Origin of the sequence: Bradyrhizobium sp. BWA-3-5, from assembly GCF_032917985.1 — a bacterium.
Taxonomy (GTDB): Bacteria; Pseudomonadota; Alphaproteobacteria; order Rhizobiales; family Xanthobacteraceae; genus Bradyrhizobium.
In genome coordinates this window covers 4732743-4789026 of sequence record NZ_CP136626.1, presented here as the reverse complement: position 1 = coordinate 4789026, position 56284 = coordinate 4732743, and the positions used below count along the sequence as shown (strand labels likewise).

Sequence of the window (56284 nt, the reverse complement as noted above, 5' to 3'; positions counted from 1 at the left end):
GCGGCCAAACAGAGGGTAGAACAGCACGTAAGCGATAGCGGCGACGAACATGATGCTCCGGAGCGGTGAGGCTTCGGTTCGGCGGGCTTGTTCGTAGACGGAAGATACTCGCTCCACAAGAGCCGCATCCGGTCACTGATCGATTGGCCGAGCCGGACGCCTATCCAGATCAGGAAGGCAACGAGACCTGCCCAGATCAGGAACCATGCTGGATCCCGGGCATAGGCATCGATCCAGCGGGACGCCAGTCCTGGAAGGACTGCGCCGATCAGGCGAATGGTGTCTGAGACCATCCGAAGTGGGGTTCGGAGCTCCTGAAAGGCATAGCTGTCCCTCAGGAGCGGATAGAGCAGGAGATAGCCGGTCACGAAAACGGTCAGGAAGTAAATCGCGCGCTTTCGCCAGACGACGTCCCAGATCGCTTCCTGGGCCGCGTGTCGATCCTTCGCCTGTTCGCCTTCCGCTACCCCTTTTGTGTTGGGCTCGATGGTGGAGCTGACATTGGACATCGTGGGTCCAATTGCCGAGTAAGTTACCGCAGCATCTGTTGACTTCACGACCTCATAGTTCTTTGGAAATCCAATCGGCGCATAGAAGTGCGCACCCATTCTTATCCGACCGAACACAGCATCGTGGATCTTGGGCAGGCGCTGCGGGTGAGGTTTGCCGTCCTTGTCGAGAGTGACTGGCACCGCATCGTAGAAGTCGGCGATTTTTCGGGGGCTGTATCGGTAATAGCCGCCAAGTCCGCTTCTTGAGTCGTAGAGCCGCCCGTCTTTGTCCTTTGCCGAATCAGTGCTCAGCAAGGCATCTGGCTCATCGTCAGGCATGTCCTTGAAGGTGAGGCCGGCTTCTTTCGCTTCCGCCATGATCCAGGCAAGTGAGACGTTGGCGAGGGAATCGTCCGGGTACCCGCCGCCTACGTTCGAGTGCACGCCGGCAAACCATACCTGCAGCAATTGTTCGCCGCTGGTCGACCGGCTGGTACCGCTCGGCTGCGTGTTGGTTTCATCCTCGTTCCATAAGACCGGATGGAAGGTTGCGCGTTCGTCGTCGATTGCGAGCGCATGCCGGGCCTTGACGATTTTCTTGTTGAACTCCTGGTTCGGCAGTTCCAGCGGCCAGATCCACTCGCTGACGCCTCGCGTCATCTCGTCGATCGGCAAACCATAGGCCGCGACCGTGTCCCATACGCCGACGAACTCAATGCTTTCGAGTGGACGCTCACAGGAAGTATAGAACAATTTGTCGAGCCAGAAGCGTGCGAGCCGGAATGGATATTGCAGATTCCAAGCCGGGTACTTGTTGTGCCGGTAGGCGCGATAGGCGGCGAACGATGACGTTCCCACGCCATCGTCATAAATTGCGATCTGGTTGGAGCCCTTGAGCTCGAGTGCCTGGAATACCCGCCACACATTCGTGCGCCAGACCTTGCCCGCCGAGTTTCCGGTACCATCCGAAAGCAGAATGATCTTTTTGGCCATTGCTGTTCTCCAGTAGAACTGATTGCAATCGATTGTTTAGATCGCAGTGTCTCGGCTCAGGTCGGCCTGCCGAAGGGCATGAAATACGGGAGCAAATTTAGCGCACCGAGAACGGCGACTTGGCCAATCGCGGCCTTTAGACATGCAGTCTTGATAGCGGTGAGAATACTCAACAGGCGGAATGAGCCTGCCGTGAGCGGAACGAATGATTTGAAAATGGCTGCTATGGCGATGTCTTCCGCGATATCAAAGGCCATGTAGCAGATCGGAAAGCCCACCACATCCAGCTTGGAAGGCACGACAAGAATCCCAACTGCTCCGCGAGCGGGACCGACACAAAGCCGAGGAACAGTCCGAGGCAGATCAGAAAGAGGATGTCGAGCGGAAAAAGCACCGGAAAGAGGTATCCGCTGATTGTTCCTGATTGGGTTTTGTCGGCGAGCCAGCGTGCAAGGGAAGCGTGGCTGAGCGCTTCGTTCTGCGAGGGAATGTACTTAAGATGTTCGAGAAAGCGCGCCGCGACGTCCTTGCCATATCGCGGTGCAACGAAAAACCTGACCGCGAGATTAAGTGCAAGCGTCAGCGCGAACAGAATAACGATCTTGGCCATTGCGTTCCCGGCTCAAAGCGGCGTCCTGATCATAAGATCTGGTCTCAACGCAGCATTGGGGCTCGCAATCTGGCTCGCCCTTGCGGATGCGTTCGGATTCTAAATGACCTGATACTGCACGCTGTCAGGTTGTTTGGCTATAGTATGCACGCTTGAAGCAGAATTGCCTGTGGGTATGTCTGCGTTCAGTAACGCCTCGTTCCTGAACATGTCGTTGATCGGCGGAAGCGACCGTCGCCTGTAGCTCAGAAGCGTTGGATGCGTTGAGGATCGCCTGTTGCGTGCAACGGATCGCGGGTAAGGCCATCAAGCCGAGACGAGGGAGTAGCTTGTGCTTCTTCCGCCCCCTGATCTTTGGTCAGGATACCCTGATCAACAAGGCCCTGGATGTCGCGTAGCGCTGTATGTGGCGAGCACTTTTCGATCGTTGCCCATTTGCTGGAGGTTAGCTTTCCCTCGAAACCGTCAAGCAAACGATTCAGCATATCGCGCTGTCGATCATTCATGCTGGCAGAGGCGTGCCGTTTCCAGAACTCCGCCTTCTCAAATACAGCTGCGAGAATGGTTTCAGCCCACTGAAGGCGCGGTCGAGACAATCCAAAAACCACTCCAGCCACGGCGTGACGTTAAGGTCGCCCTTCTGGGTGCTCTCCAGCATATCGTAGTAGGTCTTTCGTTCTGCGCGTATCTGGGCCGACATGCTGTAGAAGCGTTGCGGAATTTCTTCTGACCGGGCGAGCGACATGTCGGCGATGGCGCGCGCGATACGCCCATTACCGTCCTCGAAGGGATGGATTGTCACGAACCAAAGATGTGCGATTGCGGCCTTGATGATCGGATCGATCTTCTCTTCGGCGTTGTACCAATCGAGAAACGTGGTTATTTCAGCACCTAGCTTGTCGGCGGCCGGTGCCTGGTAATGCACGCGCTCACGATCGTATTCGCCAGAGACGACCTGCATTGGTCCTGCCGAGGCGTCGCGCCAGGCTCCCACAGCGATCTTCTTCATGTTGCTGCGGCCCGTCGGAAAGAGCGACGCATGCCAGCCGAAGAGTCTCTCTGCTGTGAGCTCGGCTTTGAATTTCTGAGTGGCGTCGAGCATCATCTCGACAATGCCTTCCACGTTGCGATCCGCTGACGGCAAGGCGCCGGCGGCCATGCCGAGCCGACGCGTGAGCGATGAGCGCACCGCATCCTTGTCGAGTTTTTCTCCCTCGATTTCGCTCGATTTGAGAACCTCCTCGGTCCAGGGTAGTCAGGACGGCCTCCTCCTGCTGCGGGAAGCCCAGCGCCTGCATCCGGCTTATGAGCTGTCCCTGGCGCGGGCGGACGGCCGCGAGCTGCTTCGCGAGCGCATCGGTGTCCCAAGAAAAAAGAGGCCAATCAGATAGTTGGTGGATGTATCCCGGCATTCTCCGCACTCCTTGCGGAGAAGGAGAATATGGCGGGTTTATCCGCATCCGCAAGTATTCCCTGCAAATTATGCGGAGAATAAGCCGCTAATCTCCGCATCACTGGGGGGTGGAGTATCAAAGTAGTGAGCAACTCAGACTTGCCCCTAACGTTCTCCAATTCGCCAGTGGCGCCTGACTTCCTTTAACGAATTATTTTGCCGGCGCCTTGAGGGCAGTGCGACCGCAAGTGTCCCGCTATTGGCTTCCAAAGCGGTCGTTCGTTCGCGCCCGGCTATAGTCGTTTCGCAAAACGAGTGGAACGCGCGCTCTTCCGCGCGATCGGCCAATGCTACCAATCGAAGACGTTGCTCAAACCGGGTTGGTTCGATTCGTTCTCTCACTTCGGGACAGGCTTGCGCGCTGAGTACTAGAAACTGGACCGGATAATTGATCCAATTTGATCATGCTGTTCACGTTCTATTGAGGCGCTTCCTCAACCACACTGAAATTGGCGCACTGACGATCTCTCATCGATGAGTTTGATCGGCGCGGATTTCGTTGTCGCCGACGATTTTTATTCCGGTTGAATGCTCGGCGCACTCCCGCTTTTCATCTCGCCGCACTCGTTGCGAGAAGTGAGTGGGGCGGAAAATGTTTCCGGCAAAAATCTACGTCGGTCAGATCACTGTCGTCTTCGCCATCGTCATCGCGTCAACGTGGGGAGCGACGCAATGGACCGCGGCAGCTCTCGGCTTTCAGGCGCAGCTTGGCTCGCCCTGGTTTTTGATCGCAGATCATCCCGTCTATCTGCCGTGGCGATTGTTCGAATGGTGGTACGCCTACGAGGCCTATGCGCCCGAGATCTTTGAAACGGGCGGTGTCATTGCTGGGGCCGGCGGTGTCTTGGGCTCACTGTTCGCCGTACTCAATTCGGTGTGGCGGGCGCGGCAAAATCAGCTCGTAACGACGTACGGCTCGGCGCGCTGGGCAACGCCAAAGGAGATCAAGGAAGCCGGCCTGTTCGCGGCAAAAGGCGTGTTTCTTGGGCGGCTTGAAAACAATTACCTGCGTCATGCTGGACCGGAGCACGTCATGTGCTTTGCCCCGACACGCTCGGGCAAGGGCATTGGGCTTGTGCTGCCGACGCTATTGTCCTGGACTTCGTCGGCGGTGGTGCATGACATCAAAGGTGAGAACTGGGAGCTAACCTCTGGCTGGCGCTCTAGCTTTTCGCATTGCCTGCTGTTCAATCCGACCGACGGAAGAAGCGCCCGTTACAATCCGTTGGTCGAGGTCCGAAAGGGCGCTGCGGAAGTGCGGGATGTCCAGAACATCGCAGACATCCTGGTCGACCCGGAAGGGGCGCTGGAGCGCCGCACCCATTGGGAAAAGACCAGCCATTCCCTGTTGGTCGGCGTAATCCTTCATGTTCTTTATGCAGAAGAGCAGAAGACGCTCACACGTGTGACCGAGATCCTGGCCGATCCCGCGCAGTCCTTTGAGAAGACGCTGCGGATTATGATGGCCACAAACCATCTCGGTACCGAGGCTGAGCCGAAGGTCCATCCGGTGGTCGCCGCGACCGCGCGCGAGCTCCTCAACAAGTCCGAAAATGAGCGATCGGGCGTCCTGTCGACCGCTGTCAGCTTTCTCGGGCTCTACCGCGATCCGATCGTCAGTCGGAATACCGAAAGCTGCGATTGGCGCATTGCCGATCTGGTCAGCGCCGAGAAACCGGTCACGCTGTACCTGGTCGTACCGCCCTCGGACATCAGCCGCACCAAGCCGCTGATCCGGCTAATCCTCAACCAGATAGGCCGCCGCTTGACCGAATCCTTGAACACGAAGGTGGGTGAGGCCAAGCAGCGCCAGCTATTGTTGATGCTGGACGAATTCCCAGCGCTCGGCCGGCTTGATTTCTTTGAGAGTGCGCTTGCGTTCATGGCCGGCTACGGCATCCGCGCCTATCTGATCGCCCAATCGCTCAACCAGATCGCAAAGGCCTATGGCGAGAACAACGCGATCCTGGACAATTGTCATGTCCGCATCGCCTTTGCCGCAAACGACGAGCGCACTGCGAAGCGCATTTCGGACGCGCTCGGCACCGCGACGGAACTAAGAGCGCAGCGGAACTATGCCGGTCATCGGCTCGCTCCTTGGCTCGGCCACGTCATGGTCAGCCGCCAGGAGACTGCGCGGCCGCTGCTCACTCCTGGCGAAGTGATGCAACTGCCACCCGACCAGGCCATCGTGCTGGTTTCGGGTCTTGCGCCGGTTCGGGCCAATAAGCTCCGCCACTATGAGGACGTTAATTTTGTAAGGCGCCTGCGTTCACCGCCACAGCTCGCCACGGACGAGTATCGCGACCGTCCGGCGGCACGTCCAAACGACTGGGCCAGTCAGATCCGCACGGTCGATCTTCGGCTGGCGACCCTGCCGTACCGCGACCTCATGCAGTCAGGAGCCGAGGAGGGCGGTCTGAAGCAGCAACTGCCGCTGTTCGAAGAGACAGGTCCTCATACTGAGGCGGCAAGGTTCGCCGAGGAGCGCCTGCTCGATGATGACGCAGACGTAGCCGCGGATCGTAACCAGATGCAGCGGGGGGCCAACGCCCCGAGCACTATCCGCAGCGCGCACGCCGTGACCCGCGATGACGACGATCTTCTTCCTGCGTTCTGACGGGAATTCTGGAATGAAACCCAAACTCTCGGCCTATGTTTCTGACGGCGTAGCAGAGCGGCTCGAGCTAGCCGCAAAGCGACCCGGAACCAACAAATCGGCGATCGTCGATGCCGCGCTCGATCGCTTCCTCAATCCGGAGAGAGACGCAAGCGGCGATGCGGCGCTGATCCGCAGGCTCGACCGCATGAGCCGGCAGCTCGACCATGTGGACCGCGATCTTTCCATCATAGCGGAAACCGTCGCTCTGTTTGCCCGCTACTACCTGACGATTACGCCGCCTCTGCCTTCCGGTGATCAGGACGCGGCGCGCGCACTCGGGCGCGAGCGGTTCGAGAGATTCGTCGCCCAGGTGGGAAAACGCGTCGCGGCGGGCGCCACGCTAGTCGCCGAAGTCTTGGAGAAGGTTTCGACATCCAATCCGGATCTCTTCATGCGGCATTTGGAGGAGGGGGCACCTCTCGGGGTCGCCAAGGATACTTACGCAACCCAATCCCGTGCGCAGCAGGCGTCGGGCGAGCCGCCGGGGCTGTCTCCGGCAGGGCGAGAGGAGGTCGGTTATGTCTGATCTTCTCTCGCCTGAAACTCGCGAACGCCGCCGCCGCATGTTGCGAACCGCAATGGGGCCTGCCATCGCGCTTGCCTTGGAAGAAGCTGACGTCGTCGAGGTCATGGTCAATCCCGATGGCAAGCTATGGCTCGACCGCCACGGGTCGGGCCGCGCGGACACCGGCGTCATTCTCACGAGCCAGGAGGCCGAGCGTATTATTCGCTTGGTGGCGAGCCATGTGCGGGCAGAAGCAGGCGGCTCGTCTCCGATCATCTCGGCGGAGCTTCCCGAGACTGGTGAGCGGTTCGAAGGTATCTTGCCCCCAGTCTCTCTTGCGCCATGCTTTTCGATTCGCAAACCCGCCACAACCACGTTCCGTTTATCCGACTACGTCAAGGCGCAGATTGTATCGCCGCTGATGGCAAAAGTGCTGACTACGGCGGTTGCGGAAAGCCGCAGCATGCTGATTGCTGGTGGGACCGGATCGGGCAAGACCACACTGGCCAATGCGCTTCTGGCGGAGATCGCATGCCTGAATGAGCGCATCGTCGTCATTGAAGACACCCGCGAGCTGCGGTGTGACGCCAGGGATGCTGTGATGCTCCGCACCAAGCCGGGAGTAGCAAATCTCGCCGATCTCGTGCGTTCGACCCTTCGCCTGCGTCCCGACCGCATCATTGTGGGTGAGGTCAGGGGAGCCGAAGCGCTGGACATGCTGAAGGCCTGGAACACCGGTCATCCAGGTGGGATCGCGACGGTCCATGCCAACTCGGCGCGTGCGGCGCTCTACCGGATAGAGCAGTTGATCCAGGAAGCGGTAGCAACTGTTCCGCGCCGGCTTATCGCCGAGGCGATCGATCTCATCGTTTTCATCAAGGGGCGAGGCCCAGCGCGCCGGATTGAGGCGGTGGCCGAACTTAAAGGTCTTGATCCGTCCGGGGATTACCTTCTCGAAACCCCGTCCGGCCTTCCAAACACAAGCCATCGTCCCTGATCATCGGAGAATCCGACATGCTCATTCAACTGTGTTTGACAGCACGTTTCTGCGTTTGCGGCCTTTATCGGCCGTTCGTTGTCCTTGGAACGGCGGCCATCTGCATTCTCTATACTTCGGCGGCTCATGCGGCCGGCTCTGGCATGCCTTGGGAGGCGCCGCTTGAGCGCGTGCTCGAGTCGGTGCAGGGGCCGGTCGCCAAGATCGTCGCGGTTATTATCATCACCGTGACCGGAATCTCGCTGGCCTTTGGCGACACCTCTGGCGGGTTCCGCCGCATGGTCCAGGTCGTGTTCGGCCTTTCGATCGCCTTCGCCGCTAGCTCTTTCTTTCTCTCGTTCTTCTCGTTCGGCGGCGGAGCTCTGATCTGATGCGCCCTGAAGGATTCGAGCTCGTGCTCCACCGTTCGCTCACTGAGCCCATCTTGATGGGTGGCGCGCCCCGTGCGGCCGCCATCCTCATTGGCACGCTGTCGGCCGCACTCGCGCTAGGCTTGCGGCTTTGGCTTGCGGGCCTTGCGCTCTGGATTGTCGGTCACGGCGTGGCGGTTTGGCTCGCCAAGCGTGATCCGGCCTTCGTTGAGGTCGCCGTCCGCCACACCAAACATAAGGCGTGGCTCTCATGCTGAACCTGCGGGAATTTCGCGCCGACGCCTATCGGCTTGCGGACTGGCTGCCGTGGGCGTGCCTGGTGGCGCCTGGGGTGGTCCTAAATAAGGATGGCAGCTTTCAACGCACCATCCGCTATCGAGGACCCGACCTCGATAGCGCGACGGAAGCTGAGTTGATGAGCGTCGCCTCACACGTCAATAACGTATTGAAGCGCTTCGGATCGGGCTGGGCGCTCTTCTTTGATGCGACGCGCATAGAAGCTGCCGAGTACCCGCGGTCAGAATTCCCGGACCCTGTGTCCTGGCTTATCGATGAGGAACGACGTGCGGCATTCGAGGGCGCAGTTGATGCCTCATGGGACGGCCCGTCGCGGCCGCGAGGCCAGCATTTCGAGAGCGTGCTGCATCTTACGCTCATGTACTTGCCGCCGGCGGAAAGAGTGTCTCGGCTCGAGGGGCTCTTCCTGGAGCGTCCAAGGGACGGCGACATCAGAACTCGACGATCGGGCCAGCAGCGTGGGCCGGCAGCTCACGAGGAAAGCCAACGCAAGCGCTCAGCCGACGCTGGAGTGCCTAACTCAGGACAGGCTGAACAATCCCGGCCGGAGCGCGAGCGCAGCTATCGAGATCATCTTGCGCGCTTTATCCAGGAGGTCGATCGGGCAATCGATCTGCTGTCGTCCGTTCTGCCGGAAATCTGGCCATTGAATGACGAGGAGACGCTGACTTACCTCCACAGCTGCATCTCAACGAAGCGGCACCCGGTGCGCGTTCCGGAAATCCCTGCCTATCTTGACTGTTTTCTGAGCGACGAGCCTCTCACAGGAGGATTAGCGCCGGCTATTGGGCGCAGCCATCTTCGCGCGCTGACGGTGCTCGGGTTTCCGCATGTAACCTTTCCAGGGCTGCTCGACGAGCTCAATAGGCTCGGTGTGCCCTATCGGTGGGCGACCCGATTCATTCCGCTCGATCGAACTGAAGCAAATGCGACTTTGTCGAGGTACCGCCGCCAGTGGTTTGCCAAAAGGAAGTCGCTGGCAGCGATCGTCAAGGAGGTGATGTTCAACGAGCAGGCCGCGCTTCTTGACACCGATGCCGGCAACAAGGCTATCGATGCTGATGCGGCGCTCTCCGAGCTTGGCGACGACCTCGTCGCGTTCGGTTACATCACCACGACGGTGACCGTTAGTGACGAGCATTCGCACGCGGCCGAAGAGAAGATTCGCGCCGTCGAACGGGTGATCAACAGCCGGGGTTTCACCACCATCCGTGAGACCATCAATGCCGTCGAAGCCTGGCTCGGCGGTCTACCCGGACAGGCATATGCCAACGTCCGGCGGCCCATCGTCCATACGCTCAACCTCGCGCACATGTGCCCGCTGTCGTCGGTGTGGGCGGGGCCGGCGCGGTGCGATCATTTGAATGGACCGCCGCTTTTGATTGCCAAGACGAAGGGCTCGACCCCGTTCCGGCTGTCGCTCCACGCCGGCGACGTGGGGCACACTATTGTTGTCGGCCCGACCGGAGCAGGCAAGTCGGTCCTGCTCTCGATGCTCGCCCTTCAATTCCGTCGCTATCCGAACGCGCAGCTGATTACGTTCGACAAGGGGCGTTCCGCACGTGCCACGACGCTAGCCCTGTCGGGTGCCTGGTACGAGCTTGGCGCCAAGGGTGGAATAGCCTTTCAGCCGCTGAAGGATGTCGCAGAGGAGGGAGCCCGGCTCTGGGCGCTTGATTGGCTTTGTGGCGTGCTTGCCCATGAACGCGTGACGGTTACCCCCGAAGTCAAGGAAACGCTCTGGTCGGCGCTCAGGATTCTCGGGTCTGCGCCAGTCTCCCAGCGGACAATGACTGGTTTGGTGGCGCTGCTTGCCAGAGATTCCCTGCGCCAGGCCCTGCAGCCGTACACGCTCGAAGGGCCTTACGGGCGCTTCCTGGACGCTGACGCTGACCGACTTTCTAGTGCAGACGTGCTTACCTTCGAAATGGAGGAACTGATGGCGTTGCCTGGGTTGGTCGCGCCTGTCCTGACCTATCTGTTCCATACGCTTGAAGAACGGTTTGATGGCCGGCCCACCTTACTGGTGCTGGACGAGGCCTGGGTGTTTCTGGACGATCCACTGTTTGCGAACCGCATCCGCGAATGGCTGAAAACGCTGCGTAAGAAGAACGTGGCCGTCATCTTCGCGACCCAGTCGCTTGCCGATATCGCCGAGAGCCAGATTGCGCCAGCGATCATCGAATCCTGTCCAAGCCGGATCTTCCTGCCGAACCCGCGTGCGATTGAGCCGACCCAGACCGAGACCTATCACCGGTTCGGCTTGAACGACACCCAAGTCAGCTTGATCGCCGAAGCTTTCCCCAAGCGCGACTACTATCTGCAGTCTCGTGCGGGCAATCGCCTGTTTGAGCTCGGGCTCGGACCCGTGGCGCTCGCGCTTGTTGGCGCATCCTCGCCCGAGGACCAGCGCAGCGTAGACGCCGTTCTGGCCCGATCCGGCCCGCATCACTTCGCCGAGCGCTATCTCGCCGAGAAAGACCTGCACTGGGCCGCAAATCTCATCAGCACCTTCGAACAGGCCCACAAGACTTGACCTGAACTCAACCTCTGGAGCTGTCAATGCTAGAATTCAACGTAAGCGCTTGCCTCTTGCGCAGAACTCTAAGGGCGTGTGCAGCGATCGCTCTGTCGCTCGTCCTTGCGGTGAACGGATCCCGACGCCTTGGCGCGCAAGTCGTCGTGTTCGACCCCTCGAACTACAGTCAGAACCTGCTGACTGCCGCGCGAGCACTTGAACAGATCAATAACCAGATCCGAAGTCTCGAAAACCAGGCACAGTCGCTGCTCAACCAGGCCAAGAACCTTGCGAGCCTGCCGACAAGCGCCGTCGGTCAGCTCACCTCAACAATCAGTCAGATGAACAGCCTGATCACACAGGCGAAAGGCATCTCATTCGATGTTCAGAAGACCCAGCAGGATTTCGAACGACTTTATCCGCGCCAATATGGAGCGGCTATCTCGTCCGACAAGATGGTGCAGGACGCAAACCTTCGCTGGGACAACAGCTACGAGGGGCTGAAACAGGCGCTCACCATCCAATCGGCTATCGTCAGCACGCTGAACCAGGATGGCCAGACGCTTCGTACGCTGATGGCGAATTCGTCCCGCGCGATTGGATCATTGCAGGCGCAGCAGTCCGGCAATGAGCTGCTGGCCCTGCAGGTAAAGCAGTCGCTGCAGACACAAGCGCTTCTGGCAGCACAATCACGCGCGGATACATTGCGAGCCGCGGACCAGCAGGCGTCCGCTGTGGGCGCCAAGGAGCGATTCATTCGCTTCATTGGCGATGGGCATGCGTATCGCGGTGGCAAGTAGGTGAGGGCGTCTAATGGCAGATCTCTCCGTCATCGACCGATTCACCGAGACCTTCTCGCGCTACATCGATTCGGGATTTGGTCTTCTTTCGGGTGAGGTTTCGTTTCTAAGCTCGACCCTTGTCGGCATAGACCTCACGCTTGCCGGGCTCGCCTGGAGCGTCCGCGCTGACGACCAGATCCTGGTCTCACTTGCCAAGAAGGTGCTCTATGTTGGCGCCTTCGCATTCATTATCGGCAACTTCAAGAGCCTTGCCGACATCGTCTTTGCCTCCTTTTCCAGCATTGGACTGAAGGCATCTGGCGGAGCGTTGACCGCGGCCGATTTGATGCGACCGGGCTTCGTCGCCTCTGCCGGTTTCAGTGCTGCTCATCCTCTTCTCGAGGAGACCAGCCAGTTCTCCGGCTTCGACGTCCTGACCAATCTGCCGACGATCCTGATCCTGCTGTTCTGCTGGATGTTGATCGTGCTCGCCTTCTTCGTGCTTTCGGTACAGCTGTTCGTCACGCTGATCGAGTTCAAGCTGACAACACTCGCAAGTTTCATCCTCATTCCGTTCGCGCTCTGGGGAAAAACGGCGTTTCTGGCAGAAAAGACGCTCGGCAACGTGGTTGCCTCGGGCGTGAAGGTGATGGTGCTCGCGATCATCGTCGGCATCGGGTCGACGATCTTTGGCCAGCTTGCGGGCACGCTGACGCGCCCGATCGACATTGCCTCTGCCATGAGCCTGCTGCTCGCGGCTCTGTCGCTGTTTGGGCTTGGCATATTTGGACCCGGCATTGCGGCAGGCTTGGTGTCGGGGGCGCCCCAGCTCGGAGCTGGCTCAGCCGCCGGAACGGTCGCGGGTGCTGCGGCGGTTGCGATCGGAGGTGGGGCGGTGGCCATGGGGGGCCTCCGCGCCGCGACCGGCGGGTCGATGGCCGCTGTTCGTTCTGCGGCATCGCTTACAGGGACATCCCCAGCCGGCGGTGCTTCGGCCCGAGCCTTGGCGGCCGAGCAGTTGTCGAATGCCGGCGGCGGGGGCAGCGCAAGGGGTACGGCCGCGTCAGATGCTGCCCGCGCCACTACGTCGTCAGCGGGCGGCCGCGCCAAGGAAGCGGCGCAGGTCGCCCTGCACAGCCTGAAAGAGGGGGACAAGGGCGGGCAGTCATCGGGTCCGAAGCTGGGGGAGGACTGACAAATGGCAGCCCAACCTTTTCAGCGCGCCTTCGTTCGGTATGGCGCCACGCCCGAGCCGGTCACGCCATACCAAAAGGCAGCCCAGGTCTGGGATGAAAGGCTTGGTGCGGCGAGGGTCCAGGCGAGCAACTGGCGATTGGCAGCGCTCGCAGCAATCGGCCTCTCCGGCGTACTTGGTCTGACGATTTTCACCCAGATTGCCCGCTCTGGCGTCGTACCTTACGTGGTCGAGGTCGACCGGCTCGGGGAGGTCCGCGCCGTTGGGCCTACGGTCGAGGCCTACCAGCCGTCAGATGCGCAGATCGCGCATTTCCTGGCCCGGTTCATTGAGAACGTCCGCTCGCTATCCATTGACCCGGTGATTGTCAGGTCGAATTGGCTGCGAGCCTACGACTTCGTGACTGACCGCGGTGCGCAGACCTTGAACGATTACGCGCGAGAGGCCGATCCCTTCACCAAAATTGGCACCAAGACAGTAACCCCGGAAGTCACCTCGGTGGTGCGTGCATCCGGCGATAGCTTCGAAATCCGCTGGAAGGAAAATACGTACGAGAACGGCTCGATCGCCAAGACCGAACGCTTCACCGGTCTCGTAACCACCGTTCTCAAGCCGCCATCGGACGTGGAGACGCTGCGGAAGAACCCGCTCGGCCTTTACGTCCATTCCCTCAATTGGTCGCGCGATCTGATCGGAGATGCCAAATGAATACTGCTATCCCCACCATGAACGCGTCGGCCAGCGTCCTGGCGCTGTCGCTCATGCTCTGCGGCTGTGCCACCAAGTTGAATCTCGAGGCTCCATACGACGAGATGACGTTTGAGCAGGCGCTTCCCGAGGCAGACCCGCCAAAGCCAGTTCAGGTCATCGAGACGCCGAAGGTTCTGCCGTTGCCAGGCCAGCTGAAGCCTTATCCGGCCAAAGCCGCAAAGGAAGAGAAGCTGCCGCCCGAGCAGGCCGTCGCAAAAGCCAACAAGGCGGCGCGGATGGAGCCGACACGCGGCGGCTATATCAATGCCATCCAGGTTTACCCCTGGACGGAAGGGGCGCTTTACCGGCTCTATGCGAGCCCTGAAAAGGTCTCGACCATTGCACTTCAGCCAGACGAAGAGCTGATCGATGTCTCCACTGGCGACACCGTTCGCTGGGTCGTTGGCGATACCGTAAGCGGCCAGGGGCACGCCCGAAGGGTGCATATCCTGATCAAGCCTACGCTCGCGGACATTCAAACGAACCTGGTCATCCTGACTAACCGACGCACGTACCACCTAGAGCTCGTCTCCACGAAGCAGACCTATATGGCTTCGATTTCCTGGACCTATCCGACTGATACGCTCGTTGCGCTTCATAAGCAAAACGCCTCCGCTGAGGCTAGCGAAGAGCGAGTGGCCGATCGAGGCGTCCGGCTGGACAGCCTCAACTTCCGCTACCGCATCGAAGGCGATGACCCGCCGTGGCGGCCACTCCGCGCATTCGACGATGGTCGGAAAGTTTATATCCAGATGCCCTCCGGGCTATCGCAAGGCGAGGCACCACCCTTATTTGTCGCAGGAGCAGATGGTCGTCCGAACCTCGTCAATTACCGAGTTCGTGGCTCCTACTACATCGTCGACCGGATGTTTGGCGCTGCCGAACTGCGGCTCGGTGAAAATCCGCAGCGGACCGTTCGTATCATCCGGATCGACGCCCGGCCGGTGTCGCAGGTCTTCAGCACCGGGAGCGGCTCATGATGAATGGACCTGATCAGGATTCGCCGGAGCCGCTGGAGTTGCGGGCACGGCCGAGGCCCATTCGGCGCCTCAACAGGCGCGCACTCATGATCGGCTGTGCGGTTGCCGCACTGTTCATGGCCGGCGCGACGATCGTTGCGCTTCCTCCGCCGCGTCCGTTCAAACAGACTGAGCGCTCGGAGCTCTACAGTACCGACCGGAAGCAAACGGCAGAGGGCTTGAACAAGCTGCCGAAGTCGTATGAGGACCTACCTCCCTCAATTCCGAGGCTTGGGCCGCCGTCACCGGGAGATATCGGTCGAGCCTTCGCTGAAAATGAGAAGAGGTCCGGGACAGCGTCATCATCATATTCGGGCTTTCAAACCAATCCAGAGGAGGATGCCGAAAGAGCCGAGCGCATCCGGCAGGTGCGGATCGGGCAACAAGCCAAAGAATCCGGATTGTTTTTCCGATTGTCGGAGAAACAGGAGAGACGCAAGCAAGCCAACACGATCGAGGTTCCGGCCGCAGCTCAATCTGTGTTCCGGCCGCCTGGTTCTGAGCAGACAACGCCTTCTGCGGCCGAGCTCGCGAAAGCGGCGCAAAGCTTGATCGATCGGTCAAGTGAGATCATTCCATCATCTCAGGCACGTAAACTCGCCTTTGTGGGAGCGAAGGCCGACACCGAGACTACCAATTCCTATGCGCTGCTGCCGGCACCCTCGACCTATGCCGTGATGGCTGGATCAATCATCCCGGCCAGCCTGGTCACGGGACTAAACTCCGACCTGCCTGGTGCGACCCTCGGCCAAGTTACCGAGAACGTCTATGACACCGTTACTGGCGAGCATCTGCTGATCCCGCAGGGGACAAGGATCGTAGGCAAGTACGATAGCGTAGTCGCCTTTGGCCAGAAGCGGGCGCTGGTCATCTGGAGCCGGCTCATCCTGCCGAACGGCAACTCGATCGTGATTGAGAACCTTCCGGCTACAGATGTCGCCGGCTACGCGGGCCTCGAGGACGAGGTGGACTTCCACACTTGGCAGTTGCTCAAGGGCGTCGCACTGGCGACCCTGATCGGGGTGGGCACCCAGCTTTCGCTCGGAAACGACGAGAGCGATTTGGTGAAGGCGCTGCGGGAAAGCACGCAGCAAACTACCAATCGTGCTGGCCAGCGGCTGATCGAGCGTGAGCTCGACGTGCAGCCGACGATCACGGTCCGGCCGGGTTGGCCGCTACGGGTGATTGTTTCGAAGGACCTGGTGCTGAAGCCGTATCAGAATCTTCAGACTGTGGAGAAGGGTAGGTGAGTAATGAAGCTTGCGAAGCTACCTGATCGGACCCCAGTAAAGATGAATGTTGTGCTGGTGCCGAGCCTCGCGAAACGGCTGAGCGAGTATGCCGATTTCTATGCGGAGACCTACGGTAGCCGGGAGGAGGTCCCGGAGCTGATACCGTTTATGCTGGAGGCGTTTCTCGAAGCTGATCCGGATTTCAGGAGGAACAGTAGGTTAGGTCGGCGCGGGTCCAAAGCTTCCTCCTCTTGAAAGTGCGCCGGCAGCTCAATTGGACACCTCCTCGAGCTCCGCGATCGATCGCTTCACTGCTCGGACCGATTTTTCGAGTCTCTCAAGAAGTCTTCGCAAATCGAGCGCCGTCGCCTCCTCCAAATGAAGATTGTTGCTGGTCAAGAATGTTTCCACCAGCTCGTCGACGTGGATCATTTTCTTCGAAGAGGCCGCCCCACCGCCAGTCGCGGATGATGCGATCTGTCCGTCCGTAGAAAGCGCGATTTCTACCGAAACGCGATCGAGAACGGCACGTTCGACCAATTCGGACGGAATCTCGACTGAGGACACGACTTGCCCCGTCAACACGTCTCGATAACCTACATTCGTAATGCTTTGGCCACTTTCGACAAAGGGACCAAGGCGCGCCTTTACCGGATCCGGTGACATAAGTCTCTCTATTTGCAGTCAGGCGAATCTATCCATTTTATGACTCATAGTCTATGGGCTGACGACGCAGTTTCTTCTGCTTTCCCTGCATGCGCTTGCGGGACCGAGTCGGCCTAAATGTTCAGGAATTGCGCCGAGCAAAGAAACTCAGCCAAGAGGAGCTGGCTCACATGTGCAAGGTCCATCAGACCTATCTAAGCGGCGTCGAAACCGGCAAACGAAATCCTTCTCTTTTAGTGCTTGAGCGGATAGCCAATGCTTTGAATGTCGACGCTGAGGAACTGTTTCGTCGCCGCCGGCGGCTGGCTGGCGGGACCGCTGACCCTTAATCAGCGGGTCCCACGTTTGAGCCCTGGTGCGCGCTCCAAATAAATCAAGGCTTTAGTGAGAGAGTCGGCATGCGCGCGAGGGTGGCCAGATCTCTAACGTGCTCACGAACGTCTATGGTAATTTTTACCGGGAATCCTTGCTAGCCGTGGCACGGTCCGGCATCCAGCGGAACCCTTCGCATTCGCTAAGGTGATTTTGATCTTCCTATGGCGCGACAACCGGCCTATATCGCGTCCCGGAGGACGGAAGGAATGTTTGGAAAAAGGCGGCGAGAGAAGATTCTGCGCGAGCATGAAACCGCGGAGGATGAGGCGCGATTCCAGCAGAATGAGCGTGCTGGCAAGGCTATTTACGCCCGGATCGCTGAGTTGAAAAAAGAGCCGCGCGAAAATCTGCCGGATGCGGTGTTCTTGCTTTTCATGGAAGCAAAGCAGCAAAGCGAGCTGATTCGACGATCAATAGTACGAACCATGACTTCAACTTCGGCAAGATGATCGATGGCGATGTCGCGACTTACCTTGCGCAGGACGCGATGCATGCGCTCCGGGATCACCTCACAAAGTCACAGACAGTTTTCGAAGCGATGTCCGAGCAATTGCCCGACGTACACTTCACGATCCAACAGCAGGATGCCGTTTCGATGGTTGCGGCGATGATCCGTGAGCAGCGCCTGAACGGAATTCTGGAAGGTTTGCGACTTGTCGGGCTATTGAACGAGGTGCCAAACCGCCGTCGCGCGGAAGGATTGGGTAGGTTTTTCAATCAATTCGAGGCGGCTGCGGGCACAAGTACAGGCCCCGCCAGGGAAGCAGCGGGACCTGCGTCGCACACAAGTGCGGCCGCGAGTGCTCCACAGAAGTCGGACCGTCATTCTGGCCTTGCTCCCAATACGCATGAAAAGCGTGGGCACGAAAAGCAAACGCTCAAAAAGAAATAAACGTTGCCGCAATTATTCAGCTAATACGTTTTGGAGTTGCGCTACAACGCAGCCCTCTTTCTGTTGGCAGCTTGTCGAAATTCTGTTGCCAACCATTTGGCTGCTGGCAAGCTGGCTGCGCCGTCTACGCCTAGCAAATTCCATTCGGGCGTGCCTTCTTCGACGGAAACGAGAAACTTGCGGTGATCCTGAGTCATTTGTCCGAGGATATTTCGATAGCTGTGTCGCGTGTCGCTAGCAACTCCTCAAGAGGCACGTCGTTTTCGGCCGTCCCGACAAATCCACGCACCTAGCGAAATGTCTTTGCGTTTTGGCGCCAAAGCTTCGGACATTGGTCGATGGTGGCCGAGCATGTAAACGATGAAGGCGCGACGAAAGGCATCGTCGCATGCCCTCATGGCAAGCAGATCGCGCACGTCAAGGAAATCGCGCGGATGCTGATGATCGAGCGCAGCCACGATCTTACCAGCATAGAGGTCCTGAAACGAGGTGACTTGAGTCGCAGCATAGCCGAACGCATCTTCGACTGCTTCCGAAACCGAATTGACAGCGGGCGGATACGCAATCCCGCAATAATAACGTCGATCTTGATTTGCACGCCATCGACGCGAACCAAAAGCTTGACAACTCTCGAAATGCTGCTCGATGATTTTGGTGCCCCGGATGGCTTGCTGAATCCCTTTCCCAATCCGTTTGAGCGCGTTGCTGATCGCGGCGAGCGATTCAGCGCGCGACCGTACCGGCAAGTAAGGTAAGGTCGATATCGACCGAGAGGCGGGGCATGTTGCGGATGAACAGATTGATGGCTGTGCCGTCCCTTGGGCGCAAAGCAATCCTCCAAGAGCCTTGTCCAAATCGTTGACCATGTCGTCGACATCTTCGATACCTACGCAAAGCCGGATCGAGCCACCAAATCTGCCGACGGCTTCGCGCTTTTCGTTTTTCCGTTTAATTTACCCGGGTCAGCTTACGGACAGCTAAGCTGAGTACCGTGCGCGTCAGGTCTAACGACCTGAACACAATGCGATATCCATAGGAGTGCGGTCGTCATGTACGGTCGAATTAACAATTGGTCGGATATTCCATCCGATGATTACTATCATCACGCAGGCAGCTGGGAGCAAGGGAATGCCGACGACTTTGCGGACGCGTTCGCTAGAATGCGATTGCAGGATTCCGCTGACGGCTCATCCTCGCACCCGAATTATCATCTAACCTCAAGACCTCCTGTTGTCGAGATCGACAGAGAAACGTTCAGGAGAGAGGTGAGGACCTTTCATGGCGACGCAATCAATCACATCGCCAATAATCCACAGGAATACTCAGACTTTGTATCTGAAAGAGCTAGGCGCACGGCGGATGTCGCTAGGAATTACGGTATCCGAAGAGATTCGGACGCCGCCCGATATTACAGCTACCAACTAGGAAATACGAGCGTCGGTCTTCAAAGAACGGAAGCCGGATTTCCTATGAGTGACTTCTACAACCAACAGTGGCGAGAACAGTTCCCCGGACGAGACGTCACCTCAACCGTGGATTTTCAGGTTGCTCATCCGCTCGTCGGGAACGCCGGCGATATTCTGCTCGAGCACCAACTACGGCAAGACGGCGAACGGCCGCTGGTGAACTGGCGTCCTGCTAATGACGAAGCGAGAGCTCGTGCAGAACAAATGGGCTTCGTTGAAGTGGATCAAAACGATATGGTACTTGACCCTACCCAGTCCAGGCAATGGAGATACAGGGATGGTGAATGGCAGCGTGCAACCAATTCTCCGATGTATCTCTCCAAAGTGGCCAGTGATACTGAATCTTCATCAGATGCCGACTCGGATGGAGACTTTATGTGACGTGAGGGATCTGCTCCAATCCATGAAGGAGGTGCAGCGAGGAGCGCAGACCAACCGACTCCTGTGGCTTACGATCGAGCCTCGACTGAACGAAGCCGAAACCAGTTCGGCTGAATCCGCGAGGAGCACTGTACCGACCGCACGCGGCGGTTTCGAGAGCTGCGTGCCTATGGATAGCGCAACAGAAAACCCTGGCTTCCAGCCCGGGTTTTCGATTGCGTCCCCGGACGGTAGGCGAATCGCATCGCATGAGAGGGGTGTTGCATAGCGGGGGGAATTGGATTCTTCGGGTGTCTTCCGATTCCCGAAGAAGACCAAGATGCGCAATCTCAGGCGCATGTTTCGACCGCTCAAGGATCCGCGCGCCAGCAACGCCAAGCACGGTCTGGTGGACATCCTCGTCATCGCCTTGGCGGCGACGCTGGCCGGCCCCAAGACCTGCACCGAGTTCGAGTTCTTTGGCCAAGGCCGAGAGGAGCTGTTGCGACGGTTCCTGGCGCCCAGACACGGCTGAAAGGGAGTTGAGAGAGTTTCTTGACAGCCTTGTAAGAAAGTAAGCATCACAGGTGGGAATGGGAATGCGATGGGCATGGCGCAAGTACATTCTCAAGTCAAAGAGGCGATGGTCCGAGAGACCGTCGCCGCACTTTAGCGGTTCATTGATAAGAATATTCGCTCGGCGTTGCGTCAACACGTCCCTGAGTACGCTCCTTTACATTGGGATATGAACGATCTCTGGAACGCCAGAGAAACGTTGGTGCGTTCTTTAACTAAAGTTCTCTAGTAGCCAAGTTCAAATCAGAGAGTCTGCCCCCCAGCGGTTCTGGGGACGAATTTGAGCTGCTGCCGGTTTGATGGACACCCGGTTAAGCTAATCCCACCTTGCGCTTGAACTCAACAGGGCTGAGGTATCCGATCGTCGAATGACGCCGGGTCGCATTGTAGAACCGCTCGATGTAGTCGAACACATCTGCTCTGGCCTCGTTCCTGGTGCGATAAGTTTTGCGCTCGATGCGTTCGGTCTTCAGCGACGAGAAGAAGCTCTCCATCGCTGCGTTGTCCCAGACGTTGCCGGATCGACTCATGCTGCAGACGATGCCGCTGTCAGCCATCAGGCGCTGGAACTGTTCGCTGGCATATTGGGCGGATTCAAACGGTCGTCGCAACACTCTGAAGTTGGAGGTTGCGATGAACATTCGAAAGCGGCGATCAGCACGGTCAGGACGAGCGCCATTGCCATCGCCAGGACGGCCGCCTGTTGCAGGGCGCGATGAACAAAATAGATTCTGGCGAGCGATCGCCACGGGGCTAAGCAGCGAGGATGCTGCGCTCGAAGCTGGAATGTCACAACCTGTCGGAACCAGATTGTTCCGAAAGGCGGGCGGCATGCCACCAGCGATGTTCAGATTTTCGGCAGAGCCGCTCTCTGGCCGGTACCTGTCATTGGTAGAGCGCGAGGAGATCGCACTTCTCAAGGTGCAGGGCCATTCCATACAGGAGATTGGGCGCTGCCTCGGGCGGGCTGCCTCGACAATCTCCCGCGAACTGCGGCGCAATGCGGCCACCCGCAGCGGCGGGTTGGAGTATCGGGCGACGACTGCCCAGTGGCATGCAGATCGATCGGCCCGTCGCCCCAAACCGACCAAGCTTGCGCTCAACGTCACCTTGCGCACTTATGTGGAAGAGCGACTTGCCGGTGTCGTCGTGGCCCCGAGCGGCGCTCCCGTTCCTGGTCCCGCCGTTCCGTGGAAGGGCCGCCGGCATGGCCCGCGCAAGGATCGGCGATGGGCCAAGGCCTGGAGCCCTGAGCAGATTGCCCGACGCTTGCCGATCGACTTCCCGGACGACAAGACGATGCGCATCAGCCACGAAGCCATCTATCAAGCACTCTTCGTCCAAGGCCGTGGGGCGTTGCGCCGCGAACTGACCGCCTACTTGCGAACAGGGCGTGTGTTACGGATGCCCAGGGCGCGCGTACGCAGGCGAGGCAAGGGCTTTGTCTCGCCGGAGATCATGATTAGTGAGCGCCCTGCTGAAGCGGCCGATCGAGCGGTGCCGGGACATTGGGAGGGAGACCTTATCCTCGGTCTTGGCAGTTCCGCAATCGGCACGCTGGTCGAGCGCACGACGCGCTTCACGATGCTGTTGCACCTTCCCCGGTTGGCGGGGCATGGCGAAGCTCCGCGCGCGAAGAACGGGCCTGCGCTCGCGGGACACGGGGCCGAAGCCGTGCGCGACGCGATCACGCGCACCATCATCACCTTGCCCGAAGAATTGCGTCGTTCGCTGACCTGGGATCAGGGAGCCGAAATGGCTCAGCACGATCGTCTCAAGATCGATGCGGGTATCCAGGTCTACTTCTGCGACCCGCAAAGCCCTTGGCAGCGCGGCACTAACGAGAACACCAACGGGTTGCTGCGGCAGTACTTCCCGAAAGGCACAGACCTGACCATCCACAGCGCCGACGAGATATACGCCGTGGCAGCGGCCCTCAATGCCCGACCGAGAAAGGCACTGGGCTGGAAAACGCCGGCGGAGGCGCTTGACGAGTTGCTGTCATGAGTGGAAACAACTGGTGTTGCGACGACCGTTTGAATCCGCCCTGGCTGCCACGATCGGAGTGATGCATCAGGGCATCCGGCTTGCCACGCCGCCAGACGGCCATCAGAAGAGCGTTCGCAACCAACTGGGCCGTCATGCTGGCACTCATCGACCAGCCGACCACCCGTCGCGAGAACAGGTCGATCACGGCCGACACGTAGAGCCAGCCCTCGGCGGTCCAGATGTAGGTGAAGTCGGCGATCCACTTCTGGTTCGGCCGTTCGGCCACAAACTGACGGTCCAGGAGGTTCGCCGGCACGTGCGCGATCTGGCGATCGCCTTCGTCCTTCGGCAGGCGCCGGCGTCTTGGCCTCGCCCGCAAGGCCTGCAGGCGCATCAGCCGCTCGATCCGGTGCAGACCGCATTCGACGCCGTCTGCCAAAAGGTCTCTCCAGACGCGCCGTGCGCCGTAGGTCCGGTCGCTGGCAAGGAAGCTTGCCTTGACCTTGAGGCCGACCGTCTCGTCGCTTCGGGATCTGGCGCTGGGCGACCGGTTCAGCCAGGCATGGAAGCCCGACCGGGATACGCCCATTGCTTCGCATAGCCATGCCACCGGCCAGATGGTCCGGTGCTTCGCGATGAAGACGAACTTCATGTCGCTTCCTTCGCGAAGTAGGCAGCGGCCTTTTTTAGGATATCCCGCTCGGCCTTCAGCTTGGTGACCTCGCGCCGCAGCCGCTCGATCTCCAATTGCTCAGGCTTCATCTGTCCATGGCCGGGGAAGGCCTGCACAGAGTCGGAGCCAAACTCCTTCACCCATTTGCGCAGCACGTTCTCATGAACGTCCAGGTCCCGGCCGGCTTGCGCTACCGATACCCCGCGTTCCCTGACAAGCTTGACCGCCTCGACCTTGAACTCTCGGCTGAACCTTCGTCTCTGCATGACCCACCTCCGGCCTCATGAAACACCCAATCCGGGTGTCCATCAAACCGGCAGCAGCTCAATTCGTGCAACCTAAATTCAAGCTTATGTGAGTCCCACATGCCACTGGTACTAGCGCCGAGCTACGACGAACTGACAAGGCTCCCAGCCACGGCACGTTCGGCAACGTCTTCCGTGCGCCGGGCCCGAAGGGTCTCGAAGCGGTCTTGCGCAAGTTCAGCAAGAGCTTCGGCGAAGGCGTGGGCAGCATCGATGGCAAGGCCCTGTGCGGAGCCTTCACGCGTGGTCGGCAGACCACGCCGTTGCATATGGTCAATGTCTGGGCGGCAGGCACGCGCATGGTGTTGGCTCAGCGGAAGGCCCCAATCGCAACGAGGTCGCCGGCGCGCTCGAAGTGCTTGCGCTGCTCGATCTGGACGGTGCTCTTGTCACCACCGACGCCTTGCATTGCCGGCCCGAAACGGCGTAGGCCATCCGCGACCGGAAGGGCCACTATGTGTTGGCCATCGAGAGCAATCGCGGCCGGCTATTCAAGGCCGTCAAGGCGCTGCTCGATGCCGCCCGAAAGCCGCTGCGGGCGAGGCAGGGAAACACCATCGCTCACGGCCGCGTCGAGCGCCGGCAGGCCATACCGGCGCCGCAATTGGCACAGCAATACGGCTTCCCCGCTATCGCCGCCGTCGGCCAGCATCGACGGCTGGCCCGCCAACGCCGGCACGCCCGCCAAGCACAAGGTCCGATACTTCCTGGCCTCGCGCCGGCTGTCGGCCAAGAAGCTGCTCGCGGTCGTGCGCACCCACTGGGGCATCGAGAATAACCTGCACTGGGTCCTCGATACGGTGTTCGACGAAGATGCCTGCCGCAGCCGCAAGGATCACACGCCGGAAAACCTCGCCCTCGCCGCAAGCTCGCCATCAACATCAGCAGGGCAACACCAGGACCTCCCCGCATCAGATGGCGACTGTAGGCTAAAAGGAGTTGAACGACTCTGGGGGGAGTTCGTCATCCCCGGCTTCGTCAAAATGTCAGTCGTGAACATACCTGCTACTAAGACCGCAGCGGAGTTAATCCTTTCACGAAGAAGCCGATAGAATTCGCGGCCAAACAGGCCAGTGAATCGGCTAAGTGTCACTACTCAAGGTTGCTAAAGATGAGTCGCGCTATGACGAGGTTTCCGCTCGTAGCGGATAAATTGTAACTGGGCTAGACGGCTGGGTCGCCGGCACACTATCGGCCAACTGCCGCTCCAAACCCATCATTGCCGTCAAACGCACCTCCATCGCCACGTCTTTCGCTCTCCTCCGGCCCGATGCGGGGCAGTCTGCCAGTGCATTAGGCGCGCGGCGGACCGGATGCTCGGTGCCTTCCTAATCGTCCTCAGGCTCCAGGTGGCCCTCGATGGGTGCTAAATTGGGCGACTGGCTGCGCATTGCGCTTTCCGGAATACGCGAACTCCTGACCGGACGTTCGCGGTAATGTGCGTGCTGTCATCGATCTGCAGCTGACCGGAAACGCTCGATCAGCTTTCATCGCGGGTGCCGACCCAAAGATCCTGCAGGCCTTCGTCGAGCAGGTGAAGCGGGCGTATGCGCTGAAAAAGCCGCGCCAATGGCAACTTCGTTAGCTGGCGGCTCGGCTGCTCCACCGGCTATCCCCAAAGTACATCTCGAACGGCTCCAATTCCTCGGCTGCAACACGGTCGTAAAAGTTCTGAACATAACCGTAGCGGGTAAGTAAGAACCTTCCTCACGATGTGCATCGACACTCTTCAACCGTTGACCATTCAGGCTCTTCATCTGCAGGAGGAATCACGCTTCAGGATGGAGCGGAAACATTATCGCGGCAACGTTCACTTGCGGCCTGTTTATTTAGGACGTCGACCGCGGGGAGCGAATTTTGGAGCCTGTAACTGGTCGGCAGCCCACCGCAGTTTGCCAGCTTCTTTGAAAGCTTGCGAGCGAGCCCTGCCCGGAGGCAGGCTGCGGGCATACTTGAGCGCCGCCTCGGCTGCGGCATCCGCCTGCTCAAAGTTGTCGTCATGACTCACTTCTTTACCTTCAGACTCATCTCGACAAGCCGGCCGAGTTCAGTTTCTGTTTGCCTTCATTTCCATCGGCTCACGATCCGCCTCAGCAACATCGCTAGTTCGCCGGAACAACAAGCCGACAAAATCCGAGCACCATCCGTCACCTACCATCAACCAATGCGGATGTTGAATCGCTGAGAGCACAGCCTATTTGTCGCCTTTCAGTTTCGACGCGCTACCGTCCTCCGCCGTTCGCTGCCACTTCGCCCGTTCCGCCAGAGCTCTCGCTAACCTCTTCTCCAAGGCAGCGCGGCGTTCCTCTATCGGGCGATCGAACAAATTACCTCTCGCGTACAGCCCGTGCTCTTCGTCCTGTTCCAGCCGATCGACGTTGCAGTCCTTAAACACGCATCCGGTAAATGCTAACTGCTCTGTGTCTAGCTCGATAAGCAATGTGCATTTCACGAACTCGCAGCTGTCAAAGCGCGTAAAAAGGCTCTTGCCACGAAAATCAAAATACTGGGCGTGGAAGCGTTTCCGCCATATCACACGTTCTTCCGGCAGACGATCCTTGATCACTTCTCGCCTCTATAATCGGCGACCGCATCCTTGAGGCTCGCGCGATTCTGGTTGCTATATTATGCTTTTCACCTCGGCTTATCCATAATCGCGTATACGGCTAAGTGTGGTTTCACCCACAGGAATAGGAAGGTGAGCGCCAATCTTCAAATCATCGAGGCGTAGATATTAGATAAGCGCTCGCTTGGCTATGTTTGGAACAGGTGAGTTGTTGGCAATCATTTCCTCACCTTCAGCTGCAGACCTCCTTGACCGATTCCTCAATTGAAGTTTGCCATACAACTGGTGCTGGTGGCCGGACTCGAACCGGCACAGGCCTTGCGGCCCCACGGATTTTTGTACCACTTCGGCTTTCGCCGCCGCCCATCCGGCGTTCGTGGTCTGGACTATCCCTTCACCCTGGCGAAAAATCCCCTGTAGGTGCTGCCCGTCTAGTCTCTACACCTTCCCCCTGGCGGGGGCTTGGCTCGGGATTGCCAGTGAAGGTGTCCCCGACTTTGAGCAGTTCTGCTCCTGGGTTTCTCCAGGGCTTCAATGGTTTAAGTCCGATGCGTCTACCAGTTCCGCCGCGCCCGCATCGGCTGATCTATACGGCGCAAATCGCCTAAGGCAAAGAGAATACAGTTGTTTCCGCACATCGTTTGAGCAGTCGTGCCTTCCTTTCCTAAATCCCATAGGGTCTGTTGGTGCGGGTAGCCTCCTTGAGGTCAACCGCCGCCTCCAACGCTTTGATGTGCGGCGCAGAGAAACCACCAGGCCAGGTGCCGTCCCAATAATATGTGTGGCTGAACAGAACGTCCTTCGCGCGCTTCCGCTCCCTTACGCTGACCTTTGTGTCTAAGACAAACGGACCGAAAAGATCGGAAACCGTCCCCCCGATGGGATCGCCCCAGAACAGCTCGTGCATTGGGAAGTACAGGTTGGTCCAGCGGGTGAAACCGAAGAGACCTCCATGGTGGAATCGGACTCCGTCTCCGGGATTGAAGAGCAGCCGATTGGGTGAGCTGCGGTTGAGTTCGGGGGGACAGGTCGGAAACTCACGCTCGTCAACCCGTCGAGAGAAGTCCTTGGCCAGCTCCTCCAGGGAATTGCCTAAGCACATAAGGTACTGAGCGTGCGTGAGGGGGCTTCCCAACGTTATGAAATCCGTTACAAGCCATCTCTTCATGCCGGGCTTGCTAGGATCGGACCTGCACTGAGCCATTTCTGCTGTAAGCGCGCGAGAAAGGATTCTGAACTCCTCTCGCTTACGCGCTAGGGCTTCCGGATCGTTCTTCGTGGCACCGTCGAGTTCAAACCGGTCAATTCTTTCCACAATCGCACCAAGGCGGTCGGGCGCAGGGAAGTCGTCGCACACCCTGCTGAAGTATGCGCGCATCATGTCGTAGGCGATTACAGATCCCAAACTGTGAGCCACAATCACTATGCGATCATAGAGACCGCTCTCGTGCAGGGCGGCGAGTGTTGCGACCGCTTGCTTCCGTATCTCGCGCCGAACGCCGACGTTTCCTGGAGAGTTTCTAAAATAACGGGCTGCATCTCCTAGGTACGATTGCAGAAACAGCCCATTCAGAGCGAGATAAACGATGAGGATGGAGCAGGCGATAATGAGACTCCAGTGTTCCGTCAGGCTCCACACGATCCAACCCTCGTGCCAAACCTTCCAGAACGGTTGCCATTCCGGAGTGAGAAAAGGGATCCAGCGATGGCTGATGATGTCCGCAATAATGTTGTCGCGATCCCAGTAAATCTGGTAGCGCACGTTCAATACGACCATGAGCGCGATGTTGGTGACGAGATAGGTGATGGTGAATACCAGTACGCCCCAGCCGCCCATGATAACCCATATGACAAAAAGAGACGCGAGCGCGGGGAGAAAAAGCGCGGTCAAATGGCCGAGATCATCGGAGTTAAGGCCGTAATAGAGCGCGCCGCCAAATAGCAGAGCAGCTAGAAGAGTGATCGTCGCAATGATCCAGGCTCGCTGGAGAAGTGACGCCAGGCCGGCGTAAGCGGCCGCCGCGCAGATGATGAGCATTGGAGCCAATATGAGGGCTGCTGGCTCATCGACAGCCTGAGCGAACCTCTGGATAATGTGTATGCAAATGAGCGTCACCGACGCGACCGCGGCACAAACGAACGTCGCCGAGCCCCACCAGACTGCGTTCATCCCGCGCCTTAGCAGCGGACCCTTGGAGACCAGTTCGAATAGCCATAGAATGACCGCGATAGCTCGCGTCTCGCTCATCAGGTGAGCCCAATAGAGCTCGTGAAAATCAACGTCTCGACGATCGTCCACCTTCGCGGTGAGCACCGATAGATCAACGTCGATGCCGCTTCGCTCAGGATGCAGCCAAAATCCGGTTTGCCCCAGCGTCACCGCAGCAGCGACGCCGCGTACTGTCTCAAGTGCGCGCTGGTTGCCAATTCCGTGCACGGCAAGGACAGCAGTCCTCTTGCGGGCAGAGGTAGTATTCGCCTGGGACTTGGCCGAGTTGTCCAAGATAAGCCCCCTAAAAGAATGGAAAATAAAGGGATATGCTTTCCCAAAGATCTTCTAAGCGCAAGGGCGGTCGGCGGCATTTCAACTAAAAATTGCGAGCCGGTCGTGTCAAACGCCGACCAGCGTTAGCGTAGCGTCTCCAGCTCACCCTTGCGGATTTCCGCCACCTCCCGCTTCGGCCTCTTCTTGTGGACGTTGATGGCACTGGCGTCCAGCACGTCCTTCAGATGGGCGGCATAGTACTTCTCAATCATTTCAACGCTGGTCCATTAGTTTTTGGCCAGCATGTAAATGTCGGCACCCTCCATCAGGCGGAAGCAGATGTAGGTATGCCGCAGGCTGTAGAGGGTGCGGGGGCGTCCCGGTCGAATCTCAAATCCAGCTCCTTGAGGATTTCATTGAACATCGCATAGTGCGACTTGGGGAAGATCCTGTCGGTCGGCTGGGGATTGTTGCGCTTCTTAAACCGCTCAAACGCCGGCACGGCATTTTGCGTGCTCTTGCAGGGGCCATAGCCGCGCTTTCCGTGCACCTCGATTTCAAGAATGGTCTCCTGCGTGCCTTCATCGAAGGCCACAGTCACGTCGCGATACTCAAGGCGCAAAGCCTCATCCGGCCGCAGGCCGGTGTTGCTCATGAAAAGGATGAGATCGTGGAGCTGCTCGCCCCACCATTTGTATTTGTTGTTCTTGGGCTTCCGGGCCCTCCGCCCGGTCGCCTGGTAGAGCTGGCGATACTCTTCACGAGAGAACCAGGCCCGGTGAGAAATCTTGCCGTTCTTCCAGTCAGGCTCTGAAAGATCCGGAAGTGCCGCGAGCCATTGATGGCGAATTGCGGTCTTAAGGATCTGACGGAGGCAGACGGTCTCCTGGTGCGTGGTGCGGGCAGGTGGCTTGCCACCGAGAATGACGTGGCTCTTTTGCTTTATTGCCCTTTGCGCGACTTCGTCCATGACGATTAGCGTTCGTTGCCTTCGCGGCCCACACACGCCCAGGCGTGCTAAACCGCGATTTGTGCTAACATTGTGCTAAGGGTTTTGGCTCCGTCAATTCGCCCAAGTAGATGATTTCTCGGACATTTTTATCCTTAGCTTGTCAAGGATAAGGATTTTAAGTCCCTTGCGTCTACAGGGTAGGCCTAGCGATCGTTAGCTGTCACATCTGCGATGATCTGGTGGTTGCTCCGGCAGTGCAAATGGCTTCGTGGAGAGGCGAATCGTGGGCATTGGACGCTGTTGCCCGAATGCCTCGATGACTTCATTGACGAGAGCAACCCAGTTCGCGTGATCGACGTATTCGTCGCTGCGCCTCGGTGCGGCGGGATGGGCTTTGAGAGTGCAGCGCCGGCGGCCACCCGTCGGCCGTCGCACCATCCCTCGGTAAATTCAAGCTTTGAATTTACGGCTATCTGAACCGGGTGCAGTCGAGCCGGCGGCGGAACGGGCCGGGTCGCAATGTCGAGGTGATGTGGCTGCCGGGTCGGGCATTCGCCCCCTCCTTTCGCTCCTGCGCAAGGCGGCTTGCCGGCATAGTCCCTCGGCCCTCCATGAGAGCATCTACTCATTGCGTCTACGGTTGCATTCGTGCAATCATACACCGATGCTCTGGGGAAATTGCGGCTCTGGGGGAGATTATGTGCTCTTTGCTTCGCATCTTTTTTGTCTTTGCCATTGCGAGTTCCGGCGCCAAGGCGCAGGATGTAAAGTTGATGAGGCCGCAGTCGTTCGGCGATTTCGTTCGTCAAGCTGCGCCAGATTTGATCCAGCATCTCGATGCCGGGGCGCTTGAGAAAAGCAATCAGCAGATTTCAATTGATGAGGCAGAACTCCTAAGGGCCCCCCGAAGCCCGTTTGGGCGACCGCTGTCGAAATTACCCGACGGGGATCCTCGGACGTCAGAATACGTCAACCAGCTTGCAAACTTCCTTGAGCAACGTCAAAAGCTTAAACAACTAAATGACCAGTTTCGCTTGGCGGTCGGAACATCGCGGCGTCCTCTCGCCGCCGCTCCGAATTTTTCCGGTAGGGCAAGTTACTTCTCGTCCAAAGTGATCCAGTGGAATGGCGACATCTTCTGGGCTCCTGCTTCGAAAGAGACGGACATCAATCTTCGTTATGCGGATGAAGTCAGAGCGGTCTTCGGGCCGATCCCGGCGTTCGATGTCACCACGCTTGGCCGCTTCACCCGCTCCGACGGATCCGTTATTGAGACACGAGCGACGTACGTTGAAGTGGAAGGCAATCGAGCAGAACTAAAACCAAACGCCTCTAAACCGGGTTCACCGCTTGAGTATGAGCATCGCGATAAGAACGGTGCTTTCATGAAGTGGACCGCAACAATTGATAAGTGCGATAAACCATCCTTGGCGGGCGGAGTAACTCCATGCGGCACCGCCTCGAGAGTTTCCAGGATAGAAAAAGGAAATGTTGAGTGGATTGCACTTGCGAGGAAGACCCGCGGCCCCGAAGTTCTGAAGCCGGAGAAATATTGGAGCGAGACCGATAACTCCTACGCGCTGCTAGGCTACATCGGCTTCAACCAGTCGACTGGTGAATTGGCGTTTTTCGACGGCAGCTATGAAGGAATGCGATTCGATTGGAGTGCGCCCACAGTTGCGCCAGGGGGTCGCGGTTACAACGACACAGTCGGCCGGTCGCTGGCGGCCAAGACTTACGACGCGACTTTCAGAATCGACTGCGCTGCCTGCCACGACAACAAAGAGCCCAGGATTATCACCCCTTATATCAAGCAAGCGCGGGTGGGTTACCGCGACGCAGGTATGAGTGCTGCGTTCAGCCTCGGCGATCTTCTCCCGGAGCGCACTCGCAATTCGAAGACTCCCTACCGAGTAGTCGGGACAGCCTATACGGCAGCTCACAAGGGGCAACTCGATGGTAACCGTACAATCGTTGATCCCGCACGGAATTGCACCTCCTGCCACGGACTAACTAACGGCGGCACCGGGCGATTTGCCTCTGATGCCGTCGGACGGCTTGGGACGATTTCGGGCGATGCGGGGGTAGAGAACGGTTTCAGAACAGACTGGGCGCTGCGAACTGGCGCAGGAAAAATTCATCCTTGGATGTATCCCGAACCTCAAGGAAATGATCTTGGAGAGCCCCAACCTGCGCTCATCTCTGATGCAGATTGGGACAAGCTTCGGATGGTCATCGAGAATGCCGATGCCGATCCCCGCTCGGTCAAGACCTATACCGATGCTCCAGCTCCCGAATCGACCATGGATCAGGCGACTAGGATCGGAGATTTGTCGGGTCCACAAAATTTCGCGGTTGGTATCGAAGACAATCCCGACGGGCCATCGGAAGCGTCACCAAAACGGGTCCGGCTAGAGTGGACCTATCTCAATTCCTTTGGCGGCGTGCCGGAGCGCGATGATGTGCGTTTCAATATTGCAATCCAGGAGACGATCATACCAGCAGGTGGCGGCGAACCAGACAGTCGCGACTTTCCAAGTATCGAACAAACAAAGGCCAGGGGCTTCGACGACCTAGGCGGAGGTGTTTTTACGGACGGAACCATATTCGTGCTTCGGGACATGTCGTTCGAAGGGCATAAGCGATGGACCGATCCTTCTCCAACACTGACACCACGGCGATACAAGTTGGATTTCCCGGCGTCGCTAAACAAGCGATATCTCGTTCGTGTGGTCGCCAAACGATTTGGCTTCGACCAGGGCGGCGATCGCTTTAGCGCCGCGGACCACCTATTAAAAATCGATGTTAAGTAGTCAGGGGGAGATGCGTCATGCAAAGAGCGTTTGAAAATACATTTGCGGTCCTTTTGCTGTTGTCAACAAACTTTGCTGCGGTTGCAGCGGGACCCGACGTGATTGTAGGGTTCGTCGACGACGCTCGGGAAGACAGCAGAGTCGGATCAAAAATCGGTCTTACAGCATCGACTAACTCCTGCAACATTGGAGATGTGGCGCTTAACTGGCAGCGCCTTCCGGATACCCATCACCCAGCCATCACACTGAACTTTTACCGCCTGGCAAACGGCAAGATAGAACAGTTGGCAAAATCTTGGGTCAAGCACGGCTTTTATGCGACGAACCAGAACGATTGCGCTGCAATACCGGAAATGCATCGGACTTGTCAGGCAGGTGCCGGCGGAAGCCAGCTAAGGCCCGGATGCTCCGATTTGTACACGGAGGACCTCAATTCAGATCCACGCAATCTTGGACCACGTAGCAGGATTACAAATTCAGCCAAAGTCGAGTTCGATGGCTCCAAAGCTCAAGACTTGACCGGCTATCCCGCGAGCAGTCCAGCTGAACGAATTCTACTCGTAGAAGAAGCAGACTTGCGCACGCCCGGCGCAAGGTACTTTATGGAGGCGCAGTACATCACCGCGGATGATGCAAAAGCGGGAAACTCGCGCAATAACGTCACGTTCAGGGAGGTGAAACCGGTCCTGCGATCTGGAGCGTGGGTCCTCAAGAATGAAAAGCCTGAGGTGAGGATGCAGCCCGCCTTGTTTGCTTGGAAGGAGGAGGGGGCGCAGCTCTCGGAGGTAGAGCTGAACGAAGATGGTGTGAAAACTTACATCCTTGTTGGATCAAAAGGCCAAGCCATTGCTAATGGTAAATTTCGGTACGACTTCGTAGTGTACAACATGAATAGCAACATCGCTGTGCAGGCATTCACCGTCCCGGCGCCGCAGATCGATCAAAACAGCGTCGTTTTCTCTGCGCCGCGTTCGAATGGGGAAATTTGGTCGAACGATGGTTGGGAAAATCACATTCAGGCCGGGCAAATAACCTGGTCGACGCGCAAGTCATCCGCGGACGCCAACGCAAACGCAATCCGATGGGGCTCGGCATACAATTTTTCCTTCATTTCTGACCGATCTCCGCAAGCTGTCGATGCAAACCTTGCATTTTTCAACGTTCCAGCGGGGGGTGCAGCGGGCACGGTTGTGCGAGTCATGGCGCCGGCGCGATGAGATTGAGGATGTTGCCTATCAACCCGCAAGGACCGCAATGAGGATCCACCCTATCCTCATCATCTTATACGCGCTGATATCGATCGCTTCTAACAAATCGGGCGCGGCTTCGATCGAAATGCAAATCGGGGAGGCCGCTTCCGATCGCGGTGGCTTTATCTGTTGGTCCCCAGTCCGCTCGCGAGCTCGGCTTTTAACGGATTCGAGCTCAGAACAGAAGTTGACGGTATCGAGTGTTTCGTCTGAGCACGGTGGCCGTGTTGCGTTTCAGCAAGACGGCTTCGGTCCACCAAACAAAGATTCTTACTCGCCCTCTTCCACTTTGAATTTGACCCTACCCTCGAATGGGGCATGGGTATCGTTCTGGATCATGGGCACAAAGGCATCTATTGGCGCAAAGGATGTTCGGGTGCTCGCGCGGAATGATTCCGGAGAAGAGCTGGGCTCTGTTGATGTGATGGTCCGGGTTCGAAAAAACGCGGAGTCGTTGACCGGCTTTGAGGCCCAGATCTTCCTCGATGCTCTTAAGAAACTGCACAACGTTTCGAACAACGCTGAAACATCTGAGTACGAGCCGTTTGTTCGCATTCACGAGGCAGCAAATCAGCTAGAAATTCATCGATCGCCACTCTTCTTGCCTTGGCATCGAGCGCTGATCCTCGATTTGGAACGGCGATTGCAAAACATCGATCCCCGGGTGGCACTACCGTATTGGCGCTTTGATGCGCCCGCAGCCCGCGTTTTTTCGGATGATTTTATGGGGGCAACGGTTCCAGGATTACCTTTTGTTAGCGGACCCGGCCTCGGCGACTGGATCGATCCCAACATGGGCCGGCTCATTCGGGACCCTGCCGTACTGCCGAACCAAGGCGTGCTCGATCCAATTGTGCCTGCAACGTTCCACCAAGCATTTGTGATATTTCATCGTCAAATCGAGAGTAGCTTTCACAGCGGGGTGCATAGGAATTTAGGCGGGTGGCTAGCTGGTGCGACGTCTCCTGCCGACCCGCTTTTTTTCCTGCTGCATGCCAACGTCGATAGGGTTTGGGCGCACTGGCAGGCTACCTACTCTCGGTTCCAGGCGAGCGACGAGGCAGCGTATTCAGCACAGGGGAAATATCCTGGGACTGGTCCCGACGCAGGAATATATAGGAAGGGAACGTACGCAGATGATCCAATGTGGCCATGGGGATATCTCAATCCGACAGATGCCTCAGGTTGGCCGGCTACAACACACGGTATGCCTGGGATGAACTCACCGTCCGAAGCCCCTTCGCTCACACCAGCAAGAATGGTAGACTACCTTGGATCTTACGATAATTCGGCGGCGCTAGGATATTGCTACGACGACATAGATTATCTCGGACGGCCTATTAGATGACCCACCTAAAAGGCGATGACAAAGGCCTTATCTGTGTTTCCATCCTCCTCAGCGTATGCCTTTTTGGGGGCGCGCAGTGCTTGAGTCAGAACTTGAATCTGCCCCCCAATCCTGACCCTCGTGTTAGAGCGTATTTGTTGGAAAAGGCCGGCGAAATTGAGCGCCTTGAATTGAGTGCCGCAGACACGAATTTGCATGAGTCGACGCGCAGCAAGGCGCTTGAAGAGCTCGCATTGATTTCTGAAGACGCCGCTATCCCGGTTGCGGCGAAATTGGTGGCTGATCCCATTGAAGGCGTGCGAAAATCTGCAGTCGGAATTTTAGCTAACTCCGTCGTAATGGCCGGCCACGGTGCCCGTAACCATGCCCATGGCACTCCGAACACGGCGTGGGGTGCCTACGTGGAAGGCCAGCATAGAATTGCGCTCGACGCCCTTCGATTGGCAGCTCGTGAAAGTCCGTCCGAAGCGGGTGTACTCGCGTTGAAAACGCTCGTGAGGTCGGCGGAGGAAACGTCGCCATTGCTTGCGGAGGCATTGGCCAGCGGCAGAATCGCACCGAAGCAGGCAGTAGAGCTATGCGCGCAGGCACCCGACGCAAGTTCCCGCGCCTGCCTTTTGGATTTTTTAGATAAAGGCCCAGAAGACGCGCGAATTGCCGCTGTCACAGTCCTTGGCTCCATACCGAGAGACCGGCCTTTGATTCGCAATAAGATATTCCTTAATAGTCAGGCGGCTCCAGATCTTCGCGTAGCAGCAGCGCAAGTCTTGGGCCAGTATGATCCGACATTCACTTCCTACGGTCTGACTGTGACCGCCGACCCCAAGACACCGTCTCCCGTCTACGCAGCTGCGCTGCAAAGCTATGCCCGCAGCGCCGAATTGAGCGGGAAGCTTGACGCCGCGCAGTGGGGAGTGCTGAAACAAGCACTAGAAAACAGACTGAAAGCGTCGAAAGAACCTGACGCCACGACGGACCCGAACGTCAGCTCAGCTCCACTCAGAGAGCTTATGCAAATGTTCAACCGGGGCCGTCCGCTCCAATAGTAGCAACCCCGAAGATGGTCCAGGCAGTTTTCCGAGTTTCAAGCCACTCCACCGGCCGGGCGAGTAGTCATACTTATGCAAGCTTTTGTTGTCTTATCGCCCGCAGTAGGGGCACCCGGCAGGCAAGGGGCCCATGGAGACACCGAGATCTTTTCGAACACTCTCATCTAGCCGTCCCCGGATTTCATAACCCTTCGTGGCTTCCAAAAATTCCTTTTTTTGAGCGTCTGACAAGGCTTCAAAGGCTTTCAGAGTACGCCTGACGTTGGTATCCATTGAGTGTTCTCCCTAATTGCCGCCACATACTGAACATTTGGAGTTAGGAAACCAAGGCGGGTTTGGATGTGTCGGCGTATGGCCACACACGCACTTCCTCTTCATTAGGATGAGCCCAGCTCGCATTCCAAATTGCTTTTCCGCCGCCGTGATCCCCTTGGCCGCGTCCCGAACAGCCGCTACCTGTTCGCGCTGGAGCAATAGTTCGTATTCTAAAGCAAGATCTTGCGCGCCACCTTCACCTAACTTCGTCCAGGCTAGCATCAGCAAATAATTTTCTCGCGTAGCGGTCACGTTGTCCGCGAGTTCTTCGTCCCATCGGGCGAGCAACGACCAGGCAGTTAGCAAAACCTGCAAAACAGCGGCTACTCCGAGAAGTCCGACGGCGAATGAACGATAGGGTTTCAGCGGTTCGAAAACATCTGATCCTAAAAGGTAGGCGAGAAGTATCGGAACGGCGAGCCCCGCGAAATCTCGGATGCGCGTCTTCCAGCGGAGCCTCGTCGCCCTGCGCTCAAAAACAGCGCGCGTGCCTTCCGCGTGCAAAGCGTTGTCCCAAGCGTTACTGCGCCGTTTAAGATCATCCATTTCCATGGCCTTCTTATCTGCATCTTACGCGTAGAAAGCGCTGTCGCAACCAGATTATTCCGTAAGATAGATTATGCGGTAAAAATTGGCTCATAGAGGCTTAGGAGCTGTTGCTCTACTAGACTTCCTCAAAGGCTCGCCCTCAAGGGGCGCAAGTGCAGAGACCACGAAGCAAGAGGGCTGATCTTCCGACCAGATCTAGGTGGTAGAAGCGGCAGAACGCTGTCTTCCGCTATGCGGGCTTGGGGATTTGCATCGGGATCAGCTTGGCCATCTTGCGAAGGTTCTGAGCGGTGACTGCCAGAATGAACTCGTCGTGCGCGCCGTTTGGGCCTCGTAAACGTAAACGGTCGAGCTTGAGGATGCGCTTTAGGTGCGCGAACAGCATCTCGATCCTCTTGCGAGCCAGCGCGAGGTACGTCCTTCCGTCGATCTTGCGATCACTGGATGTTTTCCAAGAACAGGCATGGGCGCTTCGAGGAGAGCGATCTTTTCCGTCGTGTGTTCGAGAGTGTCTTGCGCCGGTGCATCGAGGAGCGACTGGTCGGTGAAGGATTTGCAGTCGATGCGAGCCTGATCAAGGCCGATGCCAATCGGCAGAAGGGGATCGAAGGCGATAAGGGACTTCCACCGGAGGCCGCTGGCCGAGCAATCGAGGAGTATCTGGCTGTCCTCGACGATGCTGCTTTCGGAGCGGCGACCGACGTCACGCCGAAGTTCGTGTCGCCCTCCAATCCGGCGGCGTGCTGGACGGGAGCACACGGCGGCCAAGCCTGCTTCGCCTACCCGCTCCTCGGCGACAGCGCTTACGGCTCGGCCGAGATACTCGGCTGGTTGGTCTATGAGCATGGTATCGAGCCACACGTGACCGTGCTCGACAAGTCGGCACGCACCGACGGGACCTTTTCGCGCGAGGACTTCACCTATCACCATGCCGGGGACGTCTATCGTTGCCCCGCAGGGAAAACCGTGGACCTCATCGCACAGGCGCCGCTCCGATCTGATGCCGAAGCAGTAACCGATCAGGAGCATCCGGACCATTAACTCGGGATCGATCGACGGCCGACCGATGCTACTGTAGACCTCTTCAATGTCGACAAACCTGTCGAGCAAGCACGATTGTCAGGCATGTTCCCAGAGAAGCAGGTGTTGCCCCAAGACTCCGGCCCGCAAGAGGACTAGATGCCCAGGCAATTCGGTTTGACGGCAACATCGGCAGCAGGACGGGCTGCGATGTCAGATCGACCACGCCCTTAAGGCGAAGGTGAAGTTGCGGACGTGCGACGATTTCGAGGCCTGGCTAGAGACCCAATGCCCGCACTTCAAAACTGTCCAATCGATCGCCAACGGGTCAAAGCACTTAACCGCGGCAAGTTTGTTCCAGATGAAGTCCGGTGATCAGTGTTATCACGTCAGTGCGCATCCGACTTGTTTTAGGTCGTTGCCAGAATTTCAACGTATTGCTCCATTGACGGCTGAGCAGCCTTTTGCATTTTGTGGAGGTCTTCAGGTTTGAGGTTGGTATACCGCCGGAGCATGCGCCAATCCTTGTGGCCCGTTACCAGAGCAACCTGCTGTATCGAGAAACCGGCTTCAAATAGCCTGCTTGTGCCTTCATGACGCAAATCATGAAAGCACAGATCGTCGATCTGAAGGGCATTGCATGATCTACGAAAGGCGGCCCCAACGGATTTTGAATGGTGAGGAAACACGCGCCCAACACCGCGTGTGATGATGCGTTGTTCGAGAACGAGCTGCCAAGCATCGTAGCCAGTGGAATTGAGGAGAGGGACGATTTGATGATTTCCGTCCTTTCTTCGGGGATCTTTGCGATCGCGGATAGTAACCGTTCGTTTCTTCATGTCGACGTCAGGCCACTCTATCCGGCAAATCTCAGCCTGCCGCATTGCAGTCGCTACGGCGAACCGAACGATTCTTCCGAGCGGTAGGAATTGTTGGGGGTTAGACTCGGTATACTCGATCAATCGATTGAGTTCGTCCTGAGTAGGGCGGCGATCGCGCTCGTTAGACTTTCCGACGAGATCGAGATGTTTAAGCGCGGCGCGGGCCAATTGAACATTCTCGACAGCAACCTCGATGCCGTGAACTGCCGCAGCGTGCAGTAGGATCGATCGGATGAAAGAGAAATCGATCGCGAGGGTTGCCGGCCCGGCGCCTTGCGCGGCTCGCTTTCGTCCGAATTCGATCAGTCGCTCGCGGGTTATGTCTTTCAGTTTCACGCGCCCAAGGGAAGTTTTGAGTGCCTTGAGCACCATTGACTTCGATCGTCGAACTGGCTTGCCGACTTGAGCAAGATCGTCGAGATGCAACGTAATCAAATCGGCAAAGATACGGGGCCGCTCAAAAGGTCTCGAGCGTCGGATCGGAGTGCCCCGATCGATTGAGCGCTCCACATCAAGTGCCCACTCTTCAGCATCACGCCGCCGGGCGAAGGTGTTTGCGACGTACTCGTTCTTCCTCCTGACCTGAACACGCCAGCTTCCCGACTTGAGCCTTGTAAAGGTCGGCATTGCGTGTGCACTCCACCCCGATTTCGTGTGCGCTATGTGTGCACCGCGAGATCAAATGCGGTACAAACGTGTGCAATTTTGGCTAGTTTGGAGTGCACACGTGCGCACGTGTTCCCGTTCTAGTCCCTTGAGATGATAGGATAAGTAATTGAAATATCAAAATTATCGCTTTTCTGTGGCCCCTATGATGGATTGGACGGACAGAACAGCGTCGGGCCTATAAAAATAGTGGTTCGGCGCTTTATTTCTCCACATGTTGTACTTTGATGTTGTACCGCGGCTTGCGCACCTGATGTGCGCAATCCATATTCGCACTAACGCGAGTCAGCCGTTGGGCTTGGGGTACCGCGGTGGCTGATTAAAAACCGAAACACCCTAGCTGGCCTTCGCACGGCATCGGCACCTTCCCAATTGAGGGACCCCGTGCGCGAGATTGGGAGACACAATGACTGTGTCCTTCACACTCGAAGTCAGCCAGCCGTGCGGTGCGACGTACCGCCTTGGTCTGGGGTGCAAGTTGCACCTGAAGCTGGCCTGGGTGATAGCCGCTCTGTCGCGGTTGTTCTAGTCGGAGGAAAGGGCACCCTTAGGGGTGCCCTTTCTGATTCTGTCTCATGGTGCGGCCGCTAAATTCCCCGCGTTTTAGTCGGGAATTCGATTCCACTGAAGTTTACGCGGTAAACTTCGCGGCGTGCCATGGCACACAAGAGACCCAGGTCAGCTAGGCAAAGCGTTGCCAGATTGACCGGGCTGAAAATTTTGAATCAATCCTCTCTATGACCAAGATCGACATCGGCGCTGGTTTCGCTCCAGCAAACGACAACGACCAAAAACTCAAGAAGAACGAGTGGTTCGTCGCTGACGCGGGCCTAAGAGCGGCGCAGGAAATGGTTCGACAGCATCACTACTCGCGCGGAGGCAGCAACACGGCGGTCTATGTTCATGGCCTTTTTAGAAGGGGGGACTTTAAACTGTATGGGGTGGCGTGGTGGCTGCCTCCAACTCGCGTCGCATGCGAAAGCGTTAACCGCGAGTACTGGAAGCAAGTGCTGTCACTGACGCGCATGGTCATACTTCCTGGCGTCCCAAAGAATGCTGCCAGCTTTCTGTTATCCCGCAGCGTGCAGATGATCAGACGGGATGGCAGGTTCGTTTCGTTGGTGACCTATGCCGACGAAAGCCAGGGCCACACTGGCCACGTTTATCGAGCATCGAATTGGGATTACATCGGACGCACTGGCCCGTACCCTCGATGGCTCGATGCAGATGGGCGTCAGGTTGCGCCAAAGGCGACAACGAACAGAACAAAAGCTCAGATGCTGGCGCTTGGACATCGCCAGGATGGATCATTTCACAAATACAAGTTCGTTCTACATCTTCCGGTCAAAAAAATCCCGGCCAACGACAACGAGCCTGCTCAACTCAACTTGGTCGACTCTGTTGCCTGATCGTCCCTCGGCCGATGCGTGAGTTTGTAATCCGGTGCTGACAGGCCGAGCGGCTTATAGAAACAGCCGACCATCAACGCCGGTATGCCACGGCTCGCAATCTCAATCAGCCGAGCATGCTCCGGGCTGTCTCTCAAATCCTCGGTGACGTGGGCCAGTTCTTTGTTCGCCACTTGGAAGACTGCGAGCAGGGCATCCTTCGCTTCGTCGCTTGGGCCTGGGTATCGGTCTGCGGCGTCGTCAGGCGTTACCATCTTGAGCGGCGCTCCGTCGGGCGTGTTGAAGTGTTCGATGCCGATGTCGGTGGGACGGCGACCTGCGCGGTTGTCGAGCTTCCCGTTCTTGTCGCACAGCCCAAGAAACTCCAGCAGCGCGCGGCAGTGCATTATTCCTGCTTCGATGGCCGGATTGGTGAAGCCATGTAGGGTGCCTTCGACCACCAGCTTGTCGCCAGCGTAGAGTTTCATCGGCGCTGAGCCCAATGCGGCGCTGAGATTGATCGCCAGGTTGAGCGTGGCAATTGCCTGCATGCGGTGCGGCAGTTCGATCATCACCCGATCACGATCCATCATCGATTTTCCTGTTTACTTTTCAATTCAAGTATTCACGCCATCATGAATACTTCACCCTAAAGTGGTACAACATTGCTGTGCCAACCACAGCGAATCGCGGCACTTCCGAGCGCTTGGACCGACTGGCATTGCCGACCGTGAAAAAACAAAGCAAAACGCGGCCAATTGCTTAGGCCAAGTACAACATGGCTCCCTTCGGGTACAACAATGTTGTACTGCTGGCGGCAATCGATTTTCCGCCCCAAATAAAACCTCGATAGATCAGGGCCTTACGACTTTAGGAACACTTTCATTGGACAAGCTAAGTTCTTGTAATTACTGGCGTTTTTCCGTGGCGCCCATGATGGATTGGACGGACCGGCATTGCCGCGTCTTCCACCGTCTGATGAGTACCCGTGCGCGGCTTTATACGGAGATGCTGACGGCCGGCGCCATCATTCATGGTGACCGCAAGCGGTTGCTCGGCTTCGATCCAAGCGAGCATCCGGTGGCACTGCAGCTCGGCGGTTCCGATCCCTCCGATCTCGCGACCGCGGCGGAGATCGGCGAGGATTTCGGTTACGACGAAATCAACCTCAATGTCGGCTGCCCGTCCGACCGGGTGAAGGACGGACGCTTCGGCGCCTGCCTGATGGCGGAGCCGGCGCTGGTCGCCGAGGGCGTGGCCGCCATGAAGCGCGCGGTGAAGATTCCCGTCACCGTCAAATGCCGGATCGGGATCGACGACCAGGACCCCGAAATGGCGCTCGATGTGCTGGCGCGCGGCGTGGTCGCGGCCGGTACCGATGCGCTGATCGTGCATGCGCGGAAAGCCTGGCTCAACGGATTGTCGCCGAAAGAAAACCGCGACATCCCACCGCTCGATTACGACAGGGTCTACCGCCTCAAGGTCGCGCTGCCGGACGTGCCTATCATCATCAATGGCGGCATCGGCAGCATTGCGGAGGCGAAGCGGCATCTCGACCATGTCGATGGCGTGATGCTGGGGCGGGCGGCCTATCAGGAGCCGTGGCGCCTGCTGGATGTCGATCCGGAACTGTTCGGCGAGGCGGCGCCGCACACCACCATGAAGAACGTCTTCGAGGCGATGTTGCCTTACATCGAAGCGCAGTTGAGACAGCGCGCAAGGCTGCATGCGATGACGCGGCATTTCGTCGGCGCGTTTCAGGGCGTGCCCGGCGCGCGGGCCTTCCGCCGCCATCTGGCGGAGAAGGGCGTCAAGCCGGGCGCCGACGCCAATGTGCTGCGCGATGCGATCGCGCTGGTCGGGCAACGCACCGCGGAGCCGGTGGCGGCGTAAAGCGCAGGCGGCGCGGTGAATTGCCGTTTTGAAAAAGCTCGCCTGTTCCTTTCCCTTCAAACCACGGCGCGACCGGTTTCCGGCGCGTCGCCGCGCCAGGCGCGCGCGACCAATTCGCGGATCGCGTCGCGTTCGACTGGACGTGGGTTCCAGTAGGGATTCTTCACGGCGAGGTCGGCGGCCTGATCGATGCCGTTCTCGGGCATGCCGATCTCGCGCAGCGACGTCGGCACGGCGAGCTTTCGCGCCAGATCTTGCAGGCCGAGCGCGGGATCCTGCGCGCCGAGCGCGGCGGCGATCCGCGCCATCGCGTCGGGCGCGGCAGGCGCATTGTAGGCGAGGGCGTGCGGGAGGATGACGGTGTGCGTCTCCGCATGCGGCAGGTTGAACGCGCCGCCGAGCGCATGGCAGAGCTTGTGATGCAGCGCCATGCCGACCGCGCCAAGGCAGACGCCGCTGAGCCAGGCGCCATAGAGCGCATCGGTGCGCGCGGCTCCATCGCTGGGCTGCGCGCAGATCCTTGGCAGCGCCTGCGCCAGCGTGCGGATGCTTTCCTGCGCTATCAGCGAGATCAGCGGGTTGCGATCCCGCGCGTAGAGCGCTTCCGCAGCATGCGCGATGGCATTGATGCCCGACGTCGCCGACAGTTTCGGCGGCATCGTCACGGTGAGGTCGACGTCGTAGATGACGACTTCAGGGAGAATTTTCGGGCTCGACTGCGTGGTCTTGATGCCGCCGCTGGTCTGGCCGACGACCGGCGTCATTTCCGAACCCGCGTAGCTGGTCGGCAGGACGATCTGCGGCAGGTCGGTGCGCAAGGCGATCGCCTTGCCGAGGCCGGTCGTCGAACCGCCACCGATCGCGATGAGACAATCGGCCTGCACGTCACGCACGGTTTGCATTGCCCGTTCGGTCACCTCGACGGGCGTATGCATCACGGCGCCAGTGAAGACGCCGGCGAAGCGCTCGCCGATCATCTGCCGGATATCGGCGACCAGGTCTTTCTGTCGTGGCGTCGCCAGCACGAGGGCGCGGGTGGCGCCGAGATGGGACAATTCGTCAGGCAATCGGCGCAGCGTGCCGGTGCCGAACACCACCCGCATCGGTGCATTCTGGTAGACGAAATCTTGCATGGTCGCTCCTTGCGGACGGTCCGGCCTCAGGAATGCCGACACCGGACTTCCCGCAACGGCCATCCTGCTCAAGAGGCCGGCTGTGCAGCTTTGCGCAAGGTAGCCGTTCGTTCAAGGCTGTCCGCGGGCGCGCTCGCCGGCCGCCTCGCCAGCAGGATAATCCCGCCGGCAGCGATCGCCGAGATGCCGATCGACAAAAACATCGGCGTCGGGCTCTGGTAGATCTGCTGCAAGGCGCCGGCAACGAACGGCCCGAGAATGGCGCCGACCCGCGCAACCCCGAGTTCCATGCCGACAGCGGTGGCGCGCACGCCGGTCTCGTAGGAGGCCGCCGTAAAATTGTTCAGTACGAACTGCGCGCCGATGATGCAGAAGCCGGCAGCCGCGACCGAGGTGATGTTGACGATGTGATCGTTGAGAAGCACGAGCGACAGCACCGCGACGCCGCCGATCGCCCACCAGGTCGCGATCAGCCCACGGCTATAGCCGGTCCGGTCGACGAGGTGTCCGAGGACAAGACCGCCGACGAACGACATGATCTGCATCAGCGCACCGAAGCCGAAGCTTGCGGCAAAGGTCTCGCCACGCTGCATCATCACGGTCGGAATCCAGCCCGACAGGCCGAAGATGCAGAACAGGCTGAGGAACGCCGACGCCCAGATTGCCAGCGTGGTCCGGCGATATTTTGGCTGAAGCAGCGCCGCGACCGAGTTGAGCGGCTTCTCGCCTAGGCCGACCGCAATCTCGGCGGAGGCATAAACGGTCGCGCGCTCGGGCCGAAGTCTTGTCAGCATGTCGCGGATTTCATCGACACGCCCCTGCAGGGCGAGAAATTTTGGCGATTCCGGCAGCATCAGGTGCATGAAGGGCAGCAGCAGGAACGACAGCGAGCCGATCCAGTACAGCGACGCCCAGCCGAACACGGGTGTTGCGAACACGCCGGCGAGACCGGCCAGCGTTCCGCCGAGCGCCCAGCCGAGCGCGACGCCCCACAGCGCGAACGTATTCGCGACACGCCGCGGCGCCAGCTCGTTGATATAGGTGGTTGCAAGCGGCAGCAGCACGCCAAGCCCGATGCCGGTCAGGAGCCGCAGAACGCAGAACGACAGGAACGAATTCGCCAGGATTGCGGTGAGTAGCGTGAAGATGCTGGTGATCCAGAGGCCGCCGAGCAGGGTGCCGCGGCGCCCGAGGCGGTCGGCGATGATCCCATGGATCGCGGCGCCTAGGAGGAATCCGACCAACCCGCTGGAGATCAGCAAACCAGCCTGACCGGCCTGAAGACCCCAGGGTTTGGCGACATAGTGAATGACATAAGCCGGATTGAACGTGTCGTATCCATCGAACAGCGTGAGCAGCCCCATGATGGCGCCGAGGCGCCAGTGAAATTTTCCGACCTTGGCTTCAGCGAGCTCTTCATGAAGATCGATTGCCTGCGCAGCCATTTCCATTCCCTCCCAAGACGATCGTTCGTTTCGTTGTGGTGCCGCTTATTCCGCGGCTTGATGAATGCCCTGCCCGGCGACGGCATGGTCGGCGAGATCGAGCTTGAACAGGTCGATCGCGTTGCGCCGGCCGATCTTGTGCCGATCATTGTCGCTGATGCTGGCGCTGTTGAACCAGTCGGAGGCATGATCGACGTTTTCGAACGGCCAGTCGACCGAGAACAGAATGCGGTCAGCTCCGATCTCGAGGACAGAATCGATCAGCGTCTGCGTGCGGAAATTGCCCGACGTGGTCAGGAAGAAGTTGGCGTTGAAGTAATCGCAGATCTTCTTCTTCGCCTTGTGCTTCGGCGGCGCCTTGACCCAGCCGTTGCGGTGATCGACCCGCCACATGCTGTAGGGCAGGCCTTCACCCATGTGGCCGAGGATGATCTTGAGTTTTGGGTAAGCGTCAAAGAGGCCCGATCCCATCAGGCGCAGCGCATGAACAGCGGTCTCCTGTCCGAACGCCCAGGTCGGACCCATCAGCCAGGGATGTCCTTCATAGATCGCGCAATCCTCCGGTAGCGGGTTGCGCGGATGCAGGTAGAACGGCAGGCCGGTCGCTTCGACCGCCGCCCAAAATGGCCAGTATTGAGGCAGGTCGTAATAGACTGGGCGCTTGCCGTCGCCCACCTGGGAGAAGCCGTTGACCAGCGCGCCGCGGAAGCCGAGCGTTGTGATGCAGCGCTCGAGCTCATTGACAGCAAGGTCGGGGTCCTGCATCGGCAGCGCGGCGAAGGCCTGGAAACGCGACGGGCTTTTTGCCACCTGCTCGGCGAGGAAGTCATTGGCCCGGATTGCGATCTCGTTGGCACGCTTGGCGTCGGGAATCGCCTGCACCGCCGGCGCGTTCAGGGACAGGATCATCATCTCGATGCCGTGGCGGTCCATCTGCGCCAGCCGCTTGTCGTGGATGTCGAGTAGACGGTCCTTCAATTCCGGCCAATAGGATTCCGGTACAAAACCTGCCGAATCCATCAGCGTGTCCGGAATGGCGAAATGTTCCTCAAGCGCGATCTTGCCCTGCATGTCGTCCTCGCTGCTGGCTTGCGTTGGTTAGTACTGTCCCTGCGGCGTCAGCCCGAGCGCGAGCTGGCCATACATGGTGCCGACGGCGTCCCAGTTCATGCTGATGTGACGCCCGACCGCATTGGCATCGCGCCAGGCGCGCTGCACCGGGTTGGACAGGTCGAGGCCGAGGCCGCCAGTGGACGCGTTCAGCGCTTCGCTGGCGCGGATGGCGAGCGCGACCGAAAACGCCTGGCCGCGGCGGCTGACGATACGCTCCTCAATCGAGACCGGCCGGCCGTTACGGACCGTCGCTGCGCGATCGCGCAAGTCGCGCAGCAGCACTTCGCGCGCGGCATCGACGGACGCCGTTGCTTCCGCCACGCGCAGCTGGATGGTCGGGAAATCCGCCATGCGGTTGTTGTGGCCGGCGACCGCGCCGCGGGTAATCCGGCGCGAGGTGACGGCGAGATAGTCTTCCAGCGCGCCAGCCGACGCCCCAACGGCGGTGGACGCCAGGCAGGAGGGGATGTTCGACAGCATCGGGATCGCGAAGGTGGGGTTGCCGGCATAGAGCGCCGCGCCAGGCGTCGTGCCTGATGTGGTATCGACAAATGACAGCAGGCGGTGCGCCGGCACGAACACGTCCAATAGCACCAGCGTCTTGCTGCCGGTGCCGCTGAGACCGACGACGTTCCAGGTATCGTCGATGACGTAGTCGGAGGCCGGCACCAGCAGGAAGGCCGGCGCAAGCGGGCCGCCCTCGGTCTTTGGCGGCAGCAGCGCCGCGCACAGCGACCATTGCGCGTTGTCGCAGCCGCTGGCGAACGACCAGCGCCCGGTGAGGCGATAGCCGCCCTCGACCTCGATCGCCTTGGCGGCCGGCGCATAAGAGCCGCAGGCCACCGCGTCGGGATTTGCGTCCCACACGTCGCGCTGCGCGGCCTCCGGAAACCCTGCGATCAGCCATTGATGGGCGGCGAGCAGGCCGCCGACCCAGGCGGTCGAGGCGCAGCATTTCGCGAGCTCGATGTTCAGTTCGACCAGCACGTCGAAATCATGCTCATAGCCGCCGAACCTTGCCGGCTTGACGATGTCGAAATAGCCGATGTTGCGCAGCGCCGTGATGTTCTCTTCGGGGACGCGGCCGGCCTTTTCGGTGGTGTGGGCGCGCGCCTTGATCTGCGGCGCGATCTGCGCGACGCGGCTGCGCAATTCGGCGAGGTCGGGGCGGGGGGCCGATCGCGCCGGCGCGTCCTTCAACTGGGCGACTGATACCATTGGTGTGCTCCGTGTCTTCGATGGGCTGGAAGGCGGCGAGTGCTCACGCAGCCTGGCTGTCGTGTGGCACCGAGAAGCAGTAGGTGGCGTCCTGGTAGATCAACGGCTCGATCGGATCGCGCATGCTGACGGTCTCGGCTTCGCCGATGAAGATCGTGTGCGTGCCGTAGGGCATGGCGGCGGCCTTCTTGCAGAAGATGTTGATCTGCGCGTCGGCAAGATAGGTGACGCCCTCGGGCGAGGTCTTCCAGTCGCCGAGGCCGAACCGTTCCTCGGCCGGCACCGCGCCGCTGAAGGCCGATGACAGCGTGATCTGGTCGCGGCGCAGCACGTTGACGCAGAAGCGGCGCGCCAGCAGCATGATGTCGTGGAGCAGCGTCTGCTGGTTGACGCAGACGATCAGCGAGGGCGGATCGAGCGAGAGCGAGGTTACCGCGGTCGCCGTCATGCCGTGGCGGCGGTTCTGATCCGAAGAGGTGATCACCGACACTGCGGCGGGAAATCGCCGCAGCGCACGCTTGAACGTTTCACGCAGTTCGTCGGATGCCGAATCCAGCGACATGGTTTTCTCCACTGAACGGTCCGCTCTCTGCGATCGGCGGCTTAACTTTCTATAACAATAATTGCATTTGCAAATGATCTGTCAACCGGAAATTTTCAAATGCAACAATTGTCTTGAAAACTGATCGGTGCAGAGCTATTGGAAGAGCGCAAAAGTTGCTCCAGAACAGGATGCAAGACGTTGTATCGGCTGACGAATTCCTTGCCCTACATGCTCAACCGCGTCGGCGTGCGGATGGGCGATCTGTTTTCCCGGCGCATCGCCGGCTACGGCGTGACGCTACCTATGTACCGCGTCATGGCGGCGCTCTGGGAAAAGGGCGATCAGCGCCTGGGGGATCTCGCGGCGATGACGACGATCGAGATATCGACATTGTCGCGCTTGATCGGCGAGATGAAGCGGCGAGGCCTCGTGACGCGCACGCGGCTGAAGGACAACGCCCGCACGGTCGCGATCAACCTCACGCCCAAGGGACGGATGCTCGTCGACGAGCTGATTCCGATCGCCGTGCATTTCGAAGACGTGGCGGTCCGGAGTTTCCCGTCAAAGAACATCGTGGACCTGAAGACGGTGCTTGCGGAAATCTACGAGAGCCTGAACTCGATCGAGCCCGAAATCGAGGAAGCCAACAAGGCCGGCAAGGCGGTGAAGGCGAAGGGTTGATCGTTGCGGGTAGCGCGGGCGGCGGGGCGCTCGATGCGCCGCTGGCCTTTGATGGATGCGCTCGCTTAGCCGCGCATGGTGGCGCGGAAGCCGATAAGGCTTAACGTGCCAGCCACGATCACCGCGATCCAGCTCGCCCAGAACGGCACATCGACGCCATTGAAGGTGACGGACGGATCTAGCCCTTGAGCTCTGCCGGTGCTTTGATGCCTGAAACGGAATACTCGATTTCGGGGGCGGGTTTGAAAGAAATATAGGATTTCCTTGCAACCTGCCGGTGGCAATTATTCAGCGACGGCGCTTCGATTTTCTCTCGACCTCCCTGATCGCTCGGGTAATGCCTTTGAGTGATTCATTGACATCCTCGAGCTGCGACTGAAGGTTTTTTTGTTTTCTCTGCAGTTTTCTCAATAGCGTTTTCTTCTGCGCCTCACTCAGTTGGTCGAAGTCGATCAGATCTACAGTAAATCCACACATCGCTTCCTCCGATAGACAATCAGATTTAATCAATGCCTTTATCCGGGACGCCAATAAGGTAGTGTCGACAATATCAAGGGGATAATCAAGCCATCATCGCCGGCGTGGCGGCGCAGATTCAACTATTCAAAGTCGGGCAACCGGCCAAGCTCCTTATCAGGGTAGGCCGCCGCTTTGGCCAGGATTGCCGTGTAGTCCGCAATCCAATCCTGGGCGGTGTTCGGCTCGAATAGGTCGCTCTTGTACCCGCACAGGCCAGTAATCCCCGATGAGCTCTCCTTGAGAGCCATTGAAAGCCACGCGCGATCGATCGGCATGGCCGTCCGTCCTTCCTGGTAGCCGAACGGGCTGACCGTCACATCCGGCAGCTTGGGCGGCCGGCGAAACGCAACCTGGAGAATGAAATAGATTTGAACGAGTGACGCCGGGGACAAACCGGCTTCCTCCGCCAGCCGGGCGGCAATGATGTCGAAGGGAAGCTCCTGGCGGGCGTATGCTTCCCAAACGGCTTCTCGCACGCGATTGAGCGCTTCACCAAAGGTCAGATCCGCATCAATTCGAGTTCGGATGAGCGCGGTATTAGCGAACGGGCCGATGATGCGCTCTCTCCTGAGCTGTGCGCGATTGGCCATCAAGGTCGCCACGCAAAAATCGGTGCGCGCGGTTCGGAGCAGCAGCAGCGTTTTGAACCCGGCAAGCAAAGTCATGAACAGGGTTACACCGCGGCTATGGCTCAAGCATCTCAGGCGGGCCACCAGATCATTCGACATTTGAAACGGTTCCTGGATGACGCGCGAAATCAGCTCCCCTCCAATGCTGATTTTTGGAGTCGCAAACAGGGGCGAGACCTTGTCCATGCGTCCCTTCCAGTAGGCGAACTGTCTGTTTGCTGCAGGGCCGGTCGACCAAACGCGCTGCCAATGAGCAAACTCGGAAAATTGAAACTTCGGTTCGGGCAGCTGTGCCTTCCTGCCGGCAATCGCAGCGGAATAGAGTTCCGAAAGATCCTCCATGAAGATCACCATTGACCAGCCATCAATGATGATATCGTGCACGACCAGAAGCAAAACGTGGTCTTCTGCGTCGAGCCGAAAGAGATGCGCGCGAAACAGGGGCGCATGGCTCATGTCGATCGGCTTCAGGGACACCTGCTCCGCTTCCAGTTTTGCCTTTGTGAGCAGGAGTTCCTTGATCCGGGCATTTCTAGCGCGCGTCCGCGGTGCAAGATCCTTCACGGTCAGAATGGATGCGACATCAACATCCGGCATCACGCGAGCGAGGGGGACCTCCTCCTGCCAGGCAAACGCCGTGCGCAGCGAGGCATGGCGGCGCGCGACATCGGCAAGGGCCCGCTTGAGTGCGGGAACGTTCAGCGGGCCCTGCAGCCGGTAAGCAAAGGGCAGGTTGAACTGGGGTAGTCCCGGGAGCTTTCGCTCGATCCGCAGCATGCGCTCCTGCACAATGGAAACCGGCTGGGGACCATCTCCCTTCGCGCCCACGGTTTCAATGGTCGGATCGCTTGAATTCATTTCCGAGTTTGTGGAGTACCTTTTCGATGATTCGACGCGAAGTGCGAGACCCGCGACGGTTGGTGCACTGAAAATATCCTCGAATGCGAAATCGACGCCAAAACGCTCCTCCAGACGCAAGATCATTTGTGTCATCGCAAGTGAATCAACGCCGAGCGCAAAGACGTCCTCGTCAACGCCGACCTGATCGATGTCGAGCAGTTCTGCCCAGATCCCGGCCAGTTGATGCTGCAGTTCCGAGCCCGGCGAGACTGTCTTGTCGCCGCGTTTGTCTGTCGCCGGCGGAGCCTTCGAGAACGCGACCGCAAGCTCGCCGCGCTTGATCTTTCCGCCGCCGCCTTTCGGTATCTCCGGTACAATGCGGATAAGGCCGGGGACCTTGAATCCGGCCAACCGTTCGCGAGCAAAGTCTCGCAGCCGCTGCGCGCTCACCTTCGCATCCTGACGCAGTACGACGGCGGCAGCCACATCTGCACCAAGTCGCCCGTGGGGCACAGAAAAGACGGCGGCGTCGATGACATCCGGGTGGCTCAGCAACGCTCCCTCTACCTCGGCGGGGGCAACCTTCTGCCCTCCTTTATGGATAATCTCCTTGATCCGACCGACGATGAAGAGATACCCCTCCGCGTCCAGGTACCCGAGGTCGCCGGTTCGGAACCAGTCGCCCCGAAATGCGGACGCCGTCGCGGCGGCATCATTGTCATATCCCCTGGTTATCGTAGCCCCTCGCAGCGCAATTTCTCCACGTCTGCCGGATCGCAATCGCCGACCCTCACTGTCTAGAATCGCGACCTCGGGCCCGGCCGGCCGGCCGACTGAACCCGGCTTTTGCCGTTGCAAGGAATTCGCGGCAATCTGGGTGGCAGCCTCCGTCATGCCATAGGTGTCGATAACGGGGACGCCAAACAGGGCTTGCAGTCCGCCGAGCACGTCATGCGCCAGGGAGGTGGAAGCCGAACGAACGAGCCGCAGGGAGGATCGCCGCGCACGCTTCTTCTGCAGATCGGCCTCCCTCAATATGGCTTGATGGATTGCAGGTACCGCCGTGTACCAGGTTGGCCGAAACTCAGTCAGCCAGCCAAAGAACCCCCTTGCATCGAACCCTGATGTAGAGACCACGCTTGAGCCGGCAGCCAGCGCGGCCAGAAGCCCGGAGATCAGACCATGCCCATGAAAGAGAGGCAGCACACTCAGCAAGCGGTCCCGAGCCCCAAGTTCAATGGCGGTGCCAACGTTCCTGGCAGAGAGGCAGACGCTCGCATGGGTCAGAGGGACCGTTTTTGGCCGCGAGGTACTGCCCGACGTCAAAAGGATGAACGCATCATCAGCACCGGACGCAAACTCGTCGGCTTTCGCGCGCCGCGACGCTTGACCAACAATGCTGAACGCGCCGGCCCCCTCGTGGAGCCGCGGCACGACTTCGATGACCGGTATGCCCGACGCTTGGGCAGCGCGTCGGCTGGGCGAATTCGAGTGAGCGTTCGTCAATAGGGCCGCCAAGCGCAGTTCGCCGAAATAACGCTGGTATTCGTCGTAGGTGAAGCCCGGGTTGAGCGGAACGCATACGGCACCGGCGGCAAGCGCGATCATTGCCACCGCAGCTTCAGGTCCATCCGGCAATACCACCGCGACCCTGTCAGTTCGACCGACACCGAGGCTACGCAGCCCGCGAACGACTTCGCGCGTCTGCGACCACAGCGCGTCATATGTCATCGGGAGGCACCCGGGGGCCAGAATGGCGCGTCGATGGGGCGCGTTTCCTGCATAGTACGAAAGAAGGTCCGGGAGGCAGGCAAAGGAAGGTAGTCTGGCGCTGTTGTGCCCGGCTTTATGTTGCAGTTTCTTGACGATCTTCGACAAGCCCGCTCCCCATTTGTCGCCGTTGCGTTCGTATTCCAGTGCTGTTGAGAGTTATCATGCCGCTGTGCGCTTGCCCGACCCAGACTAGCTGAGGACCCGCCATTTCTCCGAGCGATCAAGCAAATCAGCAGGGCAGTAGCTCGGCCGTAGGCATCGCAAGCACCCTTCTAACGTTCACGAGCCGCCATCATAGCGGTCAAATTGCGCCCTCTGAAAGAGATTATGGAGCATCAGACGCGTTTGCCAAGCCGGTGTGATCGAGGTGCGCGACGAGCCTGTCCGCACTAAGCCACCGCCATGAGCCGACGGGAGCGATTCGGGCAGGTATGTGGCCTCCGTATACCCACCCGTCGCAAAGCCATCGGCGGGCTCGTGGCGCCGCAACGGATTTTATCGTAAGAGTTATTGCGAAAACGGATTTGCTCACCAATGATGCGAGAGCGCTCGTCGCGGATCGAACGAAGGTTGTCGGCGATATTGGCCGCCGACGTGGCTGGCTATTCGCGGCTCATGCATGACGACGAAGAAGCGACGCACACACGCCTGAGTGCGCTTCTGGCAGACGCCGTCGATCCGGCAATCCTGGAGCACGGCGGGCGTATTGTGAAAAACACCGGCGACGGGTTCCTGGCGGAGTTTCCGAGTGCTGTTCAAGCAGTTCGAGCTGCGTGGCAGTTTCAGAATCGCATCCACGAATTGACCGCCGATGATGCGGAAGACAGGCGCATTCTTTTCCGTGTGGGGGTCAATATCGGCGATGTCATTGTTGAGCCGCATGACATATTTGGCGACGATGTGAATGTGGCGGCGCGGCTTGAGAGTATCGCAGAACCGGGCGGCATCTGCATCTCGTCTTCCGCCTACGATCAGGTGAGCGGCAAGCTCGCGGTTGAGTTCGCCGATCTGGGAGAACAGAACCTCAAGAATATCGTTCATCCGATACGGGCCTATGCCGCCATCCGGGGCGGGTCTGGCACCGGACCGCTGGATGCCGTAATGCGTAGCAGGGCATCGGCGCCACCTCTATCAATCGTCGTGTTGCCGTTTGCTAATTTCGGCAACGACCCCGAGCAGGACTATTTCGTCGACGGGGTCACCGAGAGCTTGACCACGGACTTGTCGCGCATCAGCGGGTCATTCGTGATCGCCCGCAATACTGCGTTCACCTACAAGGGCAAGGCCGTCAATGTGAAGCAGGTCGGGCGCGAGTTGAACGTCCGCTACGTGCTTGAGGGCTCAGTGCAGCGCGGTGGCAAGCGCCTTCGCGTGAACGTGCAGTTGATCGATACGGAAACCGGCAAACATCTTTGGGCCGAACGCTTCGAGAAGCCGATTATCGATCTTTTCGATATGCAGGACGAAATCGTATCAAGGCTTGCCCAAGCATTGGATGCCCAGCTCGTTGTAGCCGAAGCACGGCGTGCCGAACGTTCGCGGGATCCCGGTGCACTGGACCTCGTCTTTCAAGGTTTTGCGTGCGTCTACAAAGGGCCGACTGCCGAGCACCTGACCCGGGCACGCAGCTTTTTCGAACGTGCCCTGCTGATTGATGCCCGAAATGTTGGGGCGCTGGTTGGCATCGCAAGCGTCGATGCGACGTTGGGGGCCTACGTGCTGACTGACGATCGGTCCGCGCTCCTCTCGACAGCCGAAACAACTGCGATCAAAGCGCTATCGTTGGACCCAGACCGGGCGCTGGCCCACAGGGTTTTGGGTACCATCTACAACATGACAAACCGCTCCGCCCTGGGGATAGCGGAATGCGAACAGGCATTGGCGCTTGATCGAAATTTGGCTGACGCTCACGCCGTTATCGGGATGGCCAAATACTATCTGGGCCGCGCTGCCGAGACTGAAGGCCATATCTTCGAGGCGTTCCGCCTCTCGCCACGCGACATCTTTGCCCACCGGTGGATGCACTTTCTAGGCATGGCGAAGATCCAGCAAGGTGCGGATGCCGAAGCCGCCGCATGGTTTCGACGAAGCCTTGAAGCCAACCGCAATTCTCCCTTCACCCATTTCGCGCTCGCCGCGACGCTGGGTTTGCAGGGCTCACTGGATGAGGCGCGGACAGCCGCAGCGGCGGGGCTGGCGCTCAACCCGGGCTTCACCATCGGCCGCTTGCGCGCCTCCCAGCCAAGCGACAATCCGACATTCCTGGCTGGTCGCGAACGCCTGTATTCAGGCATGCGCCTGTCTGGTGTACCCGAAGGGTAATGCCCGCGGAACGGTTTCGGATGCCGGCCGTTTGAGGGACGGCGCCGGGAACTCGGTGGCCGGTGTCAGAAAGCTTCGAAGGGAGGCGTCGATATCGGCATGTCTGCGTGGCACCGCTCTTAGATCCTGAGCGGACATAGTCAATCTACGCGTCCATGCCTAATTCGCCGCCGAACGGCTGCGCTTGCTGTTGGAGGCCACCACTTCGGGGTAGCCATGCAGCATCAGCTTGTCGGCCTGCACGCCCCAGCTTTCCAGGCGATCGAGGAAGCTCATGCCGAGCAGGTTGGTCTTAAGCTGCCCGCGCGGCACGACCAGCGCCGGGATCGACTTCTCGACAAGTCCGCCGACGGCAAGACGGTCGATCGTCAGCCGCGCCGCCTTGGTATGGCCACCGGCGGTTTCGAGCTCGACGTTGTATTCCAGCATCTCGATCGGCAGGCCGATCGCCTTCGCCGTCTCCCAGGTCAGCACCACGGAGGTCGCGCCCGTGTCGATCACCATCGGCGCCTTGACGCCGTTGATCTTGGCATGCAGTGCAAATTCGCCGGCCCGGCTGCGCGCGATCTGGACAGCGGGCGGTGGCTCCAGGCTGCGATGGCGCAGCATCCTCGCGACCGAGTCGCTGGCGCGCGCGATCCGGTGCGGATCGCCATAGGCGACGACGGCACCAGCGGTGCCTGCCAGCATCGCGATAACGAGAAGGATGCGGATCATCGGGCGCCTCCGCTGCTTCGTCCGAAGATTTCTCCCGAGTTCAGCTGCGCGCGGCTCGCGGCGCGATCGGCGTGAGGCCGGCTTCCGTCATGCGGGCCGCCAGCCCTTCCATCAATGCGAGCCGCTCCGCCGTGGCCATGCTGTGCCAGCGCGCAATCTCCGGCAACGTACGTCCGCAGCCGAAGCAGAGTTTGGTCTTTGGATCCATCGTACAGACTGCGATACACGGCGATTCTTTGCTCATTCCTGGATAGTGAAACGGTTTGAGTCTCCAGCGCAAGCGCTCCAACTTTATAGGCCTGTGCCGGCGTTCATGATCGGCTTGTGGCGGGGGCGCCGCTTGTCGTCGGCCGTCGTGATGGCTGGTTCTGGCTGCAGCGGCGGTGCTTCTTCCTCGGCCATCGGCGCCAGCGCGCTCATCACGCGCTCCGGCGGGAAGGTGACGATGACCTCGGTGCCGATGCGCAGTTTCGATTTCAGCGTAAAGGTGCCGCCATGCATGTCGATCAGGCTCTTGGCGATCGGCAGACCGAGGCCGGCGCCCTGTTCGGCCGATTTGATCGAGTTGGAGCCCTGGCCGAACGACGCGAGCACGACCGGGATTTCGTCCTCGGCAATGCCGGAGCCGGTGTCCTTGACGGAAAGATATTGGCCGCCGGAAGCGGTCCAGCCGACCTTGAGCCAGATATCGCCGCCCGGCGGGGTGAACTTGATCGAGTTGGAGATCAGGTTGAGCACGACCTGGCGCGTGGCGCGCTCGTCGCCCCAGATGCGCGGCATGCCGTGCTCGAACACCTCGTGAATGGTGATGCCGCGGCTGGAGGCTCGCAGCTTCAACAGGTGATGGCAGTCGGAGACGACGTGCACCAGCGACACCGCTTCCTCGTTGAGTTCGTAACGGCCGGCCTCGATCCGCGACAGATCGAGAATTTCGTTGATGAGGTTGAGCAGATGGACGCCCGAATTGTGGATGTCGGCGGAATATTCCTTGTAGACCG

Annotated in this window: 55 protein-coding genes and 4 pseudogenes (2 of these 59 only partly in view); 29 read left to right on the top strand and 30 right to left on the bottom strand. The window is 59.0% G+C overall.

Annotation, left to right across the window (positions count from 1 at the left end):
• The 5 genes and pseudogenes from RX331_RS23290 to RX331_RS23270 all read right to left on the bottom strand — a co-directional run.
• A protein-coding gene (locus RX331_RS23290) for a DUF2235 domain-containing protein (RefSeq protein WP_317252237.1) crosses the window boundary here: on the bottom strand, positions 1-1484 show its 5' portion. The gene continues 88 nt to the left of window position 1, outside the view; the window shows 1484 of its 1572 coding nt (coding positions 1-1484); the start codon lies at positions 1482-1484; the stop codon falls past the left edge of the window.
• Between the two features lie 223 nt (positions 1485-1707).
• Entirely contained in the window at positions 1708-2094 is a 387-nt protein-coding gene (locus RX331_RS23285) for a hypothetical protein (protein ID WP_317252236.1), read from the bottom strand.
• 245 nt (positions 2095-2339) lie between these two features.
• Positions 2340-2600, bottom strand: a complete 261-nt coding sequence (locus RX331_RS23280; protein WP_317252235.1) for a hypothetical protein — start codon at positions 2598-2600, stop codon at positions 2340-2342.
• Complete coding sequence (locus RX331_RS23275; RefSeq protein ID WP_317252234.1) at positions 2597-3283, bottom strand: Fic family protein; 687 nt, start codon at positions 3281-3283, stop codon at positions 2597-2599. The genes RX331_RS23280 and RX331_RS23275 overlap by 4 nt, the downstream gene beginning before the upstream one ends.
• Before the next feature lie 118 nt (positions 3284-3401).
• A pseudogene (locus RX331_RS23270) lies at positions 3402-3506 on the bottom strand (DUF4172 domain-containing protein); the annotation flags it as partial.
• A gap of 633 nt (positions 3507-4139) precedes the next feature.
• Between RX331_RS23270 and RX331_RS23265 the strand changes: the two are divergent.
• The 12 genes from RX331_RS23265 to RX331_RS23210 are packed head-to-tail and all read left to right on the top strand — an operon-like array spanning position 4140 to position 16130.
• A complete protein-coding gene (locus tag RX331_RS23265) occupies positions 4140-6167 on the top strand; it encodes a conjugal transfer protein TraG (protein WP_317252233.1) in 2028 nt (675 codons plus the stop codon).
• On the top strand, positions 6139-6735 hold the full coding sequence (locus tag RX331_RS23260) for a hypothetical protein (RefSeq protein WP_317252232.1): 597 nt from the start codon (positions 6139-6141) through the stop codon (positions 6733-6735). Before RX331_RS23265 ends, RX331_RS23260 begins: the two co-directional genes overlap by 29 nt.
• Positions 6728-7711: a P-type conjugative transfer ATPase TrbB gene (gene trbB / locus RX331_RS23255; protein WP_317252231.1), complete on the top strand. Its 984-nt coding sequence runs from the start codon at positions 6728-6730 to the stop codon at positions 7709-7711. Before RX331_RS23260 ends, trbB begins: the two co-directional genes overlap by 8 nt.
• A gap of 17 nt (positions 7712-7728) precedes the next feature.
• Positions 7729-8082: a TrbC/VirB2 family protein gene (locus RX331_RS23250; protein ID WP_317252230.1), complete on the top strand. Its 354-nt coding sequence runs from the start codon at positions 7729-7731 to the stop codon at positions 8080-8082.
• Positions 8082-8339, top strand: coding sequence for a VirB3 family type IV secretion system protein (locus tag RX331_RS23245; protein ID WP_317252229.1), 258 nt, complete (start codon positions 8082-8084; stop codon positions 8337-8339). The genes RX331_RS23250 and RX331_RS23245 overlap by 1 nt, the downstream gene beginning before the upstream one ends.
• Positions 8333-10915 carry a conjugal transfer protein TrbE gene (gene trbE, locus RX331_RS23240; RefSeq protein ID WP_317252228.1) on the top strand — a complete coding sequence of 861 codons (2583 nt, stop codon included), beginning with the start codon at positions 8333-8335 and terminating at the stop codon, positions 10913-10915. Before RX331_RS23245 ends, trbE begins: the two co-directional genes overlap by 7 nt.
• A 26-nt stretch (positions 10916-10941) precedes the next feature.
• The gene (gene trbJ, locus RX331_RS23235; RefSeq protein ID WP_317252227.1) at positions 10942-11697 is read left to right on the top strand and encodes a P-type conjugative transfer protein TrbJ; all 756 of its coding nucleotides are present in this window, start codon (positions 10942-10944) and stop codon (positions 11695-11697) included.
• Positions 11698-11710: 13 nt separating this feature from the next.
• Positions 11711-12874, top strand: a complete 1164-nt coding sequence (trbL, locus tag RX331_RS23230; protein WP_317252226.1) for a P-type conjugative transfer protein TrbL — start codon at positions 11711-11713, stop codon at positions 12872-12874.
• Positions 12875-12877: 3 nt separating this feature from the next.
• Positions 12878-13582, top strand: a complete 705-nt coding sequence (trbF, locus tag RX331_RS23225; protein ID WP_317252225.1) for a conjugal transfer protein TrbF — start codon at positions 12878-12880, stop codon at positions 13580-13582.
• Entirely contained in the window at positions 13579-14604 is a 1026-nt protein-coding gene (trbG, locus tag RX331_RS23220) for a P-type conjugative transfer protein TrbG (protein WP_317252224.1), read from the top strand. The genes trbF and trbG overlap by 4 nt, the downstream gene beginning before the upstream one ends.
• Positions 14601-15893: a TrbI/VirB10 family protein gene (locus RX331_RS23215; RefSeq protein WP_317252223.1), complete on the top strand. Its 1293-nt coding sequence runs from the start codon at positions 14601-14603 to the stop codon at positions 15891-15893. Before trbG ends, RX331_RS23215 begins: the two co-directional genes overlap by 4 nt.
• Positions 15894-15896: 3 nt before the next feature.
• Positions 15897-16130 (top strand): DUF2274 domain-containing protein, encoded by a 234-nt coding sequence (locus RX331_RS23210; protein WP_317252222.1) that lies wholly within the window; start codon positions 15897-15899, stop codon positions 16128-16130.
• A 15-nt stretch (positions 16131-16145) separates the two neighbouring features.
• On the opposite strand, the gene RX331_RS23205 is transcribed toward RX331_RS23210, so the two are convergent.
• The gene (locus RX331_RS23205; protein ID WP_317252221.1) at positions 16146-16541 is read right to left on the bottom strand and encodes a hypothetical protein; all 396 of its coding nucleotides are present in this window, start codon (positions 16539-16541) and stop codon (positions 16146-16148) included.
• Positions 16542-16630: 89 nt separating this feature from the next.
• Between RX331_RS23205 and RX331_RS23200 the strand changes: the two genes are divergently transcribed.
• The 3 genes from RX331_RS23200 (at position 16631) to RX331_RS23190 (ending at position 17808) form a co-directional block, all read left to right on the top strand.
• Positions 16631-16870, top strand: a complete 240-nt coding sequence (locus tag RX331_RS23200; protein WP_317252220.1) for a helix-turn-helix transcriptional regulator — start codon at positions 16631-16633, stop codon at positions 16868-16870.
• 252 nt (positions 16871-17122) lie between these two features.
• A complete protein-coding gene (locus RX331_RS23195) occupies positions 17123-17365 on the top strand; it encodes a hypothetical protein (protein ID WP_317252219.1) in 243 nt (80 codons plus the stop codon).
• Positions 17362-17808, top strand: a complete 447-nt coding sequence (locus tag RX331_RS23190; protein WP_317252218.1) for a hypothetical protein — start codon at positions 17362-17364, stop codon at positions 17806-17808. The genes RX331_RS23195 and RX331_RS23190 overlap by 4 nt, the downstream gene beginning before the upstream one ends.
• A gap of 245 nt (positions 17809-18053) precedes the next feature.
• Here RX331_RS23190 and RX331_RS23185 read toward each other — a convergent pair whose 3' ends face one another.
• Positions 18054-18554 (bottom strand): nucleotidyl transferase AbiEii/AbiGii toxin family protein, encoded by a 501-nt coding sequence (locus tag RX331_RS23185; protein ID WP_410707996.1) that lies wholly within the window; start codon positions 18552-18554, stop codon positions 18054-18056.
• Entirely contained in the window at positions 18532-18591 is a 60-nt protein-coding gene (locus tag RX331_RS38880) for a hypothetical protein (RefSeq protein WP_410708306.1), read from the bottom strand. The genes RX331_RS23185 and RX331_RS38880 overlap by 23 nt, the downstream gene beginning before the upstream one ends.
• A 266-nt stretch (positions 18592-18857) precedes the next feature.
• On the opposite strand from RX331_RS38880, the gene RX331_RS23180 reads away from it, so the two are divergent.
• Together RX331_RS23180 and RX331_RS23175 are read left to right on the top strand one after the other, a co-directional pair.
• Positions 18858-19655 (top strand): effector protein NopP, encoded by a 798-nt coding sequence (locus RX331_RS23180; protein WP_317252216.1) that lies wholly within the window; start codon positions 18858-18860, stop codon positions 19653-19655.
• A gap of 319 nt (positions 19656-19974) precedes the next feature.
• Entirely contained in the window at positions 19975-20169 is a 195-nt protein-coding gene (locus tag RX331_RS23175) for a transposase family protein (RefSeq protein ID WP_410707995.1), read from the top strand.
• Positions 20170-20521: 352 nt separating this feature from the next.
• On the opposite strand, the pseudogene RX331_RS23170 reads toward RX331_RS23175, so the two are convergent.
• Positions 20522-20797, bottom strand: a pseudogene (locus RX331_RS23170) (IS3 family transposase); the annotation flags it as partial.
• 46 nt (positions 20798-20843) lie between these two features.
• Here RX331_RS23170 and RX331_RS23165 point away from each other — a divergent pair.
• Positions 20844-22217: an IS30 family transposase gene (locus RX331_RS23165; protein ID WP_317252215.1), complete on the top strand. Its 1374-nt coding sequence runs from the start codon at positions 20844-20846 to the stop codon at positions 22215-22217.
• Between the two features lie 40 nt (positions 22218-22257).
• On the opposite strand, the pseudogene RX331_RS23160 reads toward RX331_RS23165, so the two are convergent.
• Both RX331_RS23160 and RX331_RS23155 read right to left on the bottom strand, forming a co-directional pair.
• Positions 22258-23138 (bottom strand): annotated as a pseudogene (locus tag RX331_RS23160) (IS3 family transposase); the annotation flags it as partial.
• 526 nt (positions 23139-23664) lie between these two features.
• The gene (locus tag RX331_RS23155) at positions 23665-23946 is read right to left on the bottom strand and encodes a hypothetical protein (protein WP_317258375.1); all 282 of its coding nucleotides are present in this window, start codon (positions 23944-23946) and stop codon (positions 23665-23667) included.
• Here RX331_RS23155 and RX331_RS38875 point away from each other — a divergent pair.
• Together RX331_RS38875 and RX331_RS23145 are read left to right on the top strand one after the other, a co-directional pair.
• The gene (locus RX331_RS38875) at positions 23828-24229 is read left to right on the top strand and encodes an ISAs1 family transposase (protein WP_410708305.1); all 402 of its coding nucleotides are present in this window, start codon (positions 23828-23830) and stop codon (positions 24227-24229) included. The two genes, RX331_RS23155 and RX331_RS38875, sit on opposite strands and share 119 nt — an antisense overlap.
• A 386-nt stretch (positions 24230-24615) precedes the next feature.
• Positions 24616-24762 (top strand): hypothetical protein, encoded by a 147-nt coding sequence (locus RX331_RS23145; protein WP_317252214.1) that lies wholly within the window; start codon positions 24616-24618, stop codon positions 24760-24762.
• Between the two features lie 609 nt (positions 24763-25371).
• Here the strand turns inward: RX331_RS23145 and RX331_RS23140 are convergent.
• The gene (locus RX331_RS23140) at positions 25372-25743 is read right to left on the bottom strand and encodes a hypothetical protein (protein WP_317252213.1); all 372 of its coding nucleotides are present in this window, start codon (positions 25741-25743) and stop codon (positions 25372-25374) included.
• A gap of 264 nt (positions 25744-26007) precedes the next feature.
• Between RX331_RS23140 and RX331_RS23135 the strand changes: the two genes are divergently transcribed.
• Positions 26008-26163, top strand: a complete 156-nt coding sequence (locus RX331_RS23135) for a hypothetical protein (protein WP_317252212.1) — start codon at positions 26008-26010, stop codon at positions 26161-26163.
• A gap of 244 nt (positions 26164-26407) precedes the next feature.
• Here RX331_RS23135 and RX331_RS23130 read toward each other — a convergent pair whose 3' ends face one another.
• The 3 genes from RX331_RS23130 to RX331_RS23120 all read right to left on the bottom strand — a co-directional run bounded on the left by RX331_RS23130 (position 26408) and on the right by RX331_RS23120 (position 29198).
• A complete protein-coding gene (locus RX331_RS23130) occupies positions 26408-28246 on the bottom strand; it encodes a hypothetical protein (protein ID WP_317252211.1) in 1839 nt (612 codons plus the stop codon).
• A 125-nt stretch (positions 28247-28371) separates the two neighbouring features.
• Positions 28372-28500 (bottom strand): hypothetical protein, encoded by a 129-nt coding sequence (locus RX331_RS23125; protein WP_317252210.1) that lies wholly within the window; start codon positions 28498-28500, stop codon positions 28372-28374.
• A gap of 53 nt (positions 28501-28553) precedes the next feature.
• The gene (locus RX331_RS23120; RefSeq protein ID WP_317252209.1) at positions 28554-29198 is read right to left on the bottom strand and encodes a site-specific integrase; all 645 of its coding nucleotides are present in this window, start codon (positions 29196-29198) and stop codon (positions 28554-28556) included.
• Between the two features lie 689 nt (positions 29199-29887).
• Between RX331_RS23120 and RX331_RS23115 the strand changes: the two genes are divergently transcribed.
• The 4 genes from RX331_RS23115 (at position 29888) to RX331_RS23100 (ending at position 35637) form a co-directional block, all read left to right on the top strand.
• Complete coding sequence (locus tag RX331_RS23115) at positions 29888-31993, top strand: hypothetical protein (protein WP_317252208.1); 2106 nt, start codon at positions 29888-29890, stop codon at positions 31991-31993.
• 17 nt (positions 31994-32010) lie between these two features.
• Positions 32011-33210, top strand: coding sequence for a hypothetical protein (locus RX331_RS23110; RefSeq protein ID WP_317252207.1), 1200 nt, complete (start codon positions 32011-32013; stop codon positions 33208-33210).
• Entirely contained in the window at positions 33131-34591 is a 1461-nt protein-coding gene (locus RX331_RS23105; protein ID WP_317252206.1) for a tyrosinase family protein, read from the top strand. The genes RX331_RS23110 and RX331_RS23105 overlap by 80 nt, the downstream gene beginning before the upstream one ends.
• 137 nt (positions 34592-34728) lie before the next feature.
• On the top strand, positions 34729-35637 hold the full coding sequence (locus RX331_RS23100; RefSeq protein WP_317252205.1) for a hypothetical protein: 909 nt from the start codon (positions 34729-34731) through the stop codon (positions 35635-35637).
• Positions 35638-35925: 288 nt separating this feature from the next.
• On the opposite strand, the gene RX331_RS23095 is transcribed toward RX331_RS23100, so the two are convergent.
• The 4 genes and pseudogenes from RX331_RS23095 to RX331_RS23075 form a co-directional block, all read right to left on the bottom strand.
• Positions 35926-36501 carry a mobilome CxxCx(11)CxxC protein gene (locus RX331_RS23095; protein WP_317252204.1) on the bottom strand — a complete coding sequence of 192 codons (576 nt, stop codon included), beginning with the start codon at positions 36499-36501 and terminating at the stop codon, positions 35926-35928.
• 232 nt (positions 36502-36733) lie between these two features.
• Positions 36734-37057, bottom strand: a complete 324-nt coding sequence (locus RX331_RS23090; protein WP_317258216.1) for a transposase — start codon at positions 37055-37057, stop codon at positions 36734-36736.
• A gap of 413 nt (positions 37058-37470) precedes the next feature.
• Positions 37471-37581, bottom strand: a pseudogene (locus RX331_RS23080) (transposase); the annotation flags it as partial.
• A gap of 353 nt (positions 37582-37934) precedes the next feature.
• The gene (locus RX331_RS23075) at positions 37935-39032 is read right to left on the bottom strand and encodes a site-specific integrase (RefSeq protein ID WP_317252203.1); all 1098 of its coding nucleotides are present in this window, start codon (positions 39030-39032) and stop codon (positions 37935-37937) included.
• A 776-nt stretch (positions 39033-39808) separates the two neighbouring features.
• Between RX331_RS23075 and RX331_RS23070 the strand changes: the two genes are divergently transcribed.
• Positions 39809-40480 carry a hypothetical protein gene (locus RX331_RS23070; protein WP_317252202.1) on the top strand — a complete coding sequence of 224 codons (672 nt, stop codon included), beginning with the start codon at positions 39809-39811 and terminating at the stop codon, positions 40478-40480.
• Here the strand turns inward: RX331_RS23070 and RX331_RS23065 are convergent.
• Positions 40450-41052, bottom strand: a complete 603-nt coding sequence (locus tag RX331_RS23065; protein ID WP_317252201.1) for a hypothetical protein — start codon at positions 41050-41052, stop codon at positions 40450-40452. The genes RX331_RS23070 and RX331_RS23065 overlap by 31 nt on opposite strands.
• 340 nt (positions 41053-41392) lie before the next feature.
• Between RX331_RS23065 and dusA the strand changes: the two genes are divergently transcribed.
• The gene (gene dusA, locus RX331_RS23060) at positions 41393-42352 is read left to right on the top strand and encodes a tRNA dihydrouridine(20/20a) synthase DusA (RefSeq protein WP_317252200.1); all 960 of its coding nucleotides are present in this window, start codon (positions 41393-41395) and stop codon (positions 42350-42352) included.
• Between the two features lie 56 nt (positions 42353-42408).
• On the opposite strand, the gene RX331_RS23055 is transcribed toward dusA, so the two are convergent.
• From RX331_RS23055 to RX331_RS23035, 5 genes are all read right to left on the bottom strand, one after another.
• Positions 42409-43485 carry a maleylacetate reductase gene (locus RX331_RS23055; RefSeq protein WP_317252199.1) on the bottom strand — a complete coding sequence of 359 codons (1077 nt, stop codon included), beginning with the start codon at positions 43483-43485 and terminating at the stop codon, positions 42409-42411.
• A gap of 68 nt (positions 43486-43553) precedes the next feature.
• Positions 43554-44930: an MFS transporter gene (locus RX331_RS23050; protein WP_317252198.1), complete on the bottom strand. Its 1377-nt coding sequence runs from the start codon at positions 44928-44930 to the stop codon at positions 43554-43556.
• Between the two features lie 45 nt (positions 44931-44975).
• On the bottom strand, positions 44976-46001 hold the full coding sequence (locus tag RX331_RS23045) for an amidohydrolase family protein (protein WP_317252197.1): 1026 nt from the start codon (positions 45999-46001) through the stop codon (positions 44976-44978).
• Positions 46002-46028: 27 nt separating this feature from the next.
• Positions 46029-47261, bottom strand: a complete 1233-nt coding sequence (locus RX331_RS23040; RefSeq protein ID WP_317252196.1) for an acyl-CoA dehydrogenase family protein — start codon at positions 47259-47261, stop codon at positions 46029-46031.
• Positions 47262-47304: 43 nt separating this feature from the next.
• On the bottom strand, positions 47305-47823 hold the full coding sequence (locus tag RX331_RS23035) for a flavin reductase family protein (protein ID WP_283028418.1): 519 nt from the start codon (positions 47821-47823) through the stop codon (positions 47305-47307).
• A gap of 180 nt (positions 47824-48003) precedes the next feature.
• On the opposite strand from RX331_RS23035, the gene RX331_RS23030 reads away from it, so the two are divergent.
• A complete protein-coding gene (locus tag RX331_RS23030) occupies positions 48004-48486 on the top strand; it encodes a MarR family winged helix-turn-helix transcriptional regulator (protein ID WP_317252195.1) in 483 nt (160 codons plus the stop codon).
• Between the two features lie 288 nt (positions 48487-48774).
• On the opposite strand, the gene RX331_RS23025 is transcribed toward RX331_RS23030, so the two are convergent.
• Positions 48775-48996: a hypothetical protein gene (locus RX331_RS23025; protein ID WP_317252194.1), complete on the bottom strand. Its 222-nt coding sequence runs from the start codon at positions 48994-48996 to the stop codon at positions 48775-48777.
• Between the two features lie 89 nt (positions 48997-49085).
• Positions 49086-52352 (bottom strand): AMP-binding protein, encoded by a 3267-nt coding sequence (locus tag RX331_RS23020; RefSeq protein ID WP_317252193.1) that lies wholly within the window; start codon positions 52350-52352, stop codon positions 49086-49088.
• 429 nt (positions 52353-52781) lie between these two features.
• On the opposite strand from RX331_RS23020, the gene RX331_RS23015 reads away from it, so the two are divergent.
• Positions 52782-54569 carry an adenylate/guanylate cyclase domain-containing protein gene (locus tag RX331_RS23015; RefSeq protein ID WP_317252192.1) on the top strand — a complete coding sequence of 596 codons (1788 nt, stop codon included), beginning with the start codon at positions 52782-52784 and terminating at the stop codon, positions 54567-54569.
• Positions 54570-54728: 159 nt separating this feature from the next.
• Here the strand turns inward: RX331_RS23015 and RX331_RS23010 are convergent, their stop codons facing one another.
• The 3 genes in view from RX331_RS23010 to RX331_RS23000 are tightly spaced (at most 47 nt apart) and all read right to left on the bottom strand, a layout consistent with a single transcriptional unit that may run on beyond the window.
• A complete protein-coding gene (locus tag RX331_RS23010; RefSeq protein WP_317252191.1) occupies positions 54729-55286 on the bottom strand; it encodes a TIGR02281 family clan AA aspartic protease in 558 nt (185 codons plus the stop codon).
• A gap of 40 nt (positions 55287-55326) precedes the next feature.
• Positions 55327-55530: a DUF1289 domain-containing protein gene (locus tag RX331_RS23005; RefSeq protein WP_317252190.1), complete on the bottom strand. Its 204-nt coding sequence runs from the start codon at positions 55528-55530 to the stop codon at positions 55327-55329.
• 47 nt (positions 55531-55577) lie between these two features.
• A protein-coding gene (locus tag RX331_RS23000; protein ID WP_317252189.1) for a HAMP domain-containing sensor histidine kinase crosses the window boundary here: on the bottom strand, positions 55578-56284 show its 3' portion. Its footprint extends 898 nt past the window's final position; 707 of the gene's 1605 nt are visible here — the last part of the coding sequence; its start codon lies off the right edge, out of view; its stop codon occupies positions 55578-55580.

What these genes read in the sequence shown, in the direction of transcription:
- trbF (WP_317252225.1), top strand. Translation starts at nt 12,878, where the DNA reads ATGGCAGCCCAACCTTTTCAGCGCGCCTTCGTTCGGTATGGCGCCACG.
- dusA (WP_317252200.1), top strand. Translation starts at nt 41,393, where the DNA reads ATGATGGATTGGACGGACCGGCATTGCCGCGTCTTCCACCGTCTGATG.
- RX331_RS23210 (WP_317252222.1), top strand. Translation starts at nt 15,897, where the DNA reads ATGAAGCTTGCGAAGCTACCTGATCGGACCCCAGTAAAGATGAATGTT.
- RX331_RS23180 (WP_317252216.1), top strand. Translation starts at nt 18,858, where the DNA reads ATGTACGGTCGAATTAACAATTGGTCGGATATTCCATCCGATGATTAC.
- RX331_RS23065 (WP_317252201.1), bottom strand. Translation starts at nt 41,052, where the DNA reads ATGATGGATCGTGATCGGGTGATGATCGAACTGCCGCACCGCATGCAG.
- RX331_RS23195 (WP_317252219.1), top strand. Translation starts at nt 17,123, where the DNA reads ATGTTTGGAAAAAGGCGGCGAGAGAAGATTCTGCGCGAGCATGAAACC.
- RX331_RS23280 (WP_317252235.1), bottom strand. Translation starts at nt 2,600, where the DNA reads ATGAATGATCGACAGCGCGATATGCTGAATCGTTTGCTTGACGGTTTC.
- RX331_RS23110 (WP_317252207.1), top strand. Translation starts at nt 32,011, where the DNA reads ATGCAAAGAGCGTTTGAAAATACATTTGCGGTCCTTTTGCTGTTGTCA.
- trbJ (WP_317252227.1), top strand. Translation starts at nt 10,942, where the DNA reads ATGCTAGAATTCAACGTAAGCGCTTGCCTCTTGCGCAGAACTCTAAGG.
- RX331_RS23165 (WP_317252215.1), top strand. Translation starts at nt 20,844, where the DNA reads ATGAACATTCGAAAGCGGCGATCAGCACGGTCAGGACGAGCGCCATTG.
- RX331_RS23285 (WP_317252236.1), bottom strand. Translation starts at nt 2,094, where the DNA reads ATGGCCAAGATCGTTATTCTGTTCGCGCTGACGCTTGCACTTAATCTC.
- RX331_RS23200 (WP_317252220.1), top strand. Translation starts at nt 16,631, where the DNA reads ATGCGCTTGCGGGACCGAGTCGGCCTAAATGTTCAGGAATTGCGCCGA.
- trbB (WP_317252231.1), top strand. Translation starts at nt 6,728, where the DNA reads ATGTCTGATCTTCTCTCGCCTGAAACTCGCGAACGCCGCCGCCGCATG.
- RX331_RS23125 (WP_317252210.1), bottom strand. Translation starts at nt 28,500, where the DNA reads ATGATTGAGAAGTACTATGCCGCCCATCTGAAGGACGTGCTGGACGCC.
- RX331_RS23070 (WP_317252202.1), top strand. Translation starts at nt 39,809, where the DNA reads ATGACCAAGATCGACATCGGCGCTGGTTTCGCTCCAGCAAACGACAAC.
- trbG (WP_317252224.1), top strand. Translation starts at nt 13,579, where the DNA reads ATGAATACTGCTATCCCCACCATGAACGCGTCGGCCAGCGTCCTGGCG.
- RX331_RS23265 (WP_317252233.1), top strand. Translation starts at nt 4,140, where the DNA reads ATGTTTCCGGCAAAAATCTACGTCGGTCAGATCACTGTCGTCTTCGCC.
- RX331_RS23095 (WP_317252204.1), bottom strand. Translation starts at nt 36,501, where the DNA reads ATGGATGATCTTAAACGGCGCAGTAACGCTTGGGACAACGCTTTGCAC.
- RX331_RS23040 (WP_317252196.1), bottom strand. Translation starts at nt 47,261, where the DNA reads ATGGTATCAGTCGCCCAGTTGAAGGACGCGCCGGCGCGATCGGCCCCC.
- RX331_RS23175 (WP_410707995.1), top strand. Translation starts at nt 19,975, where the DNA reads ATGCGCAATCTCAGGCGCATGTTTCGACCGCTCAAGGATCCGCGCGCC.
- RX331_RS23260 (WP_317252232.1), top strand. Translation starts at nt 6,139, where the DNA reads ATGACGACGATCTTCTTCCTGCGTTCTGACGGGAATTCTGGAATGAAA.
- RX331_RS23190 (WP_317252218.1), top strand. Translation starts at nt 17,362, where the DNA reads ATGATCGATGGCGATGTCGCGACTTACCTTGCGCAGGACGCGATGCAT.
- RX331_RS23045 (WP_317252197.1), bottom strand. Translation starts at nt 46,001, where the DNA reads ATGCAGGGCAAGATCGCGCTTGAGGAACATTTCGCCATTCCGGACACG.
- RX331_RS23035 (WP_283028418.1), bottom strand. Translation starts at nt 47,823, where the DNA reads ATGTCGCTGGATTCGGCATCCGACGAACTGCGTGAAACGTTCAAGCGT.
- RX331_RS23245 (WP_317252229.1), top strand. Translation starts at nt 8,082, where the DNA reads ATGCGCCCTGAAGGATTCGAGCTCGTGCTCCACCGTTCGCTCACTGAG.
- trbE (WP_317252228.1), top strand. Translation starts at nt 8,333, where the DNA reads ATGCTGAACCTGCGGGAATTTCGCGCCGACGCCTATCGGCTTGCGGAC.
- RX331_RS23205 (WP_317252221.1), bottom strand. Translation starts at nt 16,541, where the DNA reads ATGTCACCGGATCCGGTAAAGGCGCGCCTTGGTCCCTTTGTCGAAAGT.
- RX331_RS23215 (WP_317252223.1), top strand. Translation starts at nt 14,601, where the DNA reads ATGATGAATGGACCTGATCAGGATTCGCCGGAGCCGCTGGAGTTGCGG.
- RX331_RS23010 (WP_317252191.1), bottom strand. Translation starts at nt 55,286, where the DNA reads ATGATCCGCATCCTTCTCGTTATCGCGATGCTGGCAGGCACCGCTGGT.
- RX331_RS23105 (WP_317252206.1), top strand. Translation starts at nt 33,131, where the DNA reads ATGCAAACCTTGCATTTTTCAACGTTCCAGCGGGGGGTGCAGCGGGCA.
- RX331_RS23050 (WP_317252198.1), bottom strand. Translation starts at nt 44,930, where the DNA reads ATGGCTGCGCAGGCAATCGATCTTCATGAAGAGCTCGCTGAAGCCAAG.
- RX331_RS23120 (WP_317252209.1), bottom strand. Translation starts at nt 29,198, where the DNA reads ATGGACGAAGTCGCGCAAAGGGCAATAAAGCAAAAGAGCCACGTCATT.
- RX331_RS23155 (WP_317258375.1), bottom strand. Translation starts at nt 23,946, where the DNA reads ATGCCCCAGTGGGTGCGCACGACCGCGAGCAGCTTCTTGGCCGACAGC.
- RX331_RS23075 (WP_317252203.1), bottom strand. Translation starts at nt 39,032, where the DNA reads ATGCCGACCTTTACAAGGCTCAAGTCGGGAAGCTGGCGTGTTCAGGTC.
- RX331_RS23005 (WP_317252190.1), bottom strand. Translation starts at nt 55,530, where the DNA reads ATGAGCAAAGAATCGCCGTGTATCGCAGTCTGTACGATGGATCCAAAG.
- trbL (WP_317252226.1), top strand. Translation starts at nt 11,711, where the DNA reads ATGGCAGATCTCTCCGTCATCGACCGATTCACCGAGACCTTCTCGCGC.
- RX331_RS23015 (WP_317252192.1), top strand. Translation starts at nt 52,782, where the DNA reads ATGATGCGAGAGCGCTCGTCGCGGATCGAACGAAGGTTGTCGGCGATA.
- RX331_RS23055 (WP_317252199.1), bottom strand. Translation starts at nt 43,485, where the DNA reads ATGCAAGATTTCGTCTACCAGAATGCACCGATGCGGGTGGTGTTCGGC.
- RX331_RS23250 (WP_317252230.1), top strand. Translation starts at nt 7,729, where the DNA reads ATGCTCATTCAACTGTGTTTGACAGCACGTTTCTGCGTTTGCGGCCTT.